Annotated in this window: 56 protein-coding genes and 1 tRNA gene (2 of these 57 running past the window's edge); 38 read left to right on the forward strand and 19 right to left on the reverse strand. The window is 70.2% G+C overall.

Features of this window, described 5'->3' with window-relative positions; translation table 11 throughout:
• Positions 1 to 276, reverse strand: partial view of a DUF2157 domain-containing protein gene (locus O9K63_RS00525; RefSeq protein ID WP_277239799.1) — the start only. 960 nt of this gene lie to the left of the window's left edge; the window shows 276 of its 1,236 coding nt (coding positions 1-276); the start codon lies at positions 274 to 276; the stop codon falls past the left edge of the window.
• An 87-nt stretch (positions 277 to 363) separates the two neighbouring features.
• Entirely contained in the window at positions 364 to 1,629 is a 1,266-nt protein-coding gene (locus tag O9K63_RS00530; protein WP_277239801.1) for an NRAMP family divalent metal transporter, read from the reverse strand.
• Between the two features lie 212 nt (positions 1,630 to 1,841).
• On the opposite strand from O9K63_RS00530, the gene O9K63_RS00535 reads away from it, so the two are divergent.
• Positions 1,842 to 2,795: a hypothetical protein gene (locus O9K63_RS00535; RefSeq protein WP_277239803.1), complete on the forward strand. Its 954-nt coding sequence runs from the start codon at positions 1,842 to 1,844 to the stop codon at positions 2,793 to 2,795.
• 116 nt (positions 2,796 to 2,911) lie between these two features.
• On the opposite strand, the gene O9K63_RS00540 is transcribed toward O9K63_RS00535, so the two are convergent.
• The 6 genes from O9K63_RS00540 to O9K63_RS00565 form a co-directional block, all read right to left on the reverse strand.
• The gene (locus tag O9K63_RS00540; protein WP_277237754.1) at positions 2,912 to 4,105 is read right to left on the reverse strand and encodes an integrase core domain-containing protein; all 1,194 of its coding nucleotides are present in this window, start codon (positions 4,103 to 4,105) and stop codon (positions 2,912 to 2,914) included.
• Positions 4,106 to 4,314: 209 nt separating this feature from the next.
• The gene (locus O9K63_RS00545; protein WP_277239808.1) at positions 4,315 to 4,974 is read right to left on the reverse strand and encodes a GDSL-type esterase/lipase family protein; all 660 of its coding nucleotides are present in this window, start codon (positions 4,972 to 4,974) and stop codon (positions 4,315 to 4,317) included.
• Between the two features lie 50 nt (positions 4,975 to 5,024).
• Positions 5,025 to 5,210, reverse strand: a complete 186-nt coding sequence (locus tag O9K63_RS00550) for a DUF6104 family protein (protein WP_277239811.1) — start codon at positions 5,208 to 5,210, stop codon at positions 5,025 to 5,027.
• A 1-nt stretch (position 5,211) separates the two neighbouring features.
• Positions 5,212 to 9,081: a multifunctional oxoglutarate decarboxylase/oxoglutarate dehydrogenase thiamine pyrophosphate-binding subunit/dihydrolipoyllysine-residue succinyltransferase subunit gene (locus O9K63_RS00555; RefSeq protein ID WP_277239813.1), complete on the reverse strand. Its 3,870-nt coding sequence runs from the start codon at positions 9,079 to 9,081 to the stop codon at positions 5,212 to 5,214.
• A 158-nt stretch (positions 9,082 to 9,239) separates the two neighbouring features.
• A complete protein-coding gene (locus O9K63_RS00560) occupies positions 9,240 to 10,040 on the reverse strand; it encodes an ABC transporter permease (RefSeq protein WP_277239815.1) in 801 nt (266 codons plus the stop codon).
• Positions 10,040 to 11,023, reverse strand: coding sequence for an ABC transporter ATP-binding protein (locus tag O9K63_RS00565; protein WP_277239817.1), 984 nt, complete (start codon positions 11,021 to 11,023; stop codon positions 10,040 to 10,042). The genes O9K63_RS00560 and O9K63_RS00565 overlap by 1 nt, the downstream gene beginning before the upstream one ends.
• A 167-nt stretch (positions 11,024 to 11,190) precedes the next feature.
• On the opposite strand from O9K63_RS00565, the gene O9K63_RS00570 reads away from it, so the two are divergent.
• From O9K63_RS00570 to O9K63_RS00595, 6 genes are all read left to right on the forward strand, one after another.
• Positions 11,191 to 12,504: a hemolysin family protein gene (locus O9K63_RS00570; RefSeq protein WP_277239819.1), complete on the forward strand. Its 1,314-nt coding sequence runs from the start codon at positions 11,191 to 11,193 to the stop codon at positions 12,502 to 12,504.
• On the forward strand, positions 12,501 to 13,532 hold the full coding sequence (locus O9K63_RS00575; protein WP_277239821.1) for a hemolysin family protein: 1,032 nt from the start codon (positions 12,501 to 12,503) through the stop codon (positions 13,530 to 13,532). The genes O9K63_RS00570 and O9K63_RS00575 overlap by 4 nt, the downstream gene beginning before the upstream one ends.
• A gap of 189 nt (positions 13,533 to 13,721) precedes the next feature.
• Positions 13,722 to 14,666 carry a hypothetical protein gene (locus O9K63_RS00580; protein ID WP_277239823.1) on the forward strand — a complete coding sequence of 315 codons (945 nt, stop codon included), beginning with the start codon at positions 13,722 to 13,724 and terminating at the stop codon, positions 14,664 to 14,666.
• 96 nt (positions 14,667 to 14,762) lie between these two features.
• Positions 14,763 to 16,319 carry a sodium-dependent transporter gene (locus tag O9K63_RS00585; protein WP_277239825.1) on the forward strand — a complete coding sequence of 519 codons (1,557 nt, stop codon included), beginning with the start codon at positions 14,763 to 14,765 and terminating at the stop codon, positions 16,317 to 16,319.
• A complete protein-coding gene (locus O9K63_RS00590) occupies positions 16,316 to 16,459 on the forward strand; it encodes a methionine/alanine import family NSS transporter small subunit (RefSeq protein WP_277239828.1) in 144 nt (47 codons plus the stop codon). Before O9K63_RS00585 ends, O9K63_RS00590 begins: the two co-directional genes overlap by 4 nt.
• A 90-nt stretch (positions 16,460 to 16,549) precedes the next feature.
• Positions 16,550 to 17,041, forward strand: a complete 492-nt coding sequence (locus O9K63_RS00595; protein WP_277239830.1) for a Gmad2 immunoglobulin-like domain-containing protein — start codon at positions 16,550 to 16,552, stop codon at positions 17,039 to 17,041.
• Between the two features lie 158 nt (positions 17,042 to 17,199).
• Here O9K63_RS00595 and O9K63_RS00600 read toward each other — a convergent pair.
• Positions 17,200 to 17,272: transfer RNA gene (locus O9K63_RS00600), tRNA-Arg, on the reverse strand.
• Positions 17,273 to 17,370: 98 nt separating this feature from the next.
• Here O9K63_RS00600 and argS point away from each other — a divergent pair.
• The 6 genes from argS (at position 17,371) to rho (ending at position 26,459) form a co-directional block, all read left to right on the forward strand.
• Complete coding sequence (gene argS, locus O9K63_RS00605; protein WP_277239832.1) at positions 17,371 to 19,014, forward strand: arginine--tRNA ligase; 1,644 nt, start codon at positions 17,371 to 17,373, stop codon at positions 19,012 to 19,014.
• 19 nt (positions 19,015 to 19,033) lie between these two features.
• Positions 19,034 to 20,500 (forward strand): diaminopimelate decarboxylase, encoded by a 1,467-nt coding sequence (gene lysA / locus O9K63_RS00610; protein WP_277242347.1) that lies wholly within the window; start codon positions 19,034 to 19,036, stop codon positions 20,498 to 20,500.
• Positions 20,497 to 21,840 (forward strand): homoserine dehydrogenase, encoded by a 1,344-nt coding sequence (locus O9K63_RS00615; protein ID WP_277239834.1) that lies wholly within the window; start codon positions 20,497 to 20,499, stop codon positions 21,838 to 21,840. Before lysA ends, O9K63_RS00615 begins: the two co-directional genes overlap by 4 nt.
• A gap of 2 nt (positions 21,841 to 21,842) precedes the next feature.
• Positions 21,843 to 22,943, forward strand: coding sequence for a threonine synthase (thrC, locus tag O9K63_RS00620; RefSeq protein ID WP_277239836.1), 1,101 nt, complete (start codon positions 21,843 to 21,845; stop codon positions 22,941 to 22,943).
• Positions 22,944 to 22,946: 3 nt separating this feature from the next.
• On the forward strand, positions 22,947 to 23,885 hold the full coding sequence (thrB, locus tag O9K63_RS00625; RefSeq protein WP_277239838.1) for a homoserine kinase: 939 nt from the start codon (positions 22,947 to 22,949) through the stop codon (positions 23,883 to 23,885).
• A gap of 459 nt (positions 23,886 to 24,344) precedes the next feature.
• Entirely contained in the window at positions 24,345 to 26,459 is a 2,115-nt protein-coding gene (gene rho, locus O9K63_RS00630; RefSeq protein ID WP_431190339.1) for a transcription termination factor Rho, read from the forward strand.
• A gap of 151 nt (positions 26,460 to 26,610) precedes the next feature.
• Here rho and O9K63_RS00635 read toward each other — a convergent pair whose 3' ends face one another.
• Entirely contained in the window at positions 26,611 to 27,177 is a 567-nt protein-coding gene (locus O9K63_RS00635) for a GNAT family N-acetyltransferase (protein WP_277239840.1), read from the reverse strand.
• A gap of 230 nt (positions 27,178 to 27,407) precedes the next feature.
• On the opposite strand from O9K63_RS00635, the gene rpmE reads away from it, so the two are divergent.
• From rpmE to O9K63_RS00725, 18 genes are all read left to right on the forward strand, one after another.
• Entirely contained in the window at positions 27,408 to 27,623 is a 216-nt protein-coding gene (gene rpmE / locus O9K63_RS00640) for a 50S ribosomal protein L31 (RefSeq protein WP_277239842.1), read from the forward strand.
• 154 nt (positions 27,624 to 27,777) lie between these two features.
• Positions 27,778 to 28,863: a peptide chain release factor 1 gene (gene prfA, locus O9K63_RS00645; protein ID WP_277239844.1), complete on the forward strand. Its 1,086-nt coding sequence runs from the start codon at positions 27,778 to 27,780 to the stop codon at positions 28,861 to 28,863.
• Positions 28,860 to 29,756 carry a peptide chain release factor N(5)-glutamine methyltransferase gene (gene prmC / locus O9K63_RS00650; RefSeq protein ID WP_277239845.1) on the forward strand — a complete coding sequence of 299 codons (897 nt, stop codon included), beginning with the start codon at positions 28,860 to 28,862 and terminating at the stop codon, positions 29,754 to 29,756. Before prfA ends, prmC begins: the two co-directional genes overlap by 4 nt.
• Before the next feature lie 274 nt (positions 29,757 to 30,030).
• Positions 30,031 to 30,831, forward strand: coding sequence for an L-threonylcarbamoyladenylate synthase (locus O9K63_RS00655; RefSeq protein WP_277239847.1), 801 nt, complete (start codon positions 30,031 to 30,033; stop codon positions 30,829 to 30,831).
• Positions 30,821 to 32,098: a serine hydroxymethyltransferase gene (gene glyA, locus O9K63_RS00660; RefSeq protein WP_277239849.1), complete on the forward strand. Its 1,278-nt coding sequence runs from the start codon at positions 30,821 to 30,823 to the stop codon at positions 32,096 to 32,098. Before O9K63_RS00655 ends, glyA begins: the two co-directional genes overlap by 11 nt.
• 34 nt (positions 32,099 to 32,132) lie before the next feature.
• Entirely contained in the window at positions 32,133 to 33,269 is a 1,137-nt protein-coding gene (locus O9K63_RS00665) for a glycosyltransferase family 4 protein (protein ID WP_277239850.1), read from the forward strand.
• A 108-nt stretch (positions 33,270 to 33,377) separates the two neighbouring features.
• Positions 33,378 to 33,797, forward strand: a complete 420-nt coding sequence (locus O9K63_RS00670; protein ID WP_277239851.1) for a hypothetical protein — start codon at positions 33,378 to 33,380, stop codon at positions 33,795 to 33,797.
• The gene (locus O9K63_RS00675) at positions 33,794 to 34,165 is read left to right on the forward strand and encodes an AtpZ/AtpI family protein (RefSeq protein ID WP_277239853.1); all 372 of its coding nucleotides are present in this window, start codon (positions 33,794 to 33,796) and stop codon (positions 34,163 to 34,165) included. The genes O9K63_RS00670 and O9K63_RS00675 overlap by 4 nt, the downstream gene beginning before the upstream one ends.
• Positions 34,162 to 34,998 (forward strand): F0F1 ATP synthase subunit A, encoded by an 837-nt coding sequence (gene atpB / locus O9K63_RS00680; protein WP_277239855.1) that lies wholly within the window; start codon positions 34,162 to 34,164, stop codon positions 34,996 to 34,998. The genes O9K63_RS00675 and atpB overlap by 4 nt, the downstream gene beginning before the upstream one ends.
• 112 nt (positions 34,999 to 35,110) lie before the next feature.
• A complete protein-coding gene (locus O9K63_RS00685) occupies positions 35,111 to 35,314 on the forward strand; it encodes an ATP synthase F0 subunit C (RefSeq protein ID WP_185990291.1) in 204 nt (67 codons plus the stop codon).
• Positions 35,315 to 35,364: 50 nt separating this feature from the next.
• Positions 35,365 to 35,955 (forward strand): F0F1 ATP synthase subunit B, encoded by a 591-nt coding sequence (locus O9K63_RS00690; protein ID WP_277239857.1) that lies wholly within the window; start codon positions 35,365 to 35,367, stop codon positions 35,953 to 35,955.
• Positions 35,955 to 36,764, forward strand: coding sequence for a F0F1 ATP synthase subunit delta (locus O9K63_RS00695; RefSeq protein ID WP_277239859.1), 810 nt, complete (start codon positions 35,955 to 35,957; stop codon positions 36,762 to 36,764). The genes O9K63_RS00690 and O9K63_RS00695 overlap by 1 nt, the downstream gene beginning before the upstream one ends.
• 73 nt (positions 36,765 to 36,837) lie before the next feature.
• A complete protein-coding gene (gene atpA, locus O9K63_RS00700) occupies positions 36,838 to 38,475 on the forward strand; it encodes a F0F1 ATP synthase subunit alpha (protein WP_277239861.1) in 1,638 nt (545 codons plus the stop codon).
• Between the two features lie 106 nt (positions 38,476 to 38,581).
• Positions 38,582 to 39,481: a F0F1 ATP synthase subunit gamma gene (locus O9K63_RS00705; protein ID WP_277239862.1), complete on the forward strand. Its 900-nt coding sequence runs from the start codon at positions 38,582 to 38,584 to the stop codon at positions 39,479 to 39,481.
• A 19-nt stretch (positions 39,482 to 39,500) separates the two neighbouring features.
• Complete coding sequence (atpD, locus tag O9K63_RS00710) at positions 39,501 to 40,955, forward strand: F0F1 ATP synthase subunit beta (RefSeq protein ID WP_277239864.1); 1,455 nt, start codon at positions 39,501 to 39,503, stop codon at positions 40,953 to 40,955.
• Positions 40,956 to 41,080: 125 nt separating this feature from the next.
• Entirely contained in the window at positions 41,081 to 41,551 is a 471-nt protein-coding gene (locus O9K63_RS00715; protein WP_277239866.1) for a DUF2752 domain-containing protein, read from the forward strand.
• 72 nt (positions 41,552 to 41,623) lie between these two features.
• A complete protein-coding gene (locus O9K63_RS00720) occupies positions 41,624 to 41,890 on the forward strand; it encodes a F0F1 ATP synthase subunit epsilon (protein WP_277239868.1) in 267 nt (88 codons plus the stop codon).
• 7 nt (positions 41,891 to 41,897) lie between these two features.
• A complete protein-coding gene (locus O9K63_RS00725) occupies positions 41,898 to 42,329 on the forward strand; it encodes a DUF2550 family protein (protein WP_277239870.1) in 432 nt (143 codons plus the stop codon).
• A gap of 15 nt (positions 42,330 to 42,344) precedes the next feature.
• Here O9K63_RS00725 and O9K63_RS00730 read toward each other — a convergent pair whose 3' ends face one another.
• Positions 42,345 to 42,977: a cob(I)yrinic acid a,c-diamide adenosyltransferase gene (locus O9K63_RS00730; RefSeq protein WP_277239872.1), complete on the reverse strand. Its 633-nt coding sequence runs from the start codon at positions 42,975 to 42,977 to the stop codon at positions 42,345 to 42,347.
• A 165-nt stretch (positions 42,978 to 43,142) separates the two neighbouring features.
• Between O9K63_RS00730 and O9K63_RS00735 the strand changes: the two genes are divergently transcribed.
• The 3 genes from O9K63_RS00735 (at position 43,143) to O9K63_RS00745 (ending at position 46,161) form a co-directional block, all read left to right on the forward strand.
• Positions 43,143 to 43,496, forward strand: a complete 354-nt coding sequence (locus O9K63_RS00735) for an STAS domain-containing protein (protein WP_277239874.1) — start codon at positions 43,143 to 43,145, stop codon at positions 43,494 to 43,496.
• Between the two features lie 215 nt (positions 43,497 to 43,711).
• Positions 43,712 to 45,727 carry a protein meaA gene (locus O9K63_RS00740; protein WP_277242349.1) on the forward strand — a complete coding sequence of 672 codons (2,016 nt, stop codon included), beginning with the start codon at positions 43,712 to 43,714 and terminating at the stop codon, positions 45,725 to 45,727.
• 110 nt (positions 45,728 to 45,837) lie between these two features.
• Positions 45,838 to 46,161: a hypothetical protein gene (locus O9K63_RS00745; RefSeq protein ID WP_277239876.1), complete on the forward strand. Its 324-nt coding sequence runs from the start codon at positions 45,838 to 45,840 to the stop codon at positions 46,159 to 46,161.
• 4 nt (positions 46,162 to 46,165) lie between these two features.
• Here O9K63_RS00745 and O9K63_RS00750 read toward each other — a convergent pair whose 3' ends face one another.
• The 6 genes from O9K63_RS00750 to nucS all read right to left on the reverse strand — a co-directional run bounded on the left by O9K63_RS00750 (position 46,166) and on the right by nucS (position 50,394).
• Positions 46,166 to 47,170, reverse strand: coding sequence for an SPFH domain-containing protein (locus tag O9K63_RS00750; RefSeq protein WP_277239878.1), 1,005 nt, complete (start codon positions 47,168 to 47,170; stop codon positions 46,166 to 46,168).
• Positions 47,167 to 47,583, reverse strand: coding sequence for an NfeD family protein (locus tag O9K63_RS00755; RefSeq protein ID WP_277239880.1), 417 nt, complete (start codon positions 47,581 to 47,583; stop codon positions 47,167 to 47,169). The genes O9K63_RS00750 and O9K63_RS00755 overlap by 4 nt, the downstream gene beginning before the upstream one ends.
• Positions 47,584 to 47,657: 74 nt before the next feature.
• Complete coding sequence (locus O9K63_RS00760) at positions 47,658 to 47,954, reverse strand: MmcQ/YjbR family DNA-binding protein (protein ID WP_277239882.1); 297 nt, start codon at positions 47,952 to 47,954, stop codon at positions 47,658 to 47,660.
• A gap of 2 nt (positions 47,955 to 47,956) precedes the next feature.
• Positions 47,957 to 48,559: a maleylpyruvate isomerase family mycothiol-dependent enzyme gene (locus O9K63_RS00765; RefSeq protein ID WP_277239885.1), complete on the reverse strand. Its 603-nt coding sequence runs from the start codon at positions 48,557 to 48,559 to the stop codon at positions 47,957 to 47,959.
• Between the two features lie 54 nt (positions 48,560 to 48,613).
• The gene (locus tag O9K63_RS00770) at positions 48,614 to 49,573 is read right to left on the reverse strand and encodes an RNA polymerase subunit sigma-70 (protein WP_277239887.1); all 960 of its coding nucleotides are present in this window, start codon (positions 49,571 to 49,573) and stop codon (positions 48,614 to 48,616) included.
• Positions 49,574 to 49,698: 125 nt separating this feature from the next.
• The gene (nucS, locus tag O9K63_RS00775; RefSeq protein WP_277239889.1) at positions 49,699 to 50,394 is read right to left on the reverse strand and encodes an endonuclease NucS; all 696 of its coding nucleotides are present in this window, start codon (positions 50,392 to 50,394) and stop codon (positions 49,699 to 49,701) included.
• Between the two features lie 142 nt (positions 50,395 to 50,536).
• Between nucS and O9K63_RS00780 the strand changes: the two genes are divergently transcribed.
• Together O9K63_RS00780 and O9K63_RS00785 are read left to right on the forward strand one after the other, a co-directional pair.
• Positions 50,537 to 51,745 carry a 3-hydroxyacyl-CoA dehydrogenase NAD-binding domain-containing protein gene (locus O9K63_RS00780; RefSeq protein ID WP_277239891.1) on the forward strand — a complete coding sequence of 403 codons (1,209 nt, stop codon included), beginning with the start codon at positions 50,537 to 50,539 and terminating at the stop codon, positions 51,743 to 51,745.
• Between the two features lie 167 nt (positions 51,746 to 51,912).
• Positions 51,913 to 52,200, forward strand: a complete 288-nt coding sequence (locus O9K63_RS00785) for a hypothetical protein (RefSeq protein WP_277239893.1) — start codon at positions 51,913 to 51,915, stop codon at positions 52,198 to 52,200.
• A gap of 96 nt (positions 52,201 to 52,296) precedes the next feature.
• Here the strand turns inward: O9K63_RS00785 and ccrA are convergent, their stop codons facing one another.
• Together ccrA and mce are read right to left on the reverse strand one after the other, a co-directional pair.
• Complete coding sequence (gene ccrA, locus O9K63_RS00790; RefSeq protein ID WP_277242350.1) at positions 52,297 to 53,637, reverse strand: crotonyl-CoA carboxylase/reductase; 1,341 nt, start codon at positions 53,635 to 53,637, stop codon at positions 52,297 to 52,299.
• Positions 53,638 to 53,805: 168 nt separating this feature from the next.
• The gene (mce, locus tag O9K63_RS00795; protein WP_277239895.1) at positions 53,806 to 54,249 is read right to left on the reverse strand and encodes a methylmalonyl-CoA epimerase; all 444 of its coding nucleotides are present in this window, start codon (positions 54,247 to 54,249) and stop codon (positions 53,806 to 53,808) included.
• A 166-nt stretch (positions 54,250 to 54,415) separates the two neighbouring features.
• Between mce and O9K63_RS00800 the strand changes: the two genes are divergently transcribed.
• Together O9K63_RS00800 and meaB are read left to right on the forward strand one after the other, a co-directional pair.
• On the forward strand, positions 54,416 to 55,615 hold the full coding sequence (locus O9K63_RS00800) for an acetyl-CoA C-acetyltransferase (RefSeq protein ID WP_277239897.1): 1,200 nt from the start codon (positions 54,416 to 54,418) through the stop codon (positions 55,613 to 55,615).
• A gap of 2 nt (positions 55,616 to 55,617) precedes the next feature.
• A protein-coding gene (gene meaB / locus O9K63_RS00805; RefSeq protein WP_277239899.1) for a methylmalonyl Co-A mutase-associated GTPase MeaB crosses the window boundary here: on the forward strand, positions 55,618 to 56,132 show its 5' portion. The gene runs 448 nt beyond the window's last position; 515 of the gene's 963 nt are visible here — the first part of the coding sequence; its start codon is at positions 55,618 to 55,620; its stop codon lies off the right edge, out of view.

The raw sequence follows: 56,132 nt of genomic DNA on the forward strand, positions 1-56,132 counted from the left end.
GATGAAGCGGGTCATCGGGCTCAGCTCGTCGAGGTTGGAGGCGACGAGCCAGATCAGACCGACGCCGACGAAGGCGCCGCCGAGCAGGAGCATGATGCGTCCGAGCACGGACGAGGCGGACGAGCCACCGCGGACGTCGTACCGACCGGTGATCCTCTCCGCCTGGGTGGCGTCGATGACGCCCGAGGCCCGCCAGTCGGCGACCTCCGCGCGCAGCCAGTCGAGCTGCTGGCGGCTGACCTCACGCGGCGCGCTCGCGTGGGATGTGGTGTCCATGGACAAAGCATGGCCCCTCGCCGGCGGCTTGCCCATGAGTACGGCGCCCCAACCCCCTTCGCCCGTCGTGCGTGGGGTGGGGAGGACTCAGAGCAGGCCCAGCTCCGAGACGAGGAAGAGCCCGCCGAAGCCGACGAGGAAGGCCAGACCGGCGTACGCGAGCACGCGGATGCCGACGGAGAGCCGGCGCTCGCTGCGGATGATCGAGAAGTTCAGCCAGGCGAAGACCGGGGCGGTGAGGAAGGCGCTGATCATCGCGAAGCGCAGCATCGTGCCGAGCTCGGCGCTCATCCACACGACGATCGCCAGACCGACGCCGGCGATGCCGGTGATCCACAGGTCCTTGTGGCGGCGGGTCATCTCCGAGCGGCCGCTCAGCAGCCGCAGGGACTCCGCACAGGCGCGACCGTAGCCGTCGACGACGGAGATCACGGTGCCGAACATGACGGCGAAAGCGATGACGGCCATGATCGGGGTCGCCCATGCGCCGATGGCGTCCCCGTACATCGACATCAGCTGCGGGATGTAGGCGCCGCCGGCCAGCTCGAGCTCCTTGCCGCTGCCGTACTGGACGAAGACGCCGAGCCCGACGAAGAACACCGCCAGGATCGTCGAGACGACGTAGCCCATGTTGAAGTCGAAGAGGACGTCGCGGGTGAGGACCGTGCGGTCCTCGGCCTTGGCCTTGACCCACAGCGAGTTGAGCGCGCTGATCTCGATCGGCGCGGGCATCCACCCGACGAGCGCGACGAGGAAGGGGAGGGTCGCGAGGTTCCACGGCGAGGGCTCGACGAAGTCCGGCTGGCGCACCGCGCCCTGGCTGGCGGCCATCACCACGGCCACGACCGTGGAGAGCGCCAGCACGCTGAGGATGACCTTGGTGACCCCGTCGAGCGCCTTGTAGTGACCGCCGACGAGCAGCAGCCAGGTGATGACCATCAGGGCGCCGGCCAGGACCGGGACGCCGAGGCCCCACGACGCCGGCACGAGGTAGGACAGGATCACCGTGCACAGCAGCGCGACGCCCGCGGTCGAGACGACCGACGACAGCGCGGCGAGGACGAAGAAGACCCACAGGTAGACCCGGCCACGGCGCGCGTAGCCCTCGACGAGGCTGTGGCCGGTCTCGGCGGTGTACTGGGGCCCGAACCGGAAGAAGGGGTACTTCAGCAGGTTGGCCAGCAGGATCAGCCCGACGAGCTGCCAGCCGAAGAGCGCGCCCGCCTGGGTGGAGGAGATCAGGTGGGAGGCGCCGATCGCGGCCGACGCGGCGAGCAGGCCGGGGCCGAGGGCCAACCACCGGCTGCGCCAGGTCGATCGTGGTGTGACATGGCTCTCATCGGTGATCGTCATGCGCGGCACCGTAGCAGCGGGGAGGCCCGCGGCCCGCATCCGCGGGAGTCGCCCCCGCTCCGCCGGGTCGATGTATTCGTGCGTGGTGGGATGCGCGGGGATACATCGACCCAGGGCGGCTCGCTGTCCACAGCCGGACGTCGTGCTGGCTCGTCGTCCCCAGCTGCACGGGGTCGGGTCCATCGTGACGAGGCGGCCAGCACGGTGTTCCCATGCCACCTCGCGAGACCGCCATCGAGCGTCACCGCCGCGTGCTCGCTGCGTCCGAGGAGACCGGCTTCGTGCTGAGTCGGCGACGTCTGCGTGAGCTCGGGGTCACGCGTCACCAGGCCGACGCCCAGGCCGCAGCGGGGCGGTGGGTCAGGCTGGGGAACCAGACATTCGGCATGCGCGACGCGCCGTTGGACGATGACGCTCGGTGCTGGCGTGCGGTGTGGGAGACGGGCGAGCGGATCGCCCTCGTCGACGGGGCGTCGGCGCTCCTGGCCGCGGGGCTGAAGGGATGGACCGAGGACGTCGTGCACGTGTCGGCCATCCACAACCACGTGGTCGCCCCGATCGACGGGGTGAAGATCCACAAGGTGATCCGTCGTGTCGAGGACGAAGCGGTCCGAGTCGGCATACCGAGGACGACACCTGCCGTCGCGGCGATCCGAGCCGCACACTGGGCCGTCAGTGATCGACAGGCGGCGACGATCCTCGCCATGCCGGTGCAGCAACGCCTCGTGACCGGGGAGCGTCTCGTGGCCGCGCTCGAGCTGGTGCGGGGGCGGACACGACGGGCCCTGATCCGTCAGCTCGTGATGGACATCGTCGACGGGGCGCAGTCGCTGGGCGAGATCGACTTCGCCGCGGCGTGCCGCAAGCGGGGGCTGCCCGTCCCGAGCCGGCAGGTCATGCGAAGGGGGCCGCGCGGACGGGTCTACCTCGATGTCTACTTCGAGGAGTACGGATTCGTCGTCGAGATCGACGGGGCGGGTCACCTGTGGGGGTTGGCCCAGGTCGACGACAACCTGCGTGAGAACCAGGTCGTCATCGACGGTGACAGGGTGCTACGGATCAATGTCGTCGGGCTCCGCCTCAACGAGGAGACCGTCATGGACCAGGTGGCCGCCGCCCTTCGCTCCGATTGGGCCCAGGACAACCTGGCTCGCCGGCGCCGCTGAGCTGGGGGACCGGCGCGGAGAGCCGGCACGTCGCCCGGTCGATGTATTGGTGCGCCTCCCGGGACGTGTCCTGTGAAGGGACATGTCGGACAGTCGTGAAGGGACATGTCTGACAGTCAGGGGCGTGCTTCGACTCGATAGTACGTGCGGCCGGTTTTGGGCGTGGTGATCTTGTCCGGGTCGAGTTGGATGTGTCCCAGGATGCGTTCTTCGTGGAAGAGGACGGCGTGGTCCTGGTCGATGAGGTAGTGCAGGGTCGCGCCGGCCCAGGCGACGCCGAGGCTGACCCGGGCTCCGGGCAGGTCGAAGTACCCGGCCGGGGGCAGAGTGACCTCACGCACGAACTGGCGTTCCTTGAGCTGCTCAGGGTCTGGAAGGGCCTTGTCGGTGGCTGCGTAGCGCCGCGCGGGCGTGCTTCCGGCGATGCCCTGGTGCGGGCGTTCGGTGTTGAAGATCAGGTCGTAGGCATCGAGCAGGCGTTGCAGCTCGGGTAGGTCCGTGGCGCGCTCACGCGCTCTGAGCCACTGCTCCAGCGTCTGCCACTCGCGTTCCTTCTTGCCGTTGGTCTGCGGGTGCTTGGGGCTGGAGTTGATCATCCCGACCCCGATGCGGTGCAGGCGAGCCTCCAGGATGGAGTAGCCCCCGCCCTTGATCAGCCGGGCGGTGAAGGCCGTGCTGTTGTCGCACTGGATGAACGCCGGCTTTGCGTGGCGGTCCATAGCGGCGACCATGCATTTCCAGGTGTCCTCGCCCGTTTCGGCGCTGGCGGCGCGTGAGGCCATCAGCATGCGGGAGTGGTCGTCCTGGAAGCGCAGCACGACGCCCTTGCCCTCGGTGAGCTTGACCTCGTGCCCGTCCAGCTGCCACACCCCGTTGGGTTTCATCGCCTCGAAGCGGCGGTAGCTGGACTTGGGCCGCTTGGACGGTGTCGGCTCGGTGCGCCCGTGGTCGGTCAGGATCTTGTGGCAGGTGCGCGCCGAGGGGACCTCCACGCCCGCCAGGGTGAGCCAATCGTGCACCGACATGGCCCCGCCGTCCCAGCCCTCTGCAACCAGCTCGTCGTGCTTGTCGAGCACCGCCGCGACCGTGTCAGCGTCCGTGGCCCTGGGCGAGTTGTTCGGCCGCCTCGAGCGCGGGATCAAACCTTGAACGCCCTCTTCGCGCATCCGGCGCCGATACCGGTAGTACGTATCCCGCGAGATGCCCTGCTGCTTGCACAGCTCGCTCACCGAGGTCCCCGAGGCATCCTCCAAGACAGCGTGAGCACCGACCGCCAACCGAACTTCCACCGAGACCGCCTGCTGACTCATGCAGCCCATCTTCCGGGCCGCTACCGAGCCCCCGGTTGTCAGCGATGTCTCTTCACATACCTGTCAGGCATGTCCCTTCAAATCACAAGCGTTCGAGGACGCGCGAATACATCGAACCAGCATCAAGGGGACCCAGCATCAAGGGGGCCCGGCGTCAAGGGGGCCCGGCGTCAAGGGGGGCCCCAGCGACAAGGTGACCCGGTGAGGGCTCAGGAGAGCCAGTCGCCCCATCCGTGGTGGAGCACGAGCCACGCGATGAGGCCGTAGCCCGCCTGGCCGGGGTGCACGCCGTCGGCGGAGGCGGCGAGGTCCGCCTCCCACTGGTCGTGACCGACGAGGGGGGTGAAGGTGTCGACGAACATCACGCCACGGCGGTCGCAGACGTCGCGCTGGGCGTCGACGAGCTGGCGGAGGGCCTCGTTGGTCTCGGGGTCGGCGGTGGGCGGGGGCCCGACGACGAAGGTCCCGACACCCTGGCTGGCGGCCTCGTCCAGCACGTTGGCCAGGTTGAGCCGGTGCCGGGCGATCGAGGTGCCCGCGGCGACGTCGGCGTGGCCGACCTGCACCACGAGCCGACGCTCGGTGGCGTCACGGAAGCGCAGGGTGCCCTCGGACTGCCAGCGCTGGGAGACCCCGCCGGAGGTCTCCCCGCGCAGACCGAGGTTGTAGTGGGCCAGCACGGCATCGGCGAGGGTGGTGCGGGCGAGAACCCGCCCCGTCCACCCGAGGGCCTTCTCGTCACCGATCCCGGCGACGAAGGAGTCGCCGATGAAGACCAACGAGACATCCCGTCGCCCCTCGTCGGAAGAGAAGCTCGCGCTGGGGGTGAACTCGTTGCCGGCTGCGTCCGTCATCGGGGTGCCGCTCACGTCGGGGGTACTCCTGGGGGTGGTGGTGCGGTCAGGGACTACCGCAGACGTTACTCGTCGTCGAGGTCGTCGTCGTCGAGGCGTGCCAGCCAGGAGGCAAGTCGATCGACGGGAGTCTCGAACTCGGGGTTGAGATCGACGAAGTGGCGGAGCTGGTCACTCACCCACTCGAGAGTGACCAGCTCCTCACCACGACGATCCGCGAGCTCCTCGATACCGCGGTCGGTGAAGTACACGTCAGCGGTCGAAGGCCTCGCGCAGGATCTCTCCCTGCTCGACCTTGTGCTTCTTGGCCGTGCCGGCCGCGGGGGAGGCGCTCGCCGGGCGGGCGATCACCCGCAGCGGGCGCTCCTCGCCGTGCTCGGCGAGGTCGCCCGGCAGGTTGAGCGCGAGGAAGGGCCAGCCGCCCATGTTCTCCGGCTCCTCCTGCACGACGACGAGCTCGGCCTTCGGGTACTTCGCCAGCTCACGGGCCAGCTCCTCGCCCGGCAGCGGGTAGTAGCGCTCGAGGCGCACGATCGCCGTCTGCTCGTCCTTGCGCTCGGCGCGCTCCTCCTCGAGGTCGTAGATGACCTTGCCGGAGGCGATGAGCACGCGGGTGACCTGGTCGCCCGTCGGGGCGTCCTTCGTGTCCGGCAGCACCGGGCGGAAGCCGCCGCTGGTGAAGTCCTCCGGGCTGCTCGCCGCCGCACGCAGCCGCAGCATCGACTTCGGGGTGAAGACGACGAGCGGACGACGCGGGCGGTGGTAGGCCTGACGACGCAGCAGGTGGAAGTAGCTCGCCGGCGTCGACGGGAAGGCGACCGTCATGTTCTCCTCGGCGCACATCTGCAGGAAGCGCTCGATGCGTGCGGAGGAGTGGTCCGGCCCCTGGCCCTCGTAGCCGTGCGGCAGCAGGAGGACGACCGAGGAGTTCTGGCCCCACTTCTGCTCCGAGGAGGAGATGAATTCGTCGATGACGACCGCGGCGCCGTTGACGAAGTCGCCGAACTGCGCCTCCCACAGCACGAGTGCGTCCGGACGCTCGACGGAGTAGCCGTACTCGAAGCCCACCGCGGCGAACTCCGACAGCAGCGAGTCGTAGACCCAGAAGCGGGCCTGGCCGCCGCCGATGTAGTTCAGCGGTGTCCACTCCTCGGCGGTCACCTTGTCGATGAGGACCGCGTGCCGCTGCACGAAGGTGCCGCGGCGCGTGTCCTGGCCGGTCAGGCGCACCGGGGTGCCGTCCATGAGCAGGGAGCCGAGGGCCAGCATCTCGCCGGTGCCCCAGTCGATGCCGCCCTCGGTGACCGAGGCGGCCCGCTTCTCCATGGCCTTCTGCAGCTTGTTGTGGATCGTGAAGTCCTCCGGCGGCGAGGCGAACAGGCCGGCGATGTGCTTCAGGTCGGCCATGTCGACGCCGGTCTCCGTCGCGGAGCGCTTGGTGTCGTCGGTCGTCTGCGAGGCCGGACGCTCCAGGCCCGCGTTGTCCGACCCACCGGGCTCGTCGGGGGAGTCGGGGGTGTTCTTCAGCGCCTCCTTGGTCTCCGCGAAGACCCGCTCGAGCTGGGCCTGGTAGTCGCGCAGCGCGTCGTCGGCCTCCTCCGGCGTGATGTCGTTGCGACCGATCAGCGCCTCGGTGTACAGCTTGCGCACCGAGCGCTTGTTCTCGATGAGCTTGTACATCAGCGGCTGGGTCATCGAGGGGTCGTCGCCCTCGTTGTGGCCACGACGGCGGTAGCACACGACGTCGATGACGACGTCCTTGTGGAACTTCTGCCGGAACTCGAAGGCGAGCTCGGCGACCCGCACGCAGGCCTCCGGGTCGTCGCCGTTGACGTGGAAGATCGGCGCCTGGATCATCCGCGCGACGTCGGTGGAGTACCACGACGAGCGGCTGGCCGAGGGGGCGGTGGTGAAGCCGACCTGGTTGTTGACGATCACGTGGATGGTGCCACCGGTGCGGTAGCCGCGCAGCTGGCTCTGCTGCAGCGTCTCCGCGACGACACCCTGGCCGGCGAAGGCCGCGTCACCGTGCATGAGGATCGGCAGCACCGGGAAGTCCTCGCCGGCGTGGTTGAGCCGGTCCTGCTTGGCGCGGGTGATGCCCTCGAGCACCGGGTTGACCGCCTCCAGGTGGCTCGGGTTGGCGGCGAGGTAGACCTTGGTCTTCGAGCCGTCCTCCCCGGTGAACTCGCCCTCGGTGCCGAGGTGGTACTTCACGTCACCGGAGCCCTGCACGGACTTCGGGTCCAGCTTGCCCTCGAACTCACGGAAGATCTGCCCGTAGGACTTGCCGGCGAGGTTGGCCAGGACGTTCAGGCGGCCACGGTGGGGCATACCGATGCAGACCTCGTTGATGCCCTCCGCGGCGGAGCGGGACATGATCCGGTCGAGGACCGCGATGACCGACTCGCCACCCTCGAGGGAGAAGCGCTTCTGCCCGACGAACTTCGTCTGCAGGAAGGTCTCGAAGGCCTCGGCGGCGTTGAGGCGGCGCAGGATGCGCAGCTGCTCGTCGCTCGTCGCCTTCTTGTAGCCGACCTCGAGGCGCTCCTGCATCCAGGCACGCTGGCCGGGGTCCTGGATGTGCATGTACTCGACGCCGGTGGTGCGGCAGTACGAGTCACGCAGGATGCCCAGGATCTTGCGCAGCTTGAGGAAGGGCTCGCCGCCGAAGCCGCCGGTGGCGAAGTGGCGCTCGAGGTCCCACAGCGTCAGCCCGTGGCTGGTGATGTCGAGGTCGTCGTGGTGGCGCTGCTTGTACTCCAGCGGGTCGATGTCGGCCATGAGGTGGCCGCGGACCCGGTAGGAGTGGATCAGCTCCTGCACGCGGGCGACCTTGTTGATGTCGTCGTCGTGCGTCGCGGAGATGTCCTGCACCCAGCGCACCGGCTGGTACGGGATGCGCAGGCTCGCGAAGATGTCGTCGTAGAAGCCGTCCTTGCCGAGCAGGTACTCGTGCATCAGACGCAGGAACTCACCCGACTGCGCGCCCTGGATGACGCGGTGGTCGTAGGTGGAGGTGAGGGTGAGCAGCTTCGAGACCGCGTTGCGGTTGATGGTCTCGGCGCTCGCGCCCTGCCACTCGGCGGGGTAGTCGAGGGCGCCGACGCCGATGATGGCGCTCTGGCCCTTCATCAGGCGCGGGATGGAGTGCACGGTGCCGATGCCGCCGGGGTTGGTCAGCGAGATGGTCGTGCCGGAGAAGTCGTCGAGGGTCAGCTTGCCGCCGCGGGCCTTCTTGACGACCTCCTCGTACGCACGCCAGAACTCGGTGAAGTTCATCCGGTCGGCGCGCTTGATCGAGGGGACCATCAGCTGGCGGCTGCCGTCGCTCTTCTCCAGGTCGATGGCGATGCCCAGGCCGATGTGGCCCGGCTCCACGACGACCGGCTTGCCCTTCTCGTCCGTGTCGTAGTGCACGTTCATCGAGGGGATGCGCGTGAGTGCCTTGACCATCGCGTAGCCGATGATGTGGGTGAAGGAGACCTTGCCACCGCGGCTGCGCTTGAGGTGGTTGTTGATGACGATGCGGTTGTCGATGAGCAGCTTCGCCGGGACCGCGCGCACGCTCGTCGCGACGGGGACCTCGATGGACTCCTCCATGTTGGAGACCACGCGTGCCGCGACACCGCGAAGGGGGGAGCGCTCCTCCTCCGGGACCTCCGCCTTGTCGTCCGAGGAGTCGTCCTTCGTCGGGGAGGGCTTCTCGGCCGTCCTGACCTCGGCCTCGGCCTTCTTGGCCTCGGTCTTCTTCGGCTCGCTCTTCTTCTGCTCCGGCTTGGACTCGGCCTTCTTCGACTCGGGCTTGGACTCGGCCTTCTTCGGCTCGGGCTTGGCCTCCGCCTTCTTCGGCTCGGACTCCGCCTTCTTCGGCTCGGCCTTCTTCTGCTCAGGCTTGGGCTCGTCCTTCGCCGGCTCGGACTCAGAGGAGGGGGCCGCCCCCTTCGCCGTCGTCCCGTTGCCACTACCACCCTCGTCGGGCTCGTAGTTCTCGAAGAACTCCCACCACGCCTCGTCGACGTTGTTGCGGTCCTGCTTGAACTGCTCGTACAGCTCGTCGACCAGCCACTCGTTGGGGCCGAAGTCGTTCAGGGAAACAGAGCCATCCTGGGGGTCAGGCACGGCGCATACGCCTCTTTCATCACAGTTGCGAACCGGGGCCCGAAGTCACCGCGGACCCCTACTGTGATCAAGCCTAACGTGAGCAACGCCATGGGCGGTCGGGCGGCCACAATGTGTCTCGATCCGATCGACCGACGGCCCGTGGCCACGACGAGCGGTCAGCTGATGTCGGCACGCACCGTGCGCCACGAGCCGATGCCGGCGAGCACCACGGCGTACCCGGCGAGCACGAGCGCACCGGCCCACCACTGCAGCTGGGCGGCCTCGCCGGTGGGGCCACCGGTGACGCCGCCGACCATCGCCTGGGTCGCCGCCGACGGCAGGTACTGGGCCACGTCCTGCCCCCAGTCCCAGAAGGTGAACGCGAAGCCGACCAGCGGCTCGACGATCCACGCCACGCCGACGGAGATGAGCAGTGCCGCGACCTGGTTGGGGATGAGGATCCCGGCGCCCAGGCCGATGAGCGCCCACAGGCCCAGCACGAGCAGGCTCAGTGCCAGCGTGCGGCCCACGCTCGCGGAGGGGAAGACCTCGGCGCCGCGGGCACTGAGCACGGCGGCGCCCACGCCCACCGAGCCGGCGAGCGAGACGAGGCCGTACATGGCGCCGATGACCAGCAGGGAGAGGACCTTCGCACCCATGACGACGGAGCGCTTCGGCACGGCGAGGAAGGTGGAGGTGATCGTCTTGTGCCGGTACTCGCTGCCGATCTGCATGACGCCGACGGCCAGGGTGAGCAGGTAGGCCACGCCCAGCCCGGCGGTGTAGACCGACTTGGCGACCTCCTCGGGACTGCCGCCGAACTGCTGCCCGGGCGGGGCGCCGGTCTGGTCCATCGTCATCAGGAAGCCGAAGAGCGCCGCGAAGCCCGCGCTGACGACGAAGACGGCGATGGCCATGCCCCACCACATCCGGGTGGTGAAGTACTTGCGGAACTCGGCTCGGATCGCGCCCGGCATCAGCGGTCCCCTTCCTGACCGGCGGCCGCGACCGGTGTCATCGGCTCGGCGTGCTCGCCGGAGGCCTCCACCGACGAGCCGAGGTTGCGGTTGGTGCCCTCGGTGAGGGAGAAGAAGAGCTGCTCGAGGTCGGCCGCCTGGGACCGCAGCTCGTGGACCGGGACCCCGGCGCGCAGCGCCACGTCGCCGATGAGGCGCAGGTCGTCGGTGTCGGCGAGAACCTCGCCCTCGGGCCCGAGCGCTGCGGTGACGTCGGCGACACGCAGCGCACCGAGGAGGGTCTCGGCGTCGGTCGTGCGCACGAGCGAGCTGGCCGCGCCGCGCAGGTCACCGACCGTCCCCTCCCGCACGAGCCGGCCGTTGCTGATGATGATGACCTCGTCGACGGTCTGCTCCACCTCCTGCAGCAGGTGGCTGGAGATGAGGATCGTGCGTCCTTCCTGCGCGAGGTGGCGCAGGAAGCCGCGCAGCCACCGGATGCCCTCGGGGTCGAGGCCGTTGGCCGGCTCGTCGAGGACGAGCAGGCGCGGGTCGCCGAGCAGGGCGGCCGCCAGGCCGAGGCGCTGGCGCATGCCCATGCTGTAGCCGCCGGCGCGCTTGCGGGCGGCCGCGGGGATGCCGGTGAGCTCGAGCAGCTCGTCGACCCGGGAGTCGGGGACGCCTGCGGGCGCGGCGAGGACGCGCAGGTGGTCGCGGCCGGTGCGGCCGGGGTGGAAGTTGGTCGCCTCGAGCGCGGAGCCGACGTGGGTCATCGGCCGGTCGAGCCGGATGTAGTCCTGCCCGTCGATCGTGGCCGAGCCCGAGGTGGGGTGGATCAGGCCGAGCAGCATCCGCAGGCTGGTCGTCTTGCCGGCGCCGTTGGGGCCGAGGAAGCCGGTGATCCGCCCCGGCTCGACGGTGAAGCTCAGGTCGTCCACGGCGGTGAAGTCGCCGAATCTCTTGGTGAGGTTGCGTACCTCGACGCGTGCGCCGGTCACAGTCATGTGTGTGGGTCCCCTGTCGCTGTGGTGTCCGGCCCATGCAACCACTGGGGGAGGTGTGCCCCCAAGCGACATTCCGAAGGGGGTGGACCCGGGTCGTCCCGCCCCGTCCGCCCGGAAGGTCGTCATCGTCCCGTCACGGAGCGCGGTGACCGTAGAATCCCGACATCATGACCATCGGTCTCCTCGTCCTCGCCCTCGTCCTGACCCTGGGCACAGCGCTCTTCGTGGCCGCCGAGTTCTCGCTCGTCGCTCTGGACCGTCCGGCCGTCCAGCGGGCCGTCGACGCCGGTGACGCCCGGGCGCGACCGGTGCTCGGCTCCCTTCGCCGCCTGTCGACGCTGCTGTCCGCCTGCCAGGTGGGGATCACCGTCACCACGCTGGCCCTGGGTTACATCGCCAACCCGGCGATCGGGTCGCTCATCTCTCCCGGGCTGGAGGCGCTGGGCATGTCCGAGGCGGCCGCGTCGCGCAGTGCCGGCGGTCTCGCCCTGCTGATCGCCACCGTCTTCTCGATGATCCTCGGCGAGATGGTCCCCAAGACGCTCGCCGTCTCCGCGCCGCTCGGGACCGCCAAGGTCGTCGCCGTGCCGATGCGTGTCGTCGGCGTCATCTTCAAGCCGGCGATCGTCGTGCTCAACGGCTCCGCGAACTGGGTGCTCCACCGCATGGGCGTCGAGCCGCAGGAGGAGCTGTCCGCCGCGCGCAGCCCCGCCGAGCTCGCCTCCCTCGTGCGCACCTCCGTCGAGGCGGGCACCCTCGACTACGGGACCGGCCGGCTCGTCGCGCGCTCGTTGGGCTTCGGCGAGCAGACCGCCGCCGACGTGATGACCCCGCGCAACCGCGCCAGCTCCATCGACCGCACCGCCACCGCCGAGGAGCTCGTCGCGCTCGCGCGCCGCACCGGGCACTCCCGATTCCCCGTCACCGCCGGCGACGACTGGGACGACATCGACGGTGTCGTCCACGTCAAGAAGGGCATCGCCGTCCCGCACGACCGACGCGAGTCCGTCCCCGTCTCCGCGCTGATGATCGACGCCGTGCTCGTGCCGGAGACGCTGCGCCTGGACCCGCTGCTGATGCAGCTGCGCGAGGCCGGCCTGCAGATGGGTGTCGTCGTCGACGAGTACGGCGGGACCGCGGGGCTGGTGACGCTGGAGGACCTCGTCGAGGAGATCGTCGGGGAGGTCCACGACGAGCACGACCGCGTGCAGACCACCGGCCGCTCGCACGGGGACGGCAACTGGACCGTCCCGGGGCTCTGGCGCCCGGACGAGGTGCACGACCGGATCGGTGCGCCGGTGCCCGACGGGGCCTCGTACGAGACCGTCGGCGGCTGGGTCATGGCCGAGCTCGGACGCGTGCCCGAGGTCGGGGACGTCGTGCGGATCGACGGCTGGGAGGTGACCGTGGCCGACATGGACAACCACCGGGTGGACCGGCTGCGGTTCGTCCTGCGGGTCGAGGACGAGGGGTCGGCATGACCACCGTCGTCATCACGGCCGCGCTGCTGCTGGCCAATGCCTTCTTCGTCGGCGCGGAGTTCGCCGCGATGGCCGCCCGCCGCAGCCAGCTCGAGCCGCTGGCCGACGAGGGCAACAAGCGGGCCGCCGTGGCCGTCGAGGCCATGCAGCACACCGGGGTCCTGCTCGCGACCTGCCAGCTGGGGATCACGATCTGCTCGGTGCTCCTGGGCGCGATCTCCGAGGCGGCGCTGCACCACGCGCTGCACCCGGTCATGGTCAGCGCCGGCGTGCCGGACGCCTTCACCGACGCCACCTCGCTCGTGCTGGCCATCCTCATCGTGGTCTACCTGCACGTCGTCGTCGGCGAGATGGTCCCCAAGAACCTCGCCATCGCGGGGCCGGAGCGCTCCGCGATGTGGCTCGTGCCGCCGCTGATGTGGGTGATGAAGGTCGCCAAGCCGGTCATCCTCGGGATGGACTGGGTGTCGAAGGCCTTCGTCCGGGCGATGGGCATCGACCCCAAGGACGAGGTGGGTGCTGCCTTCACCGCCGAGGAGGTCCAGCACATCGTCGCCGAGTCCCACAAGGAGGGGCTCGTCGAGGCGCACAAGTACGGCCTCGTCGGTGCGGCGCTGGAGTTCTCCGACAAGGACGCCGTCGACGTGGCCATCGTCCCCGACGCGCTGGTCACCGTCGAGCCCGGGGCCACGCCCGACGACATCGAGCGGCTCGTGGCCAAGCACGGCTTCTCGCGCTACCCGGTCGCCGGAGTCGGGGGAGACCTCACCGGCTACCTCCACCTGAAGGACGTGCTCTACGCCGACGAGCAGGAGCGCAGCCAGGCCGTCCCGACCAAGCGCCTGCGCCGCATGGCCACGGTCCGCCCGGACGACGAGGTCGAGGACGTGCTGCGGACGATGCAGCGCACCGGCACCCACGTCGCCCGTGTCGTCGGCGACGACGGTCGCGTCAGCGGTGTGGTCTTCCTCGAGGACGTCATCGAGGAGCTCGTCGGTGAGGTGACCGACTCGACCCAGCGCGGCTGACCCCCTTCGTCCGGGCGTGTCTCTCGCGAGTCCCACGATTATCGGGTGACCCGAGAATCTGGGGACTCCACCCCCACAGGTGGTCACTTGGTGCGTCATGGAGCGGGTTTTGTCGCACGAAGTGACCACCTGGCCCAGGGTGTGGAGAACTTCGCGGGGTGGACGCCCACCCCGGGCACGCTGGTGGGCGTGGCGCGACCCCTGAACTTCCCGGAACCCTTCCACGAGGGCACCTTCCCGGTGCGCGAGGCGCGAGATGAGGTCCCGAGCGGCAGCCTGCGAACCCTGGCCAATCCGTACCGAGGGGTGCGCTGCCACGACGCCCCGGAGACCGTCGTCGAGCGGTTCGGGGCGCTGCGTCTGGTGTGCCCCGGCGACCTCGCACTGTCGCACTGCTCCGCGGCCGAGGTGCTCAACCTGCCGCTTCCACGGGAGTGCGAGCACGATGCCGTGCACGTCATGGGTAGGGGCGCACGGATTCGGCGGCGAGGGGTGGTCGGCCACCGCGGACTCGACCGGCGCGAGGTGATGACCGTCCGTGGAGTTCGGGTGACCGGGCCGGCGGACACCTGGCTGGACCTGGCTCCCTTCGTCGGCCTGGAGGACCTCGTCGTCATCGGTGACGCCGTGGCGAAGCGACTGGGCGGTACCGACCCGCTGCGCGCGCTGCTGGGCCGTCGCGTCCCGGGGGTGCGCCGGGCCCGCGAGGCGCTGGAGTGGATCCGGGTCGGGGGGCGCTCGCCGATGGAGACGCGCTCACGCGTGCTCTTCGTGCGCGTCGGGCTGCCCGAGCCCGAGCTGAATGTCGACATCAGCGACCCCGACGGCGGCTGGCTGGCGACGGGGGACCTCGTGTGGCGCGAGGCGAAGGTCGTGGGGGAGTACCAGGGCGCGGACCACTTCGGTGACTACGAGCGTGGGGATGACGACATCGTCCGGCGACGACTCGTGGAGGCGGCGGGATGGACCTACGTCGACTTCACCAAGGACGACTACTTCCGGCGCCCACGGCGACTGGTCCTGGTGCGTCGGCTGGCCGACGAGCTCGGCTGCACGCTCGACCCCGGCGGGCTCCAGGCGATCTCCCGGTGGGCCGGACTGCCCGGAGGGCCGCTGCGTCCCTGTGGCGGATGACCGGGCGCCAGGGGACAAACACGCGCGTGCCACCATTCCCTCTGTCCTCCGCGGGGGGCATGCTGGAGGTACGTGAAACAGGAGGAGGAACACGACATGTCGACCACCAAGGCTCCGGTCGCGCGACGAGAAGGCTTCTCGACGCGCCGGGTCTTCATCTTCGCCGCGATCGGCTCCGCCGTCGGTCTGGGCAACATCTGGCGATTCCCGTACGTGGCGTACGAGGGTGGTGGTGGCGCCTTCGTCATCCCGTACCTCGTCGCGCTGCTGCTCGCGGGGATCCCGATGCTCTACCTGGACTACTCGATCGGGCACAAGTTCCGCGGGTCCGCTCCGCTGTCGTTGCGGCGGCTGCACCGCGGCGCCGAGTGGCTCGGGTGGTGGCAGACGCTCATCTGCATCGTCATCGCGATCTACTACGCGGCCATCCTCGCGTGGGCGGTGAAGTACACGATCCTCTCCTTCAACAAGGGATGGGGGGACGACCCGGAGGCCTACCTCTTCGGCACCTACCTGCAGGCCGCCGAGACGCCCGGCCCGACGCTGGACTTCGTCCCCGGCATCCTGCTGACGATGATCATCATGTGGGCCATCATCATCGGGGTGCTCGCGCTCGGGGTGCAGACCGGTATCGGACGGCTCGCGCTGATCTTCATCCCGATCCTCGTCGTGGCCTTCCTCGCCCTCGTGGTCTTCGCGCTGACGCTCGACGGTGCCGGCCAGGGCCTCAACGCGTTCTTCACGCCCGACTGGGCGGCGCTGGGGGACACCGGCGTGTGGATCTCGGCGGTCGGACAGATCTTCTTCAGCCTGTCCGTCGGCTTCGGCATCATGATCACCTACGCCAGCTACGTCAGCCGCAGGACCGACATGACCGGCTCCGGTGCGGTCGTGGCCTTCTCCAACTCCGGCTTCGAGCTGCTGGCCGGCATCGGTGTCTTCGCGGCGCTCGGCTTCATGGCGCAGGCCGCGGGGAGCTCGGTCAGCGAGGTCGTCTCCAGCGGTATCGGGCTGGCCTTCGTCGCCTTCCCCGCGATCATCAACGAGGCCCCGGCCGGCGCGCTGCTCGGCGTGCTGTTCTACGGCTCGCTCGTCCTCGCCGGGCTGACCTCGATGATCTCCATCGTCGAGGTCGTCATCGGCGCGGTCCGCGACAAGATCGGGATCTCCCGCAGGGCGGCGACCTTCGTCGTCGGGGTCCCGATGGCGGCCCTGAGCACCGTGATGTTCTCGACCACCGGGGGGCTGTACCTGCTCGACACCATGGACGCCTTCGTCAACTCCTTCGGCATCGTGGTCGTCGCGGCCGTGATGATGCTCGCCATCGCCTTCGTCTTCCGGAAGCTGCCGGTGCTGCGCGAACACATGGACCGCATCGGCTCGATCAAGCTCAAGGGCTGGTGGCCGGTGCTCATCGCAGTCGTCGTCCCGGTCCTGCTGGTCGTCATCGTGTGGCAGGAGCTGCAGGCGAAGATCGCCGAGCCGTACGGCGGCTACCCGGCCGAGCTGCTCAACGTCTTCGGCTGGGGCATGGCCATCGCCCTGCCGATCATCGCGATCGTCCTGTCGCTGGTCCCGTGGCGTGGGGACGTCGACCTCGAGAATGCACCCGAGGAAGCTGCTGAGCTCGTCGATGGAGGTGAGAAGGCATGACCACGACGGCAATCATCATGATGATCATCGCGATGCTGACCATCTGGGGTGGGCTCGTGCTCGCGATCATCAACCTGGGCAAGCGCGGCGACGTCGCCCCTGAGGACGTCCGCGGCGCAGAGGTCCACCGCGACCTCTGACCCGCGCGCTGGCACCGCGGTCGGCCCCTGTCCGGAAGGGGTCGACCGCGGTACCTTTTTGTGGGGGGAACAGTCACTACGGGGGGAATCATGAGCATCGAGATCCAGCAACCGCAGCCGCACGACATCGTCGGGGACACCGTGATGATCGCCGGCACCGCCGGGGGAGCCTTCGAGGCGAACTTCAACTACCGCGTCACCGAGGGGCACGACGAGGTCACGGGGCACTTCATGGCCGGCGACGGGATCGGGGGGCACGGCCAGTTCCAGGTCACGGTCGACGTGTCCTCCGCCGCCTTCACCCTGCACACCGCGTTCGTCGAGGTCTTCCACGTCTCCGCGCGGGACGCGGCCGAGCTGGACACCCGGGTGGTGCCGGTCATCCTCGGTCGGTTGCTCGTGCCGGGGTACCGCACCTACCTGGAGCACGTCGTCAGCTCGGGCGAGACGCTGTGGAGCATCGCGCAGACGCACTACGGCAACGGCAGCCTCTACCACCGGCTCGTGCACGCCAACCCCGCCATCACCAACCCCAACCTCATCAGCGTGGGTGACCTGATCCGGGTGCCGCGGACCCTGTGAGTCCCTGCGGGGCGCGAAGGGGGGCCGCGGCCCCGCCCGAACCGCATCCCGTGGTCTCTCGCGGACCTCAGCAAGAGAAACCCCGGGTTCGCACGAGTAAGTAACTCGTGCGAACCCGGGGTTCATCGGGTCACCCGATAAACGTGTGACCCATGGGGCGCCCCCGGCAGGATTCGAACCTGCGGCCCCTGGTACCGGAAACCAGTGCTCTATCCCCTGAGCTACGGAGGCAGTGGGTGATGCCGGATGAGATTAACACCAGCGCGCGCTGTCCCGAGAATCGATCCGCCGCGACAGGGCGTGCGCCCCCGGACCTAGACTGAGCGACCGTGACCCCCGAAGAGCTCTCTGCAGCGATCCGCGCCGCCCTCTCCGCCACCGTCGAAGCCGGCGACCTGTCCGTCGAGATACCGACCGAGATCCGCGTGGAGCGACCCAAGCAGAAGAAGCACGGCGACTGGACGACCAACATCGCCCTGCAGCTCGCCAAGCCCGCGGGGATGAAGCCGCGCGACGTGGCCACCCTCCTGGCCGACCGCCTGCGCGAGGCCGAGGGCGTCTCCGCGGTCGAGATCGCCGGCCCCGGCTTCCTCAACATCACCCTCGAGACCGCCTCGGCCGCCGCGCTCGCGCGCTCCATCGTCGAGGCCGGCACGGCCTACGGCCACAACGAGGCGATGGTCGGGCACACGGTCAACGTCGAGTTCATCTCCGCCAACCCGACCGGCCCCCTCCACATCGGCCACACGCGCTGGGCCGCGCTCGGCGACTCGATGCGTCGGCTGCTCGTCGCCTCGGGCGCCGACGTCACCGCCGAGTACTACATCAACGACGCGGGCGCGCAGATGAACACCTTCGGTGCCTCCGTCCTCGCGAGGGCGAAGGGGGAGCCCACCCCCGAGGGTGGCTACCCCGGCCCGTACGTCGACGACCTGGCGGCCACCGCCCTTCGCCTGCGTCCCGACCTGCTCGACCTGCCGCACGACGAGGCGCTCGCCGTGGCCCGCCAGATCGGCTACGAGACCCAGCTCGGGGACATCCGGGCCACGCTGGTGGACTTCGGCGTGGAGTTCGACGTGTGGTTCTCGGAGAAGAGCCTCCACGAGGGCGGTGCGGTCGACGCCGCGATCGAGCGACTGCGCGAGCAGGGGCACGTCGACGACCGGGACGGTGCGGTGTGGCTGCGCACGACCGACTTCGGCGACGACAAGGACCGTGTCATGGTCCGCTCCGACGGGGTGCCGACCTACTTCGCCGCCGACGCTGCCTACTACCTGAGCAAGAAGGACCGCGGTTTCCCGGAGAAGATCTACCTCCTGGGCGCCGACCACCACGGCTACGTCAGCCGCCTGAAGGCCATCGCCGCCTGCGCGGGGGACGACCCCGACCGCAACATCGAGATCCGCATCGGCCAGCTGGTCAACCTCGGCGGCGCCAAGCTGTCCAAGCGCGCCGGCAACATCATCGAGCTGCGCGACCTCATCTCCTGGATCGGCACCGACGCCGTGCGCTACTCGCTCGGGCGCTACCCCGCGGACTCGCCGCTGAACCTCGACGGCGAGGAACTGCGCAAGCAGACCAACGACAACCCGGTCTTCTACGTCCAGTACGCCCACGCGCGCACCTTCAACGTCGCGCGCCTGGCCGCCGAGGACGGCGTCGAGCGCGACGCGGGCTTCGACCCGAGCCTGCTGTCGCACCCGACCGAGGCGGCGCTGCTGGCCGCTCTCGGTGACTTCCCGCGGGTCGTCGCCCACGCCGCCCAGCTGCGCGAGCCGCACCGCGTCGCCCGCTACCTCGAGGGGCTGGCCACCCACTTCCACAAGTGGTACGACACCTGTCGCGTGCGCCCGCACCGCGACGAGGAGATCACCGACACCCACCGCACGCGCCTGTGGCTCAACGACGCCACCCGCCAGGTGCTGGCCAACGGGCTCGACCTGCTCGGCGTCTCGGCGCCCGAGCGGATGTGAGGCGGTCATGGCGACGAACATGAGGGCCCACGAGGCCGGCACCCTGCACGCCGACGGCTACGGCATCACGCCCAACTGGCTGCCCGAGCCGGAGGACCTGTCCGCGCTGATGCCGCAGCTGTGGGCGCGCAACACCGCCCGCGACGACAGCGGCGCGCTGACCGTGGCCGGGGTGCCGGTCACCGACATCGCCCGCGACTTCGGCACCGCCGCCTACGTCCTGGACGAGGACGACTTCCGCGAGCGCGCGCGTGCCTTCCGCGACGACTTCTCCGCCGGCTTCGAGTCGCTCGGCGGTGCCGACGTCTACTACGCGGGCAAGGCCTTCCTGTGCACGGCCGTCGCCCGCTGGATCATGGAGGAGGGGCTCTACCTCGACACCTGCACCGGTGGCGAGATGGCCGTCGCGCAGCGGGTCGGCTTCCCGCCCGAGCGCGTCGCCCTGCACGGCAACAACAAGTCGCGCGCCGAGCTGCGCCAGGCGCTCGAGTGGGGGGTCGGCCGCATCGTCGTCGACTCCTTCGCCGAGATCGACCGCATCGCCGAGATCGCGGCCGAGCTGGGCGTCGTCGCGCCGGTGATGGTCCGCGTGACCGTCGGCGTCGAGGCGCACACCCACGAGTTCATCGCCACCGCGCACGAGGACCAGAAGTTCGGCTTCTCCCTCGCCGGTGGGTTCGCCCGCGAGGCCGTCGACCGGATCGTGGCGAAGGGGGAGTCGCTGCACCTGCTCGGTCTGCACAGCCACATCGGCAGCCAGATCTTCGACACCTCCGGCTTCGAGATCGCCGCCCGCCGCCTCATCGAGCTGCACACCGAGATCGCCGACGAGCACGGCATCCACCTGGCGGAGCTGGACCTCGGCGGTGGGTACGGCATCGCCTACACCTCCGAGCACGACCCGCTGACGCCGCGGCAGCTCGGCGAGCAGATGGGCGGCCTCGTCGAGCGCGAGCTGAAGGCCTTCCTCGAGGACCACCCGCAGGCGGCCGCACCGCGGGTGTCCATCGAGCCGGGCCGCGCGATCGCCGGCCCGAGCGCCTTCACGCTCTACGAGATCGGCACGATCAAGGACGTCGAGGTCACCTCGGAGCTGACCCGCACCTACGTCAGCGTCGACGGCGGCATGAGCGACAACGTGCGCACCGCCCTCTACGGCGCGGACTACTCCTGCGCTCTCGCCTCGCGCACCTCGGAGGCGGAGCAGCGCCTGGTGCGCGTCGTCGGGCGACACTGCGAGAGCGGCGACATCGTCGTCATGGACGAGTACCTGCCCGAGGACATCACTGCCGGCGACCTCATCGCGGTGCCGGGCACCGGGGCGTACTGCCGGTCGTTGTCCAACCAGTACAACCACACCCCGCGGCCCCCGGTCATCGCCGTCCGCGACGGTGCCGCGCGAGTCATCGTCCGTCGCGAGACGATCGACGACCTGCTCGCGCTCGACGTCGACGACACCCCCATCCCGTCCCAGGAGGTCCGATGACCACGGCGGTTCCCCGGCCAGACCAGTCAGGCCCGTCCCAGCCCCTTCGCGTCGCCCTCCTCGGCGGTGGCACCGTCGGCGGCTCCGTCGCCCGGATGCTGCTCGAGCAGGCCGACGACCTCGAGCAGCGCATCGGGCGCCGCCTGGAGATCGTGGGCATCGCCGTGCGCCGGGCCGGGCGGGACCGCTCCGACCTGGGCGTCGACGCGAGCCTCTTCACCACCGACGCGGCGGAGCTGGTCACCCGGGCGGACATCGTCGTCGAGCTCATCGGCGGCATCGAGCCGGCCCGCGGGCTGATCCTGAGCGCGATGGAGCACGGCGCCTCGGTCGTCACCGCCAACAAGGCGCTCCTGGCCAAGGACGGTGCGAGCCTGCACACGGCCGCCAGCGAGCACGGCGTCGACCTGTACTACGAGGCATCGGTCGCCGGCGCGATCCCGATCCTGCGCCCGATCCGCGACTCCCTCGCGGGCGACTCCATCAACCGCATCATCGGCATCGTCAACGGCACGACCAACTTCGTCCTCGACGCGATGGACACCACCGGGGCCGGGCTCTTCGAGACCGTCGAGCGCGCCCAGGCCCTCGGGTACGCCGAGGCCGACCCGACCGCCGACGTCGAGGGCTTCGACGCCGCGGCCAAGGCCGCGATCCTCTCCTCGCTCGCGTTCCACTCGCGCGTGAGCACCGAGGACGTGCACCGCGAGGGCATCACCGGCGTCGGCGCCCGCGACATCCAGGCCGCGCAGGACATGGGGTGCACCGTCAAGCTCCTCGCGATCTGCGAGAAGGTCGAGACGCCCCACGGCACGGGCATCTCCGCCCGCGTGCACCCGGCGATGATCCCGCTGACCCACCCGCTGGCGTCGGTGCGCGAGGCCTACAACGCCGTCTTCGTCGAGGCCGAGGCCGCCGGCGACCTGATGTTCTACGGGCAGGGCGCCGGTGGGGACCCGACCGCCAGCGCCGTCCTCGGGGACATCGTCGCCGTCGCCCGCACCCGGGTCACCGGGGGCCGCGGGCCGGGCGCGAGCAGCTACGCCAACCTGCCCGTGCTGTCGATGGGCGAGGCGATCACCCGCTACCACGTCAGCCTCGACGTCGAGGACCGCTCCGGTGTACTCGCGGCCGTCGCCACGAAGTTCGCCGAGCACGACGTCTCGATCGAGACCGTGCGCCAGCAGGTCGTCACCGACGAGGAGGGCGCCCCGCGCGCCATGCTGATCATCGTCACCCACGCGGCCACCGATGCCGCGCTCTCCGCGACGGTCGACGGGCTGGCCCAGCTCGACGCCGTCAACGAGGTCACCTCCGTCATGCGTGTGGAAGGGAACTGACCATGGCCCACCAGTGGCGCGGCGTCATCACCGAGTACGCCGACCGGTTGCCGATGCTGGCGGGTGCGCCGGTCATCACCCTGCGCGAAGGGGGGACCCCCCTAATCCCGGCCGAGCACCTCTCCGAGCTGGTCGGCGCGCAGGTGCACGTCAAGTACGAGGGCCTCAACCCGACCGGCTCCTTCAAGGACCGCGGCATGACCGCGGCCATCTCGATGGCGGCGGCGAAGGGGGCCGAGGCCGTCATCTGCGCCTCCACCGGCAACACCTCCGCCTCGGCGGCGGCGTACGCCACCAAGGCCGGGATGACCTGCGCGGTCCTCGTGCCCGAGGGCAAGATCCCGATGGGGAAGCTCTCCCAGGCGATCGCGCACGGCGCGACGCTGCTGCAGGTCGACGGCAACTTCGACCACTGCCTCGAGGTCGCCCGCAAGCTCGCCGAGAGCTACCCGGTCGAGCTGGTCAACTCGGTCAACCCGGCGCGCATCGAGGGGCAGAAGACCGCGTCCTTCGAGGTCGTCGACGCACTCGGGGACGCCCCGGACATCCACTGCCTGCCCGTCGGCAACGCCGGCAACATCACTGCCTACTGGCGCGGGTACCGCGAGTACGCGAGCGCGACCGAGGGCGTCTCGGGCACGCTCGACGCCGTCGCCACCCGCACCCCGCAGATGTGGGGCTTCCAGGCCGCCGGGTCCGCGCCGATCGTGCTGGGGCACCCGGTCGACGAGCCCGACACCATCGCCACCGCGATCCGCATCGGCAACCCCGCCTCGTGGACGCAGGCCGAGCAGGCACGCGACGAGTCCGGTGGCTCGATCACCTCGGTGACCGACGAGGAGATCCTCCAGGCGCACCGCATCCTCTCCGCGCGGGAAGGGATCTTCGTCGAGCCCGCCTCCGCGGCCTCGGTCGCCGGTCTGCTCAAGGCGAGTGCCGCCGGGCAGGTGCCCGCGGACGCGACGATCGTGTGCACCGTGACCGGCCACGGCCTGAAGGACCCGCAGTGGGCCCTGAAGAACGCCGACGGCTCGGACGTCACCCCGGTGCGGGTGTCCGCAGACGCCTACGCGGTCGCCAGCGAGCTCGGTCTGCAGGGCTGAACCGTGGCCATCCCCGTCGGCACCGGCGTGACCCTGCGGGTGCCTGCGTCCAGTGCCAACCTCGGGCCCGGCTTCGACTGCGTCGGGCTGGCACTCGGCGTGTGGGACGAGGCGACGGTGACCGTGATCGACGGTCCCGGTCCGGTCATCGAGGTCACGGGGTCCGGAGCCGACGTGGTGCCGCGCGACGCGAGCCACCTCGTCCACCGCACGATGGTCACCGCCTGGGAGCACCTCGGGGTGGAGCCGCCCGCAGGGGTGCACCTGAGCTCGCGCAACGCCGTCCCGCACGGTCGGGGGCTCGGCTCCTCGGCGACGGCCATCGTCATGGGCGTCGCTGCGGCACAAGCACTCTCGTCCCTGGGATCGGGTGGTGACGGGCAGCTCGACCTGGACACCATCAACACCATCGCCTGCGCGCTCGAGGGCCACCCGGACAACGCCTCGGCCAGCGTCTTCGGCGGTGCGACGCTCTCGACCACCGAGGCCGGTGAGCCGCTCCCGTCGACGCGGACCGTCCCCCTTCGCCTCGACCCGCGGATCACCCCCGTGCTCCTCGTGCCGGACCAGCAGCTGAGCACGCACACCGCCCGCTCCGTCCTGCCCGACGTCGTGCCGCTGGCCACCGCTGCCGCCAACTCCGCGCGCGTCGGCCTGCTCGTGCACGCCCTGACCACGGACCCCGGGATGCTCACCGCCGGCACGACCGACCTGCTCCACCAGGAGTCGCGCCGACCGAGCTACGCCACGAGCATGGCGCTCGTCGACGCCCTGCGCGCCGAGGGTCTCGCCGCCACGATCTCCGGTGCCGGGCCGTCCGTGCTCGCCCTGACGACGAGGGACCGCGTCGACGAGGTCGGCGCCATCGCCGCCGCGCGCGAGACGAGCTGGCAGGTGCTCACACCCGGCGTCCCCGACCGTGGCGTCCACCTCGTCGACTGACTGCCGTCCTCCCGCGGCGTCCACCGCGTCGGCTGCCCGCCCCGTGCACGGGCGAGACCGGATTGACGGCTGTCTTCTGGACGCTTGTGCCCTACCTCATCTCGTGGGACGCGTCCCACCGCATGAGGTAGGGCACAAGCGAGCAGCAGCACTCAGGTGTGCCCCGTCCTCCGTGCCGGCCAGGAGGAGGGATGCGCCCGGATGCACGGCGACAGGTGGAAACGTGGGTCCGGGGTACCCGCGCAGCACCGGATGGCAGTGATACATTGGAACTGCTCCACCGAACCCCATGCATCGGCGAACCAGTCGAGGGCATGTGCGGACAGGAGCATTTCCCCTACGTGAGCGTCTGCGCCGATGGGTGTGACGCACGGTCGTGGGGTTCTCATCAGATATCCCGCCCTTGACGGGATTCATCAGGCCTGCCATGGGCAGGCGCGACGAGGGAAAGGGTCCTTCGTGACCGAAACCACCACCGGCGAGAACACCGCAACGGAGACGGCCGAGAAGCCGCGTCGTTCCGGGGCACTGAGCGCGATGCGCCTCGCCCAGCTGCAGCAGCTCGCGTCGAGCATGGGCATCTCCGGCACCGCCAAGATGCGCAAGAGCGACCTGATCGCCGCCATCCGCGAGCAGCAGTCCGGCTCGTCCGCACCGGCCGCCGCGCCGGCCCGGACGACGGAGAAGAAGACCGACGCGGCCCCGGCCGACAGGGCCCCCGCCGAGGCCGCCCCGCAGCAGGCTCCCGAGCGCTCCGAGCAGCCGAAGGAGCAGAAGCAGCCTTCGGCCGGCGACCAGTCCGGGAAGGACCGCTCCGGCAACCAGGAGTCGCGCTCCGACCAGGACTCGCGCTCCGAGCGCGGCGACCGTGAGCAGGACCGCGACCAGGACCGTGGCGGTCGTGGCCGTGGCACCGACCAGGGCGGCGGTCAGGACGACGGCAACCGCGACGGTGGCCGCAACCGCAACCGTGGCAACGACCAGAACGACGGTGGCAACCGCGAGGGTGGCCGCAACCGCAACCGTGGCAACGACCAGAACGACGGCAACCGCGACGGTGGCCGCAACGACGGCGGCAACCGCGACGGTGGCCGCAACGACGGCGGCAACCGCGGCAACGACCAGGACAGCGGGCGCAACCGCGGTAACGACGGCGGCAACCGCGACGGTGGCCGCAACGACGACGGCAACCGCAACCGCGGCAACGACCAGGGCGATGGTGGCCGCAACCAGGGCAACCGCAACCAGGGTGGCAACCGCCCCAACCAGGACGGCAACCGCAACAACCAGGACGACGACCGCGGCGGTCGCCGGCGCAACCGGAACCGCAACCGCAACAAGCGTCGTGGCGGCGGGCAGCCCGACGAGGTGGACCTGCAGATCCACGACGACGACGTGCTCGTACCCGTCGCGGGCATCCTCGACGTCCTGGACAACTACGCCTTCGTGCGCACCTCCGGGTACCTGCCCGGGCCGAACGACGTCTACGTCCCGCTGGGCATGGTCAAGCGCAACGGCCTGCGCAAGGGTGACGCGGTCACCGGCCAGGTCAAGGCCACCCGCGAGGGCGAGGAGCCGCAGATCACGGTCGGCGGCAAGGGCAACCGCGGCAAGTACAACCCGCTGGTCAAGCTCGAGACGGTCAACGGGCTCAGCACCGACGACGCGAAGCGCCGCGCCGCCTTCGGCAGCCTGACGCCGCTCTACCCGCAGGAGCGCCTGCGCCTGGAGACCGACTCCAACGTCCTGACCACCCGGATGATCGACCTCGTCGCTCCCATCGGCAAGGGCCAGCGCGGCCTCATCGTCGCCCCGGCGAAGGCCGGCAAGACGATGGTCATGCAGTCCGTGGCCAATGCGATCACGACGAACAACCCCGAGTGCCACCTCATGGTCGTCCTCGTCGACGAGCGTCCCGAGGAGGTCACCGACATGCAGCGCGCGGTCAAGGGCGAGGTCATCTCCTCGACCTTCGACCGGCCCGCCGACGACCACACCACGGTCGCCGAGCTGGCCATCGAGCGCGCCAAGCGTCTGGTCGAGATGGGGCACGACGTCGTCGTCCTGCTCGACTCGATCACCAAGCTCGGCCGCGCCTACAACCTCGCCGCCCCCGCGAGCGGACGCATCCTCTCCGGTGGTGTCGACTCCGCGGCGCTGTACCCGCCGAAGAAGTTCTTCGGTGCGGCCCGCAACATCGAGAACGGCGGCTCCCTGACGATCCTCGCCACCGCGCTGGTCGAGACCGGCTCGCGCATGGACGAGGTCATCTTCGAGGAGTTCAAGGGCACCGGCAACATGGAGCTCAAGCTCGACCGTGGCCTGGCCAACCGCCGCATCTTCCCCGCGGTCGACGTCAACGCCTCCGGCACCCGGCGCGAGGAGATCCTCCTCGCACCGGAGGAGCTGAGGATCATGTGGAAGCTGCGTCGCGTCCTCGCGGCCCTCGACACCCAGCAGGGCGTCGAGCTCCTCCTGGACCGGCTGCGCAAGACCAAGACGAACTACGAGTTCCTCACCCAGGTCGCGCAGACCAGCTCGGGCAAGCTCGGCGACGAGGACGACGCCGCGTAGGGCGATCCCACCCCCTGGGCGCACGTGGCCGCCACCCGGCAGGGTGGCGGCCACGGCCTGTGTCAGGTGGTCACTTGGTGCGACACGACGGCGGGCGTCGATGCCGCACGAGGTGACCACCTGATCAACACGTCCGGGGGCGAAGGGGGAGTCAGTCCGCCTCGTCGTCCGCGGACCGGTCCAGGTGCAGGCGCATCTCGGGGAAGCTGACGTCGGTGAAGCCGAAGCGCTCGTACATCGCCCGGCCCTCCTCGGTGGCGTTGAGCGAGATCACGCCGACGTCGGTCTCCTCGGTGAACCACTCGAGCAGTGCCTCGACCGTCGCCCGGGTGAAGCCGAGCCGCCGGTGCCGGGGGAAGGTCGCGACGTTGGAGATCCGGCCGCCGTCGTCCGAGCCGAAGGGGGAGGGCATCAGGGGGACGACCTGCCCCATCGCGCACGAGACGACGGTGCCGTTGGCCTCGGCCACGACGATGCACACCCTCGGGTCGGACAGGCGCAGCTGGATCCAGCGGGAGGCGTCCTGCTGCCAGCCGATGTCGAGGACCTCCTCGGAGGAGACTCCCATGGCCTCGAACATCAACGCGCGCAGGGCGATGATCGTCGCGATGTCACCCTGGACGGCCGGGCGGATCACCGAGCCCTCCACGGGGCCCGGGACCGGCTCCCTTCGGCGGTCCCGTCCGGGGCGTCGGGGGATGCGGGAGGAGCGAGCCATGTCCCCATCCTGCCGCACGTCCGGGCTCCTTTTCCGAGCCCGTCCGGGGTGGCGCCCGGCGCCCGGGAGGAACATCCACCCCCGCGCCGGTGTTTTGTCCGGTGTGCCGGGAATCTGGCACAATGCAACGTCGGTCCGGTTCACGACGAGCGGCACCAAGGCCGCAGCTGGACGGTCCCAACGAGGGGCACAGCGTCGACCCGGACACATCCAGACTCAAGGAGCACCACGTGCAGAAGGACATCCACCCCACGTACGAGGCGACCACCGTCACGTGCACCTGCGGCGCCACCTTCACCACCCGCAGCACCAAGGCCGACCACGAGATCCGCGCCGAGGTGTGCAGCAACTGCCACCCGTTCTACACCGGCAAGCAGAAGATCATGGACACCGGTGGCCGCGTGGCCCGCTTCCAGAAGCGTTACGGCCAGAAGGCCTCCCAGTAGCTCCCACGATGCGCCGGTCAGCCCGCTCGGGCTGGCCGGCGCATCTGTGTTTCCACCGGCCCACCCACCCCCTCGCAACTGCCTAGGCTCTTGCGAGAACCCGGCCCACCCCCTTCGCAACTGCCTAGGCTCTTGCGAGAACCCGGAGGTCCACGTGCTCGAGTCCGTCGAGGCCCTGCTCACCGAGCACGCCGAGCTGGAGGCCGCCCTGGCCGACCCCGCCGTCATCGGTGACCCGGACCGCCTGCGCGAGGTCAACCAGCGCTACGCCCGGCTGACCCCGATCGTCACCGCGCACCGCGCCCACGAGGAGGTCCTCGGCGACCTCGACGCCGCCCGTGAGCTCGCGGGGGAGGACCCCGCCTTCGCCGAGGAGATCCCGGCCCTGGAGCGCGCCGCGACCGAGGCCGAGGACCGGCTGCGCCGCCTGCTCATCCCGCGCGATCCCGACGACGACAACGACGTCATCCTCGAGATCAAGGCGGGCGAAGGGGGAGCGGAGTCGGCTCTCTTCGCCGGTGACCTGCTGCGCATGTACCTGCGGCACGCGGAGAAGCGCGGGTGGAGCACGCAGATCCTCGACGCGACCGAGTCCGACCTCGGCGGCTACAAGGACGTGCACGTGGCGGTCTCCGCCAAGGGCACGCCCGCGCCCGGAGAGGCGCCGTGGGCCCGGCTGAAGTACGAAGGGGGCGTCCACCGCGTCCAGCGCGTACCCGTTACCGAGAGCCAGGGCCGCATCCACACCTCCGCCGCGGGCGTGTGGGTCATGCCGGACATCGGGGAGATGGCCGAGGTCGACATCGGCCCGAACGACCTGAAGGTCGACGTCTACCGCTCCTCCGGCCCGGGCGGGCAGTCGGTCAACACCACCGACTCCGCCGTGCGGATCACCCACCTGCCGACCGGGACCGTCGTCTCCTGCCAGAACGAGAAGTCCCAGCTGCAGAACAAGGAGTCGGCGCTGCGCGTGCTGCGCGCCCGCCTGCACCAGATGGCGGTGGACGAGGCCGCGGCCGAGGCCGCCGAGACCCGCGCCTCGCAGGTGCGTACCGTCGACCGGTCCGAGCGCATCCGCACCTACAACTTCCCCGAGAACCGGATCAGCGACCACCGCACCGGCTACAAGGCCCACCAGCTCGACTCCGTGCTCGACGGCGACCTCGACGCGGTCATCGACTCCGCGGTCGAGGCCGATGAGGCCGCGCGCCTGGCCGCGCTCTCCGGGGGCGAGGGGTGACCTCCCTCCGGGCGGAGGTGGACCAGGCGGTCCTCGTCCTCACCGGGGCGGACGTGCCCTCGCCCCGGGCGGACGCGATGCTGCTGGCCGCCCACGCCATCGGGGCCGACCGCTCCGAGATCGAGCGCCGCATGGTCCTCGGCGGCGGGGTCGAGCCGGACCAGCGCAGGCGCCTGCGCGCACTCGTGGCCGAGCGGGCCGCCCGGGTGCCCCTGCAGCACCTCACTGGCACCGCCCCCTTCCGCCGTCTGGAGCTGCAGGTCGGGCCGGGGGTCTTCGTCCCCCGCCCCGAGACCGAGGCCGTCGTCGACCTCGCCCTCCACGGGCTGATCGGGCCGGGCGGTCCGGCCGGGAGCGACGCACCGACCGTCGTGGACCTGTGCACCGGCTCGGGGGCGCTCGCGCTCGCCGTCGCCGACGAGGTCCCCGGGGCGCACGTGACCGCCGTCGAGGTCAGCGACCTCGCGCTGGCGTGGGCGGCGCGCAACATCGAGGTCACCGGCCTGGCCGTCGACCTGGTCGCCGCCGATGCCACCGCACCGGCCGCCGGCGTGCCGGATCTGGCCGGGCTCGTCGGCCGCGTCGACGTCGTCGTGAGCAACCCGCCCTACATCCCCGTCGGGATGGTCCCGCTCGAGCCCGAGGTCGCCGAGCACGACCCCAGGGTCGCCCTGTACGGCGGGAGCGAGGACGGCCTGGCGATCCCGCTCGCGGTGGCCGCCACCGCCGCGACCCTGCTGCGTCCCGGTGGCCTGCTCGTGATGGAGCACGCCGACTCCCAGGGCCAGAGCCTGCCCCGCGCGCTCGCCGCGACGGGGGAGTGGCTCGACGTCGTCGACCACCCCGACCTCTCCGGCCGCCCCCGTGCGACCGTCGCCCGCCGCGCTCCCTGACACCGACGAGCGCGGACACGACGAAGGGGGTCCGGCACCAGGTGCCGGACCCCCTTCGTCGGTGTCGAGGACGTCAGAGGATGAACATCAGCAAAGCGATGATCAGCAAAACTCCCACGATCGTCCAGATGAGGCTCGAACCACGCATGTGTTCCTCCTTCGTTCACGGCACCTTGCCTAACGAGCATCAATCTACCCACGACGCCAGCCGCCATGCGCCAACGGACACGAGGCAAATCCGGCGTGTCCCCCCGCGGGTCATAAGGTGGAGGGCATGAGTCCCGTCGTCGATGCCACCACCGACCGCGACGCGAGCATCGAGGCCTGCGTCGACGCGGTCCGCCGCGGTGAGGTCGTGGTCATCCCCACCGACACCGTCTACGGGATCGGGGCCGACGCCTTCGACCCGGCCGCCGTCGCCGACGTCCTCGCGGCGAAGGGGAGGGGCCGCGAGATGCCCCCACCGGTCCTCGTGCCCGACACCCGCACCATCGACGGGCTCGCCCGTGACGTCCCGGAGCAGGCCCGCCGCCTCGTCGACGCGCTGTGGCCCGGCCCGCTGACCATCGTGCTGTGGGCCCAGCCCTCCCTCCGCTGGGACCTCGGCGAGACCGGCGGCACGGTCGCGCTGCGCATGCCCGACGACGAGGTCGCCCTGGCCGTCCTGCGCGAGACCGGCCCGCTCGCGGTGACCAGCGCCAACCGCACCGGCGAGCCGGCCGCGACCTCCGTCACCGACGCCGCCGTCCAGCTCGGCCCGAGCGTCGCCGTCTACGTCGACGGCGGCCCGCGCGCCACCGTCGAGCCGTCGACGATCATCGACTGCACCGGGGAGTACCCCCAGGTGCTGCGCCAGGGCGCGATCGAGCGCGCCCGACTCGAGGAGGTCCTCGGCGCCGACTTCGACACGGCGCCGGCCGCCCCCTTCGCCCCCGACGAGGAGCCGGCCGGGTCCGCCGACGCGGCCGACGGCGAAGAGTGGAACAATCCCCACCGTGCAGACCCGGCCGAGCCGACCGGGAGCGAGACCCCCACCCACACGTCCACCGACACGGAGGCCAGCGATGACCGATGACACCTTCTACGGATCCGACTTCGGTGCGCTGCGCGCCTTCGACCCCGAGATCGCCGGCGTGCTCACCAGCGAGCTCGAGCGGATCCGTGGCGGACTGCAGCTCATCGCGAGCGAGAACATCTCCTCCCCGGAGGTGCTCACCTCCCTCGGCTCGACGCTGAGCAACAAGTACGCCGAGGGTTACCCGGGCCGCCGCTACTACGGGGGCTGCTCCGAGGTCGACAAGGCCGAGGTGCTGGCGATCGAGCGCTGCAAGAGCCTGCTCGGCGCCGACCACGCCAACGTCCAGGCCCACTCCGGCGCCAGCGCCAACCAGGCCGTCTACGGCGCCTTCCTCGCTCCGGGCGAGAAGATCCTGGCGATGTCGCTGCCGCACGGCGGGCACCTGACCCACGGCACCAAGGTCTCCTTCTCCGGCAAGTGGTTCGACGCCGTCCACTACGGCGTGCACCCCGAGACCGAGGACGTCGACTACGACGAGATGGAGCGCCTGGCCAAGGAGCACCGCCCCAAGGTCATCTGCTCGGGCGGCTCGGCGATCCCGCGCCTTATCGACTTCGAGCGCATCCGCGCGATCTGCGACGAGGTCGGCGCGATCATGTGGGTCGACGCGGCGCACTTCATCGGTCTCGTCGCCGGCCAGGCCATCCCGAGCCCGGTGCCCTACGCCGACGTCGTCACCTTCACCACGCACAAGGTGCTGCGCGGGCCGCGCTCCGGTGCGCTGGTGTGCAAGGAGGAGCACGCCAAGGCGCTCGACAAGGCGATCTTCCCGATGATGCAGGGCGGCCCGCAGATGCACACGATCGCGGCCAAGGCGGTCAACTTCAAGGAGTGCGCCACCCCCGCGTACCAGGAGTACGCGAAGTCCGTCATCGAGAACGCCAAGGTCCTCGCCGACGAGCTCGGTCAGCGCGGCATCCGCCCGACGACCGGCGGCACGGACACCCACCTCGCGCTGCTGGACCTGCAGGGCGTGGAGGTCACCGGCAAGGACGCCGAGGCGCGGTGCGACGCGGCCGGCATCACGCTGAACAAGAACGCCATCCCCAACGACCCGCAGAAGCCCTCGATCGCCTCCGGCGTCCGCGTCGGCACGCCGTGCGTGACCACGCAGGGGATGGGCACGGACCAGATGGTCACCATCGCCGAGCTGATCCACACGGCCGTGACGAAGGGGGACGCCGACCCCGAGCACGAGGTCTCCCGTGAGGTGCGCGGCACCGTCACCGACCTCGTGACGCAGTTCCCGGCCTACCCCCGCTGATCCGCCCGGTCCACGGCGCAGGCGGAGGCAGCAGGTGAGGGAGTACGTCTTCGTCTTCCTCGTCGCGCTGGCGACGACCTACGTCCTCGTCCCGCTGATGCGCACGCTGGCCGTGCGCGTCGGTGCCTTCACCGAGGTGCGGGAGCGCGACGTCAACGTCGTGCCGATCCCGCGGCTCGGCGGTGTGGCGATGTTCCTGGGGTACGCCGCGGCGACGCTCGTCGCATGGCGGATGCCCTTCCTCAGCCAGGTCTTCGAGTCCGCCGAGCTCATCGGCGTCCTCGTCGGCGCGGGCGTCGTCTGCCTCCTCGGGGCGATCGACGACGTGCGCGAGCTCGATGCGCTGACCAAGCTCGGCGGGCAGCTCCTCGCGGCGGCGATCATCGCCTTCGCGGGCGTTCAGTTCTTCTCGCTGCCGCTCGGGGTGGTCACGGTCCTGCCGGCGCCGCTGCTGGTGATCCTGACGATCTTCGTCGTGGTGCTGTGCATCAACGCGGTGAACTTCATCGACGGCCTCGACGGGCTCGCCGCCGGGATCGTCGCCATCGCGGCGGTCGCCTTCTTCCTCTACAGCTACGGCATCACCGCCAACATCAGCCCGCCCAACGTCTTCTCCTCGGCGACCTTCGTCGCGGCGGCCCTGGCCGGCAGCTGCATGGGCTTCCTGCCGCACAACATCTATCCGGCGAAGCTGTTCATGGGGGACTCCGGGGCGCTGACCCTGGGACTGCTCTTCGCGGCGGCGACGATCCTCAACGTCGGCCACATCGCGCCGGCGGACGTCAGCGCCAACCGGGTGGCGTCGACGATCCTGCCGCTGCTCATCCCCATCTCGATCATCCTGCTGCCGCTGCTCGACGTGCTGTGGGCGGTGGTGCGGCGCACCGCACGGGGCCAGCGGCCGTGGCACCCGGACAGCCAGCACCTGCACCACCGGATGCTGCAGATCGGCCACGGGCACCGGCGCGCGGTGCTGCTGCTGTGGCTGTGGGCGCTCGTCCTCGCGATGGGTGCCGTCAGCTTCGTCTTCCTGCCGCCGACTGCGGCCGCTGCCGGGGGAGCGGTGATGATTCTCGTCGCAGCCGGTCTGACGGCGTGGCTGCCGCGCTTCTCCCGGCCCGGCCACCGACCCAAGAGATTCGACGAGGAAGGTCATCGCCTCGATGCGTGAGCGACCGATTGGGCGGCTCCCGGGCGCTTGTGTAAACTTTCACAAGCGCCTCCAGTACCCTTGGTACGACCCCGCAGACAACCCCCGCTCCCGTCCAGAAGTGAGCCGATGACGACGCCTCCCCGCCGCACTCCCGTGCAGGGCATGCGCCGTGGCGTCCTCGTCTCGGGCATGGTCGGGACCCTCGTCCTCACGATCGTGGGAGCCATGGCGAAGGGGGCCGACGGCGCCCTGAGCGCACTGGCCGGGTCGCTGCTCGCCTTCGTCGTCATCCTCGTCGGCCTGCTGGCGATCACGGTCATCGTCGCCGGTGACCCGGCGGTCTCGATGGCCGGCGCCGGTGTCGTCTACCTGGGCCAGCTCATCCTCCTCGTCGGCGCCCTGCTGGTGCTGCACGGTGCCAGCTGGCTCGAGGGTGACATCACCGCCTTCTCCGCGGTCGTCGCCACCGTGGTGCTGCAGGCGGGACAGGTGATCGGCTACGTCCGCTCGCGCCACGTGCTCTACCCGCAGGCGGGTCGCGCATGAGTGCCGCACCCGGCCGCGCCAGCCGACCCGACGCGCCGCGCCTGGTGACCAAGAAGCTCGCCGACCCGTCGGCCACCTCCCGCTACGAGGTCGACCCCACCCGCCCGAACCCGATCGTCGCGGCGGACGCCATGGGCTCGACCGTGCTCGCACACCTGATCACCGGACCGGTCCTCTTCGGGGGACTGGGCTGGCTGCTGGACCGCTGGCTGGGTGTCACCGTCTTCGTGGCCGTCGGCATCATCCTCGGGATGGGCCTGTCGCTCTACATCATCTGGCTCCGATACGGTACGTCCCAGGCACCCACGACCGACCACCCTGATGGGTCGACGCGCGCTGCCGCGCCACACAACGAGGAGATTCAGTGACCTTGACTGCGCTCGCGCCCACGCTGGCGGCCGCCGGAGGCGGGGAGAGCTACCAGCCCCCCACCCCGGAGATCTTCTGGCAACCCCTCTTCGAGGTGGGTGGCCTGACCATCACCAACCAGATGGCCTGGGCCGCGATCATCACCGCGGTGCTCTCCTTCGCCATGATCGCGCTGAGCAAGCGTGCGGCGGTCCTGCCGAGCAAGGGCCAGTGGCTCTTCGAGGGCTTCTACAACTTCCCGCGCAACTCCATCGCGCGCGACATGATCGGCACCAAGGAGTTCCGCCGGTTCGTGCCGCTGCTCTTCACGCTGTTCACGATGGTGCTGTTCTACAACCTCGCCGGGTCCTTCTTCCTGACGATGAACCCCGTCAGCGGCAAGGTCGCCTTCCCGATCGCCCTGACGCTCGTCGTCTACGTGGTCTACCACTGGGTCGGCATCCAGCGGATGGGGCTCGGTGGCTACTTCAAGCACATGATCCCGCCGGGGCTGCCCGGGTGGATCGTGCCCTTCGTCTTCCTCCTCGAGCTCGTGACCTACCTGATCACGCGACCGCTGACGCTGGCCCTGCGACTCTTCGGCAACATGTTCGCCGGCCACATGGTCATCTACCTGTTCGTCACCGGCGCCTTCTTCTTCCTGCTGCATGGCGACGGGGTGCTCCTGCGCCTGCTGTCGCTGCCGACCTTCGCGATGGCCGGTGTCATGGTCCTCTTCGAGATCCTGGTCCAGTTCCTCCAGGCCTTCGTCTTCGCCCTCCTGGCGGCCAGCTACATCGCCGGCGCCGTCGCCGAGGAGCACATCCCCGACGACGTCGCCGGGGCGCACTGAGCCGCGGCCCACGCACCGCAGACCCACAACTTCATAGCCCGCACGTACAACCAGACTTCCCCGCGAGATGCCCTCGCGGTGGATCAGAAGAAACACGAAAGAGGAATCACACATGGACGGCTCCCTCAACCTCATCGGTTACGGCCTCTCCGCCATCGGTCCGGCCATCGCCGTCGGGCTGATCTTCGCCGCGTACATCAACGGTGTTGCCCGTCAGCCCGAGTCGCGCAACCTGCTGCAGCCGATCGCCATCCTCGGCTTCGCCCTCGCCGAGGCGCTCGCCATCTTCGGTCTGGTGCTCGCCTTCGTCCTCTGATTCGCCGGTAACGGCATCAGTCCAACCGGCACCAGTTACTAGGAGTACCCGTGCACATCACCGCAACCGCCTCGTCGGTCGTGGGGCTCGCCATGGCGGAAGGGGAGACCATGCCTCTGATTCCGCACTGGGAAGAGCTCGTCTTCGGGCTGATCATGTTCGCGATCCTCTACTGGGTCGTCGCGAAGAAGGTCGTCCCGAACCTCGAGCAGGCCTACGCCGAGCGTCACGACGCGATCGAGGGCGGCATCGCCCTGGCGGAGAACGCCCAGGCCGAGGCCGAGGCCGCCAAGGCCCACTACGAGTCCCAGCTCGCCGAGGCCCGTGCCGAGGCCGCCAAGATCCGTGAGGACGCACGCGCCGAGGGCGCGGCCATCGTCGCGGAGATGCGCGGTCAGGCCCAGGCCGAGGCCAGCCGGATCACCGAGTCGGCGCACAAGCAGATCGAGGCGGAGCGCCAGCAGGCGGCCATCTCCCTGCGCGGTGAGGTGGGTCGTCTCTCGACCGACCTGGCCGGCCGCATCGTCGGTCACGAGCTGCAGGACTCCGGGAGCCGCCAGAGCCTCATCGACGGCTTCCTGACCGACCTCGAGACGGGCAAGGTCCAGCCGGAGCGCGTCACGACGGGTCGTGACGCCTGATGCGAGGTTCCTCCCGCACTGCCGTCCTCGAGGGTCGTCCGGCCTTCGAGTCGGCGCTGACGTCCGGTGACCCGGCCGTCGTGGCGGACGAGCTCTTCGCCGTGGTCGGGCTGCTCGACGACAACGCGACCCTGCGTCGCAGCGTCGCCGACCCCTCCCGCGAGGGCAGCGACAAGTCGGGTCTGGTGACCCGGCTGCTCGGCGGCAAGATCTCCGAGGGCACCGTCGGTGCCGTCGCGAGCCTGGCCGCCCAGCGGTGGTCGGCCGATCGGGACCTCACCGACACGCTCGAGCGTTTCGCCGTCGAGGCCGCACTCAAGGGTGCCGAGGACAACCGGGCGATCGATCAGGTCGAGGACGAGCTCTTCCGCTTCGAGCGGGTCGTCGCGGGCAACCCCGAGCTGCGCGACGCGCTCGCCAACCGCCAGGGTGACCGGGCCGGCAAGGCCGAGCTCGTCAGCTCGCTCCTGGAGGGCAAGACCCGTCCGGAGACGCTGCGTCTGGCACGACAGGCCGTTCTGGCTCCGCGCGGTCGGCGTTTCTCGCGGACCATCGAGGAGTACCTCCGAGTCGCGGCCGAGCGTCGTCAGCAGTACACCGCGGTCGTCATGACGGCGGTCGACCTCACCGACGCACAGCGCACCCGGCTCTCGGACGCTCTGCAGCGGGTCTACGGCAAGGCGGTCCAGCTGCACGTCGTCCACGACGAGGACGTCATCGGCGGCCTCCGGGTCCAGATCGGCGACGAGGTCGTCGACGGGACCGTCCTGCGCCGCCTCGACGAGGCAAAGCGACACCTGGCCGGCTGAGGCCCGAGTCCACAACCACCATGCAGACCACCCACTCGGCCCCCACCACGGCCGGCAACGAGGAGAAGACAACATGACGGAGCTTTCGATCCGTCCGGAGGAGATCCGGGACGCCCTGGACGGCTACGTGCAGTCCTACAACCCGGGCGCGGCCTCCCGTGAAGAGGTCGGCCGCGTCACCGACACCGGTGACGGCATCGCCCACGTCGAGGGCCTGCCCTCGGCCATGACGAACGAGCTGCTCGAGTTCGAGGACGGCACGCTCGGCCTCGCACTCAACCTCGACGTCCACGAGATCGGTGTCGTCGTCCTCGGCGACTTCTCCAAGCTCGAGGAGGGCCAGGAGGTCAAGCGCACCGGCGAGGTCCTCTCGGTCCCGATCGGTGACAACTTCCTCGGCCGCGTCGTCAACCCGCTCGGCCAGCCGATCGACGGCCTCGGCGAGGTCGTCTCCGAGGGGCGTCGCGCGCTCGAGCTGCAGGCTCCGAGCGTCGTCGACCGCAAGTCGGTCCACGAGCCGCTGCAGTCGGGCATCAAGGCCATCGACGCCATGATCCCGGTCGGCCGTGGCCAGCGTCAGCTGATCATCGGTGACCGCCAGACCGGCAAGACCACGGTCGCGGTCGACACGATCATCAACCAGAAGCAGGCCTGGGAGACCGGCGACCCGAACCAGCAGGTGCGCTGCATCTACGTCGCCATCGGTCAGAAGGGCTCGACGATCGCCTCGGTCAAGGGCTCCCTCGAGGAGGCCGGCGCGATGGAGTACACGACCATCGTCGCGGCCCCCGCGTCCGACGCGGCCGGCTTCAAGTACCTGGCACCCTTCACCGGGTCGGCCATCGGTCAGCACTGGATGTACCAGGGCAAGCACGTCCTCATCGTCTTCGACGACCTGAGCAAGCAGGCCGAGGCCTACCGCTCGATGTCGCTGCTGCTGCGCCGCCCGCCGGGCCGTGAGGCCTACCCGGGTGACGTCTTCTACCTGCACTCGCGCCTGCTGGAGCGCTGCGCCAAGCTCTCCGACGAGATGGGCGCCGGCTCGATGACCGGTCTGCCGATCATCGAGACGAAGGCCGGTGACGTCTCGGCGTACATCCCGACCAACGTCATCTCCATCACCGACGGCCAGATCTACCTGCAGGCCGACCTGTTCAACTCGGACGTCCGCCCCGCCATCGACGTGGGTGTCTCGGTCTCCCGAGTCGGCGGTGACGCGCAGATCAAGCCGATGAAGAAGGTCGCGGGTCGTCTCAAGCTCGACCTGGCCCAGTACCGCTCCCTCGAGGCCTTCGCGATGTTCGCGTCCGACCTCGACCCGACCTCGAAGCAGCAGCTGGCCCGGGGCGCCCGCCTCGTCGAGCTGCTCAAGCAGCGCCAGGCCAACCCGTTCCCGGTCGAGGACCAGGTCGTCTCGGTCTGGGCCGGTACCACCGGTCGTCTCGACGACGTCGCGGTCGGCGACATCTCGCGCTTCGAGTCCGAGTGGATCGACTACCTGCACCGCAACGAGCAGGGCCTGCTCGACGCGCTGCGCGAGCGCGGCGACTGGGAGGACTCGACCCAGCAGGCGCTGGCCTCGGCCTTCGACGCCTTCCGTCCGACCTTCGTCGCGGGCGACGCCGACGAGGTGCCGCTGGGCAGCGCCGAGGAGGACGGCGACGACGCGCTCGACTCCTCGCAGGAGCAGATCGTCAAGCAGAAGCGCTGATGTCCTTCGGCGGGGTGCCCTCGGGCACCCTGCCGGGGCACCTCGCACCCCTTGGTCGGCCGTCGGCCGACTTCTCGACCACGAACCACCAGAGAGGCGGAAACGCATGGGAGCGCAGATCCGGGAGTACCGGCAGCGCATCCGGTCCGTCAGTGCGACCAAGAAGATCACGCGCGCCATGGAGCTCATGGCAGCGTCGCGGGTCGTCAAGGCACAGCAGGCCGTGCGTGAGTCAACGCCGTATGCGCGTGCCCTGACCCGCGCGGCGTCGGCCGTGGCCACGTACTCCGACGAGGACCACCCCCTGACCACGGAGCGCGAGGACGTCACGCGTGCAGCGCTCGTCGTCGTCGCGGCCGACCGTGGCCTCGCGGGCGGGTACAACGCCAACGTCCTCAAGGAGGGCGAGCGCGTCGCCGCGCGGCTGCGTGACGAGGGCAAGGAGGTCGTGCCCTACCTCGTCGGTCGGCGCGCGGTCTCGTTCTACTCCTTCCGCAAGCGTGAGTACGCGGCCGAGTGGACCGGGTTCACCGAGAAGCCGAAGTTCGAGAACGCCCGCGAGATCGGCGAGCGGCTCGTCGCGGACTTCCAGGCCGACCGGGAGGACGGGGGCGTGGACGAGGTCCACGTCGTCTCCACCCGATTCGTGTCGATGGTCGGCCAGGAGCCGGAGGCGGTCCGACTGCTGCCGCTCGAGGTCGTCGAGGGCGTCGAGGAGCCGGAGGGCGACGAGATCTACCCGCTCTACGACTTCGAGCCCAACGCCGAGGAGCTGCTCGACACGCTGCTGCCGCGCTACGTGAACGCGCGCATCTTCAACGCCCTCCTGCACGCGGCCGCCTCCGAGCTCGCGGCGCGCCAGCGCGCCATGAAGTCGGCGACCGACAACGCCGAGGAGCTCATCAAGAAGTACACCCGGCTGGCCAACCAGGCCCGCCAGGCCGAGATCACCCAGGAGATCTCCGAGATCGTCGGCGGCGCCAGCGCCCTGGCCGAGTCCAAGTGAGAAGGTAGAGAGAAACCCCATGACTGCCACCGTCACCGAAGAGAACACCACCACCTCGGGTGGGGTCGGGCGCGTCTCCCGCGTCATCGGCCCGGTCGTCGACGTCGAGTTCAGCGTCGACACCATGCCCGAGCCGTACAACCTGCTGACCACCGAGGTCGCCATCGACGGCGTATCGCACCGGGTCAACCTCGAGGTCGCCCAGCACATCGGCGACAACATGGTCCGTGCGATCTCGTTGCAGCCGACCGACGGCCTCGTGCGCGGCGCGCAGGTCCAGGACACCGGCGGCCCGATCACCGTCCCCGTCGGTGATGTCACCCTCGGCAAGGTCTTCAACACCACCGGCGCCTGCCTCAACCTCAAGGAGGGCGAGACCCTCGAGGTCTCCGAGCGCTGGGGCATCCACCGCCAGGCTCCGCCCTTCGACCAGCTCGAGTCGAAGACCACCATGTTCGAGACCGGCATCAAGGTCATCGACCTGCTCACCCCGTACGTCCAGGGTGGCAAGATCGGCCTCTTCGGTGGTGCCGGTGTCGGCAAGACCGTCCTCATCCAGGAGATGATCGCCCGAGTCGCCCGCGACCACGGTGGTGTCTCCGTCTTCGCCGGTGTCGGCGAGCGCACCCGTGAGGGCAACGACCTCATGGTCGAGATGGAGGAGGCCGGCGTCCTCGGCCAGACCGCGCTGGTCTTCGGCCAGATGGACGAGCCGCCGGGCACGCGTCTGCGCGTCGCCCTGTCCGCGCTGACGATGGCGGAGTACTTCCGTGACGTGCAGAAGCAGGACGTGCTGCTCTTCATCGACAACATCTTCCGCTTCACGCAGGCCGGCTCCGAGGTCTCCACGCTGCTGGGCCGCATGCCCTCCGCCGTGGGGTACCAGCCGACCCTGGCCGACGAGATGGGCACGCTCCAGGAGCGCATCACCTCCACGCGTGGTCACTCGATCACCTCGATGCAGGCGATCTACGTGCCGGCCGACGACTACACCGACCCGGCCCCGGCGACCACCTTCGCCCACCTCGACGCGACGACCGAGCTCTCCCGTGAGATCGCCTCGCAGGGTATCTACCCGGCCGTGGACCCGCTGACCTCCACCAGCCGGATCCTCGACCGTCGCTACATCACCGAGGAGCACTACAGCACCGCGGTCCGGGTGAAGTCGATCCTCCAGCGCAACAAGGAGCTGCAGGACATCATCGCGATCCTCGGTATCGACGAGCTGTCCGAGGAGGACAAGATCCTCGTCGGCCGCGCGCGTCGCATCGAGCGGTTCCTCTCGCAGAACACGTACGTGGCCAAGCAGTTCACCGGCATGGAGGGCTCGACGGTTCCGCTGTCCGAGACCATCGAGGCCTTCACCAAGATCTGTGACGGCGAGTACGACCACATCGGCGAGCAGGCCTTCTTCATGTGCGGTGGCCTCGAGGACGTCGAGCGCCAGTGGGCGGAGCTCCAGAAGAACTCCTGACCCACCACGCACCACCGCGGCCGCCCCCCTTCGCCTGACGAAGGGGGGCGGCCGCGTCCGTCGGGGGAGAGACCTACACTGGCCGACATGAGGACAGCAGGAGACGTGCGCGAGCGGACGTGGCGATGACGGCCGCGACCGGTCAGGGACCGCTCCCGCTCGCGCAGGGCACGAACCGCAGCGAGCGGATCGTCGTGCTCGTCATCGCCGCCGTCAGCCTCGTCGGTCTGGGCATCGCCCGGCTGTGGCCGGTCGCGTCCGTCGACTCCGGTGAGCCGACGTGCCTGCTGCGGATCTTCACCGGGCTGCCCTGCCCGGGGTGCGGCATGACCCGTTCGTGGGTGCACCTCGCGCACGGTGACGTGCTCACCGCCTTCGAGTACAACCTCTTCGGCCCCATCGGCATGGCCGCCGCGGCGGGGATCGTCGCCTACGTCGGTGTCGCGCTCGCGCGGCGCCGACCACCCGAGCGCCTCCTGACGCTCGTCGACCCGAAGGTGCTGCTCGGGCTGATCACCGTGTGGCTGGCCTACTCCGCCGTCCGGATGGTCAGCCTCGGGCTGGGCCAGGACTACTTCGCACTCGTGGTCGCCTGACCTGGTGTCCGACGCATCGCCCCACGCGGGATAGCATGGGGTGGCACTCACCCCGATATCGAAGGACCCCTCGTGAGCTCCCTGAACGTTGAACTCGTCGCCGCCGACCGCAAGGTCTGGTCCGGAGAGGCCAGCATGGTCCGGGCCCGCACCACCGAGGGAGAGATCGGTGTCATGCCGGGTCACACCCCGATGCTCGGTGTCCTCGTGGAGGGTGACGTGCTGATCTCGTCCCCCGAGGGTGACCAGAGCGCCTCCATCGACGGCGGCTTCTTCTCCGTCGACCACGACACCGTGACGATCGTCGCGGAGACCGTCCAGGTCCCGGCCAGGGCCTGACGAAGCCATGTCAACCCTGCAGGTCGTGGAGGTCCTCCTCCTTGCAGGGTGTCTGCTTCTCGCGCTGTGGCTCGTCGTGCTGTGGCTGCGCCGACGTGCGTTGGCCGCCCACGGACCCATGTGTCCCTGCGCCGTCCGGCTGCCCGGGTCGCCTCGTTGGCGGCTCGGGTTGCTGCGTATGGGGGTGCGTGACCTCGACTGGTTCAGCGTGGCCGGCCTGACGACGTCCCCCTCGATGTCGTGGGCGCGGGAGGGCATGGAGATCTCCACCCCTGCGCCGGAACCCGTCTCGCTCCCGGGGCTGGACACCGCGGTCGCGGTGACCCTGACGCGTGGCCGCGACCACCTCGCGGACCTCGCCGTCGAGCCGAAGATCTACCCGGCGGTGCGCTCGTGGCTCGAGTCCGCCCCACCGGGCCACAACGTCAACGTCACCTGAGGGCGAAGGGGGGACTCACCCGCGCGTGCGACGCTGCGGGGCCTCCTCGCGGCCTCCGCCCGGTTGCCACAGCACGTCCCCGCCGATCGAGAGGTTGGCGATGCGGGCGAGGATGAAGAGCAGGTCGGACAACCGGTTGAGGTAGGTCGTCGTCAGCGGGCTCACGCCGCCGATCCCGCGCTCACCGGCCGTCTCGGTGCCGTACTCCTCGCGGGCCGCCCAGGCCGAGCGCTCGGCCCGGCGGACCACCGTCGTCGCGTGGTGCAGGTGTGCCGATGCCGCGGTGCCGCCCGGGAGGATGAAGGAGCGCAGCGGCTCGACCTGCTCGAGGTAGTGGTCGCAGTCGGCCTCGAGCTCGTCGACCCACGCCTGCTTCACGCGCAGCGGCGGGTACTTCGGCTCCTCCTGCAGCGGCGTCGACAGGTCGGCGCCCAGGTCGAAGAGGTCGTTCTGCACCCGGGTGAGGGTCGTGACGACCTCCTCGGGCAGCCCGCCGGTCGCGATGGCCACCCCGATGACCGCGTTGGCCTCGTTCGAGTCGGCGTAGGCCTGCAGGCGTGAGTCCGTCTTGCTCGTACGGCTGAAGTCCCCGAGCGCCGTCGTGCCCTCGTCGCCGGTGCGGGTGTAGATCTTCGTCAGGTTGACCATGCCGCCATCGTCGCAGGTGCCCGCCCTGACCGTGCGGCGGCCGCGACCTGACCATCCGCAGGGAGTTGTGTGATCGCATCGTGACGGCAGGGTGCAACCGAAGAGGGGAGGCGCGCGTCACACTGGGTGACATCGGTTGGCAGCAGGGGAAAGCAGGTGACCGGAATGAGCGCACTGACCGCGCTGACGCCAGTGGGTGGCGACGGGGCCACCCGCGTCCGGGTGGGCGTGCCCTTCGACATCCGCCACAGTGCCGACCTGCGGCAGGAGCTCGTGGGCGTGCTGCGTGAGGGCAGCGGCCAGGTCCTCGTGGACATCTCGGAGTCGACGGTCGTCGACCAGGCGGGCTTCGCCACCCTGCTCGGGGCGCACGCCCGCGCCGCACGGGCGGGACGGCGGCTGCGCTTCACCGGTGCCGACGAGCGCACCACCCGGCTGCTGCGCCGGGCGGGACTGGTCCGCCTCCTCCACGACGTGGAGCAGGTGCAGCGGCCGCGCCGCCGCTCCGTGGCCGGCTGACCCCCCCACCGCCGGGTGGAGGTGGACGCGCGGACGAATCCCGGGCGAGCCGGCATCCGTTCGTGACGAGCCACTCTCGACTGTGGCGACCTTCACCGTGGCCGACCCTGTGACCCCGGGCCGCGCGACGGTACCTTGCCACCATGGCCGAGAGCACCGATTCCCCCACTCCCGCCGCCGAGGCGGCGCGTCCCGAGCGTGACCGCCCCTGGGTGATGCGCACCTACGCCGGTCACTCCAGCGCCGCGGCGTCCAACGAGCTGTACCGCCGCAACCTGGCCAAGGGCCAGACCGGCCTCTCGGTCGCCTTCGACCTGCCGACGCAGACCGGGTACGACCCCGACCACGTGCTCAGCCGCGGCGAGGTGGGCAAGGTCGGCGTGCCGATCAGCCACATCGGCGACATGCGCAAGCTCTTCGACCAGATCCCGCTCGGCGAGATGAACACGTCGATGACGATCAACGCCGTCGCGATGTACCTGCTGGCGATGTACCAGGTCGCCGCGGAGGAGCAGGCCGAGGCCGCCGGCCAGGACCCGGCCGAGGTCGTCGCCCGGCTCGGCGGCACGACGCAGAACGACATCATCAAGGAGTACCTCAGCCGCGGGACGCACGTCTTCCCGCCCGGTCCCTCGATGCGCCTGATCACCGACATGGTCACCTACACCGTCGGTGAGATCCCCAGGTGGAACCCGATCAACATCTGCAGCTACCACCTGCAGGAGGCCGGCGCGACGCCCGTGCAGGAGGTCGCCTACGCGATGTCCACGGCGATCGCCGTCCTCGACGCCGTCCGCGACTCCGGCCGGGTGCCGGAGGAGGAGTTCGGCAAGGTCGTCGCCCGCATCTCCTTCTTCGTCAACGCCGGTGTGCGCTTCGTCGAGGAGATGTGCAAGATGCGCGCCTTCGTCCAGCTGTGGGACGAGATCACCCGGGAGCGCTACGGCGTCACCGACGCCAAGCAGCGCCGCTTCCGCTACGGCGTGCAGGTCAACAGCCTGGGCCTGACCGAGGCGCAGCCGGAGAACAACGTCCAGCGCATCGTGCTCGAGATGCTCGCCGTGACGCTGAGCAAGGACGCCCGCGCCCGCGCCGTGCAGCTGCCGGCGTGGAACGAGGCGCTCGGCCTGCCGCGTCCGTGGGACCAGCAGTGGGCGCTGCGCCTGCAGCAGGTGCTGGCCTTCGAGTCCGACCTGCTCGAGTACGACGACCTCTTCGCCGGCTCCCCGGTCGTGGAGAAGAAGGTCGCCGAGATCGTCGAGGGCGCCAAGGCCGAGATCGAGCGCATCCAGCAGATGGGCGGCGCCGTCCCGGCCGTCGAGTCCGGGTACATGAAGTCGGCGCTCGTCGCCAGCCACGCCCTGCGGCGCCAGCGCATCGAGGCCGGCGAGGACATCGTCGTCGGGGTCAACAAGTTCGAGACGACCGAGCCCAACCCGCTGACCGCCGACCTCGACACCGCGATCCAGACGGTCGACGAGGGCGTCGAGGAGGCCGCGATCGAGGCCATCCGCACCTGGCGCTCCGAGCGGGACGCCGACCCGGAGCGCGGTCCGCGTGCCGCGGCCTCCCTGGAGCGCCTGCGCGAGGTCGCCGGCACCGAGGAGAACCTCATGGAGGCCTCCCTCGAGTGCGCCCGCGCCGGCGTCACGGTCGGGGAGTGGGCCCAGGCGCTGCGCGAGGTCTTCGGTGAGTTCCGCGCCCCGACCGGTGTCTCCGGCTCGGTCGGTGTGGCCGACGGCGGCTCCGAGGAGCTGCAGTCGGTGCGCGATCGTGTCACCCGCACGGAGGAGGAGCTCGGCGAGAAGCTGCGCGTCCTCGTCGGCAAGCCCGGGCTCGACGGGCACTCCAACGGCGCCGAGCAGATCGCGGTACGGGCGCGTGACGCCGGCTTCGAGGTCATCTACCAGGGCATCCGGCTCACGCCCGACCAGGTCGTCTCCGCGGCCGTCGCCGAGGACGTGCACCTCGTCGGTGTCTCGATCCTCTCCGGCTCGCACATGGAGCTCGTCCCGGACGTGCTCGAGGGTCTGAGGGCCCAGGGCGCCGGTGACATCCCGGTCATCGTCGGCGGCATCATCCCCGAGTCCGACGCCCGGCGCCTGAAGGAGATGGGCGTGGCCGCGGTCTTCACCCCGAAGGACTTCGGTCTCAACGAGATCATGGGACGCTTCGTCGACATCATCCGCGAGCAGCGCGGCCTGCCCGCGCACGAGACCGCCACGGCCTGACCCCCCGGTGGTCGAGGTGTGTTCGCGCAGCGAGCGTCTCGACGTTCCCTGAGGAGCTTGCGCAGCAAGCGTCTCGAAGGGATGGCTCGCGCCCCGCATACAGTGACCGGGTGACCATGCACTGTCCGGCGACGCTCCTGATCACCGCCACACCGGAGGGCGAAGGGGGCGTGCCCGCCCTCGTCGAGCGGCTCGCCGGTGAGTCGGTGCTGGCCGTGGTGACGACCCCGGGCGATGCCCGGGGCGCGGCGGTGGCCGCCGCGCTGGACGTGCCGCTGGAGCAGGAGCCCGGCCTGGGGGAGGGCACGCCCCCATCGGCCCTGCTCGGGGAGATCGCCGACCTGCACCGGGGTGAGACCGTGCTCGTGCTGAGCGGCGAGACCAGTGACCCGGCAGCCGCCATCACGCGGATCGAGCTGGGCGAGGCGTTCTAGGCGCTCACTCCCAGTCGTCGCGCTGGTGGCTGACAGGACGGGGGTGGTCGCCCTCGGCGTGCACCTCGTGCCCGTCGTCGGACCAGGCACCGTGGGCCATCGGCGGCCCGGCCGTCGGGCCACCTGCTGCCGGCCCATCCGTCGCCGGCGCACTCGTTGCCGGCGCACCCATCGCGGAACCACCCGCTGCCGGTGAGGCGGTGCTCGTGGCCGGGGCGGCCCCCTTCGGCGTGCTGGGCTGGGCGCCCAGCCCGACGGCCGCGGCGTCGAAGAGGCGCAACAGCTCCATCGGCAGCGGGAAGACGACCGTCGAGTTCTGCTCCGCGCCCAGCTCGAGCATCGAGGAGAGGGTGCGCAGGTGCATCGCGGCCGGGTGCGCCTCCATGACCTCCGCGGCCTTGGCGAGGTTCTCGGCGGCCTCCTGCTCACCGATGGCGTGGATGACCTTCGCGCGGCGGTCGCGCTCGGACTCCGCCTGGCGGGCCATGGCACGGCGCATGCTCTCGGGGAGCAGCACGTCCTTGACCTCGACGATCGTGACCTTGATGCCCCACGGGTTGGTCACCTCGTCGATGATCTGCTGGAGCTTGGCGTTGATCTCCTCGCGCTTGGTCAGCAGGTCGTCGAGGCTGGTCTGGCCGATGATGCTGCGCAGGGTCGTCTGGGCCACCTGCTGGGTGCCGACCTGGTAGTTCTCGATGGCGAGCACCGCGCGGACCGGGTCGACGACGTTGTAGTAGGTCACCGCGTTGACCTGGACGGTGACGTTGTCCTTGGTGATCAGGTCCTGCGGGGGGACGTCGTAGGTGTGCGTGCGCAGGTCGATCCGGCGCACCTTGTCCACGATGGGCGCGACGATGATGACGCCCGGCCCCTTCGCCTGCTGGATGCGCCCGAGGCGGAAGACCACGGCCCGCTCGTACTCGGGGATGATCCTCACCGCCCGGGTGACGACGTAGACCACGGCCAGGGCCGCGATCACCAGACCGATCAGGGTGGTGTCGATCATGACTCCTCCTTGCCTTGCGGTGACTCGAGGGGTTCGACGAGCAGCTCCAGGCGCTCCACGGCCGTGATGCGCACGTCCTCGCCGGCACGGAGGGGGACCTCGCTGCGCACCGTCCACCAGCTGCCCTCGACGAAGACCTGGCCGTGGGCGCCCTCAGCCGTACGCAGGGTGACGACCTGGCCGGGGAAGAGGTCGACCCCGGTGCTGCTCGAGGGGGAGCGTCCGTAGCGGCGCCACAGCAGCACGGTCAGCGCGAGGCCGATGGCCGCCACGACGAGCAGCGGCACCACCAGGCCCCAGAGCAGTCCCCAGCCGATCCCGAGCTCGTCGGCGACCCAGGACACCGCGTCACCGGGGTCCCCGTCCGGCACGGCCGTCAGGGGCCCCGTCGGGTCGCTCCGCGTCCTCGTCATGCCGCCCTCCGCTGCTTCCCACCACAGTAGTGGTCGGAGGGGCACGAGGGACGGGGCTCGGGGCGGACGTCCGGTCAGCGGATGCGCGAACTCGCGTGCAACAACGCGACCATGTCGGTCGAGGACAACTCCGCCAGGCGCACCCGGATCCCGATCGACGTGTCGCCACGCGACAGCGCCTCGGCAGCCGGGTGCGCGGCGAGCAGGTCGTCGACGGTGTCCGGCGGAAACCGCAGCTGCAGCCATCCGTCCTTGGTGAGCGAGGCGAATCCCTTGCCGTCGACCGTGTAGGCGGTCATCCCGAAGTGCGTGCCCTCCTCGACGCCGGGAAGTCGGCACGCCGCACCGTGCAGCTCCTCCGCGGACGCCATGCTCAGGCCCTCCCTCGCGGCGCGGCGAGGGACTGACGTCCGCTCAGCACGAGCAGGATCTCCGTGGCCGGGAGCCGGATCTCGGTGCCGTGGCCGATGGCGACATCGGCGTCGGTCGCCACGAGTCTGGTCCCGTCCAGATCGACGCCGAAGTGGCGCAGGGCCCGCGGACTCGCACCTGCGAGAACCAGCGCCACGCGGTCGACCGGCGGGCGCGGCAGCCCCAGGGGCTCGGTGATGTCCAGACCGTGGATCACGTCATGGCTCAGGGCGCCGGTCTCTCCGCCGCCCGGTGGTCGCCACGGGTGCCGGATGTTGTCCCTGAGCATCCCGAGCAGGTGGGCATCCCTCATCCGGGCGGTGGTCGCGTGCGCGTCGTGGTCCGCGTACCGGTCGAAGGAGAGCCGTGCCCTGACCATGCCGGTGAGGAAGTCCGGGAGCCGGGTGCGCATCGGCATGGTCATGTGGGCCAGCACCTCCCGCACCCGCCAGCCGGCGCACAGGGATGGGTGACTCCACTGGTGCGGCTCGAGGCCCTCGAGCTCGGCGACCAGTCGGGCCCGCTCGGCCCAGGTGGCGCTGACGACCGCGTCGTGTCCAGACATGTCATTCCTCTCGTGGTGGGCTCTCACCACTGGTACGACGCGGACGTCCGAAAATCATCGGTGCCGTGCGTCGGCACCGAGACGCGGCGGGAGGCCGAACTCCGCAAAGCGCTCCTGGCTGCCCAGGAAGGTCACGAGGTGGACGACCCGACCCTGCGCGATCTCGACCAGGAGCAGGGCGAACGGCTCGAGCCGACCGTCGCCGTCCGGCCGGTACTGCCCGAACCCGGGTGAGCCGTTGATCGCGGTGGGCAGCAGCCGGTCTCCGGCGCAGGCGTCGGCGTCCGACATCACGGCCGCGATCCGGTCCGCTCCGCGGAGCCACCACGCGAAGGGAGGCATGGAGGACATCGCGTCCTCGTGCAGGAGTGCAGTCAACGCGGGGACGTCGTGGGACTCGAAGGCCGCCACGTACCGGGAGAGGAGATCGACCTGGTCGGGATCGTGCGGGTCCAGCAGGTCGGTGGCGACCGGCGGGTCGTCGGCGAGCGCGGTCCGCGCCCTCTGCAGGGCGCTGTTCAGTGCGGCGACCGAGGTGTCCAGGATCTCGGCGCTCTCCCTGGCCGAGAAGGCGAGGACATCACGCAGCACCAGTGCCGCCCGCTGACGTGGGGAGAGCCGTTGCAGGGCGGCGACGAACGCCAGGCGCACCGTCTCGCGGGTGATCACGCGGTCTGCGGGGTCCTGGACGCCGACGAGGCGCGAGTCGGGCATCGGCTCGACGAAGGACCCCGGCGGGAGCGGCGACCCGAGGTCGGCGGTGTCCGAGGCGGGACCCAGGTCGACGGACAGTGCCCGACGGCTGGCCCCGCGCAGCATGTCAAGGCAGACATTGGTGGCGATCGCGTGCAGCCAGGTGGTCAACCGTGCACGCTGCGGGTCGAAATCGCGCCACCGGCGGTAGGCGCGGATGAGTGTCTCCTGGACGGCATCGTCGGTGTCCGCCGCGGAACCGAGCAGGCGGTAGCAGTACCCGGTCAGCGGCACCCGGTGCGCCTCGAGCTCCTCGATCACGGGTCGACCGATCGCGTGGAGGAGACCTGTCCCGAGGCGGAGTCGGTCCGTCCCATGGCGCACATGCTAGGGCCGCCGGTCATCGGGTGCAGGGCTCACACCCCCTCGGCCACGCCGGAGGAGACCTAGAAGAGGCGGTGCATGCTCGTGTCGATGCCCTTGAGCTCGTCGTAGTCGAGGGTCACGCAGCGGATACCGCGGTCCTCGGCGAGCGTGCGCGCCTGGGGCTTGATCACCTGCGCGGCGAAGACCCCGGTGACCGGTCGCAGCTGCGGGTCACGGTTCATCAGCTCGAGATAGCGGGTGAGCTGCTCGACGCCGTCGATCTCGCCGCGGCGCTTGATCTCGACGGCGACGGAGACCCCCTTCGCGTCCTTGGCGAGGATGTCCACGGGACCGATCGCCGTCATGTACTCGCGACGCACGAGGGTGTAGCCGTCCCCGAGGGTGCCGATGTGCTCGGCGAGCAGCTTCTGCAGGTGGGCCTCGACGCCGTCCTTGACCAGCCCCGGGTCGACGCCGAGCTCGTGGGAGGAGTCGTGGTGGATCTCGTGCAGGCGTACCCGCAGCCGGTCCTCGGTCTTGGCGTGCTGCACGTTCCACACGGCGATCACACCCTCGGCGGCCTCGGTCTCGTCCGGCTCCACCTCGGCCATGGCGCACGGGGGAGCCATCCAGTTCAGTGGCTTGTACGAGCCACCGTCGCTGTGGATGAGCACCGAGCCGTCGGCCTTGACCATGAGCAGACGCGTCGCCAGGGGCAGGTGGGCGTTCAGCCGGCCCTCGTACTCGACACTGCAGTTCGCAATCACCACTCGCACGAGCCAGACCCTACGGCTCCGGCGGGCCGCGCCCAAGCGGGTCGGTCTGTGGACCCAGCACGGTATCGCGCGGATCACCTGTGCCCACTGTCACGCCGTCGGGCACTACCACGGGGTAGGCCCGGCTGGAACACTCCCAGACATGTCTGAATCGCGCTCTCTCGCCGACGCCCTCGTCTATCCGTACCTGAACCATGCCGCCTCGATGTTCGAGGAGAAGTACGCCTCCCGTGAGGACCTCGACAACGGCATGCGCTTCGGCTGCGGCCTGCCCAGGGGTCCGCTGACCGTCATCGACGAGCTCGGTCTGGAGACCGTGCGCGACGCGCTCGCCGCGCGCTTCGCCGAGAGCGGTGACCCGCGCCACCGGCCGAGCGAGGTCCTCGAGCGGCTCATCGCCGACGGCCGCACCGGCAAGGCGGCCGGACGGGGCTTCTACACCTACGAGGGGGACGAGGTCGTCGCCGACGACCTGACCCCCTCCGCGGGCGGGGCGGGCACGGCACGCGAGGTCGCGACGGTCGGTGTCGTCGGCTCCGGGACGATGGCCACCGGCATGATCGAGGTCTTCGCGACGAGCGGCTTCCCGGTCACCTACGTCGCCCGCAGCCAGGAGAAGGTCGACGCGGTCGCCGCGAAGATCGCCAAGAACCTCACCCGCAAGGTCGACAAGGGCCGCATGGAGCAGGCCGACGCCGACGCGGTCCTCACCCGCCTCACCGGCTCCCTCGAGCGCGAGTCACTCGCGGACGTCGACATCGTCATCGAGGCGATCGCCGAGGAGATCGGCATCAAGAACCAGCTCTTCCTCGACCTCGACCGCATCTGCAAGGACGGCGCGGTGCTCGCCACGACCACCTCCTCGCTGTCCATCGCCGACCTGGCCGCGCAGACGAAGCGCCCGCAGGACGTCGTCGGCATGCACTTCTTCAACCCGGCGCCGATCATGAAGCTCGTCGAGGTCATCGACCAGGAGCACACCGGCCAGGACGTCCTCGACACGGTCGTCGAGCTGTGCAAGCACATCCGCAAGGTCCCGGTCCGCTGCTCCGACCGCGCCGGCTTCATCGTCAACGCGCTGCTCTTCCCCTACCTCAACGACGCCATCAAGGCGCACGAGGCCGGGGCGGGCCTTGACGAGATCGACACCGCCATCACCGAGGGCTACCGCTTCCCCATGGGCCCCTTCGCGCTGCTGGACGTCGTCGGCAACGACGTCGCCCTCGCGATCGAGGAGGAGCTGCTCGCCGAGTTCGGGCACGAGAGCCTCGCCCCGGCGCAGCTGCTGCGCGACCTCGTCGCCGCCGGCAAGCTCGGTCGCAAGACCGGTGAGGGCTTCCGCACCTACTGAGCCGTACCCCTTCGGGTGCGAGGAACGGCACGAGTCGGCGCTTGCCGAAGTCCCTTCGTCGGTCCACCGGCGAGAGTTCTCCGATCGGACTTCGGCTTGAGGCGCGCCGACCCGTGCCATTCCCTCTTCCCCTGCGCCGTTCGGCAGCCGTTTGGGAGGATGGGGCCATGCCACGCTCCAACCGTCGTCGACGCGACGCGCACCGTCCCCTGCGCACGGGCGCCATGGGATCGCAGACGACGCAGTCGTGGATGGGGCGCTCCTGGGTGGTGCGCCAGCTGAGCGGCCACAGCTCGACCCGCAGCTACACCTGCCCGGGCTGCACCCACGAGATCGTGCCCGGCACGCCGCACGTCGTCGTCTGGCCGGACGACGGCCTGGGCGGCGTCGACGACCGCCGCCACTGGCACGGCAAGTGCTGGAAGGCGCGTGACCACGGCCGCTACGGCCGCTGAGCAGGCCCCCTTCGCCCTGCCGGAGACCCACGCACCCCACGACGAAGGGGGCCGCACCGGTGACCGGTGCGACCCCCTTCGCGTGTCAGGAGCGGGTCAGGCGTCCTGGAAGCGGTTGATCTGCTTCTCGAACTGCGCGCGCTTGTCCGGGTTGGAGACACCCAGGCCCGCCTCGGGGGCGAGGGTGAGCACGCCGACCTTGCCCTGGTGCTTGTTGTGGTGCACGTCGAGCGTGGCCTGGCCGACCTCGTCGAGGGCGTAGGTGCGGCTGAGCGTCGGGTGGATCAGGCCGCGGCTGATCAGCTCATTGGCCTCCCAGGACTCACGGTAGTTGGCGAAGTGGCTGGAGATGATGCTCTTGAGGTTCATCCACAGGTAGCGGTTGTCGTACTCGTGCATGTAGCCCGAGGTCGAGGCGCAGGTGACGATCTTGCCGCCCTTGCGCGCGACGTAGACCGAGGCGCCGAAGGTCTCGCGGCCCGGGTGCTCGAAGACGATGTCCACGTCGTGGCCGCCGGTGAGCTCGCGGATCCGCTTGCCGAGGCGCTTCCACTCCTTGGGGTTCTGCTTGGTGCCGTCCTCGTTCCAGAACTGGTAGCCCTCGGCGCGACGGTCGATGATCAGCTCGGCACCCATGGCGCGGCAGATCTCGGCCTTCTCGGGGGAGGAGACGACGCAGATCGGCTCGGCGCCGGCGGCCAGCGCCATCTGCACGGCGTAGGAGCCCAGGCCACCGGAGGCGCCCCAGATGAGCACGCGGTCACCGAGCTTGAGCGCGGCGCCGTTCTTGGAGATCAGCTGGCGGTAGGCGGTGGAGTTGACCAGCCCGGGGGAGGCGGACTCCTCCCAGGTGAGGTGGTCGGCCTTGGGCATCAGCTGGTTGGCCTTGACGATGGCCAGCTCGGCGAGCCCGCCGAAGTTGGTCTCGAAGCCCCAGATGCGCTGCTGCGGGTCCATCATCGTGTCGTCGTGGCCGTCGGCGTCCTCGAGCTCGACGGACAGGCAGTGCGCGACGACCTCCTGGCCGGGCTTCCACTTGGAGACGTGGCCGCCGGTGCGCAGCACGACGCCGGAGAGGTCGGAGCCGACGATGTGGTACGGCAGGTCGTGGCGCTTGGAGTACTTGTTCAGCTTCCCGTAGCGCTCGAGGAAGGAGAAGGTCGAGACCGGCTCGAAGATCGAGGTCCACACGGTGTTGAAGTTGATCGCGCTGGCCATGACGGCGACGAGCGCCTCGTCGGGGGCGAGCTCGGGGATCTCGACGTCGTCGATGTGCAGCGACTTGCGCGGGTCCTTGTCGCGGCTGGCCAGCCCCTCGAACATGTCGACGTCGGCCTTGTGCACGGTCGCGGCGCGGTAGGTCTGCGGGAGGGGGAGGTTCGCGTAGGTCTCCTCGCTGCGGTCACCGGAGAGGATCGCGTCGCGGATCTGGTCGATTGCCATGTGGGTGGGCTCCTCGGCCTCGTGGGGTCGGTCGGTCTGCTGCCGCCGGGGCGACAGTTGCTGCGTGCAACTTAAGGGGGTCATGGCGCCGTTGGGACGGTGTCATGACTGACTTCACACGGCGGTGGGTGGCGTGGGGCCACACCCCGGGCGAAGGGGGAGTCAGGCCTGGTGGGCGCCCGCACCGATGTGGTCGGGCTCCACGAGCTCGACGAGGACGCCACGGGCGTCCTTGGGGTGGATGAAGTTCACCCGGGAGTTGCTCGTCCCGCGCTTGGGGGTGTCGTAGAGGAGCCGCAGGCCGCGCTCGCGCAGGGTCGCGCAGACGGCGTCGATGTCCTCGACGCGGTAGGCGAGCTGCTGCATGCCCTGGCCGTTGCGGTCGAGGAACTTCGCGATCGTCGACTCGGGGGTCAGCGGCGCGAGCAGCTGGATGCAGGAGCCGGAGTCGCCGACGCGCATCATCGCCTCGCGCACGCCCTGCTCCTCGTTGGTCTCCTCGTGCGCGAGCTCCATGCCCAGGGAGTCACGGTAGAAGGCGATCGCGTCGTCGAGGTCGGGCACGGCGACACCGACGTGGTCGATGGCGGTGAACAGATCAGTCATGGCGCGCAGCCTATTGAGACGCCGGCCCCGGCGGGAGGTGCTGGGCGTGTGAGGCCGCACACCGCCCCGTGCCCTGCCCGCCCTGCGCCCGCGTCGATAGAATCGAGGCAAGACGCGCGGTGTCGCTCCGGTGCCGCGCCACCCCACGAAAGCTGGAGGCATCCACATGTCCGAGCGTCCTGTGTCCGTCATCGTCGCAGGGGCCCGCACCCCGATGGGCCGCATGAGCGGCTCCCTCAAGGGCTTCTCCGGGTCCGACCTCGGCGGCTTCGCCATCAAGGGGGCCCTGGAGAAGGCCGGCATCTCGGGCGAGCAGGTCGACTACGTGATCATGGGCCAGGTGCTCACCGCCGGTGAGGGCCAGATCCCCGCTCGTCAGGCCGCGATCAAGGGCGGGATCCCGAAGAACGTGCCCGCGCTCACCGTCAACAAGGTCTGCCTCTCCGGTATCGACGCGATCGCCCTCGCGGCCCAGCTCGTGCGCGCCGGCGAGTTCGACGTCATCGTCGCCGGCGGCCAGGAGTCGATGACCAACGCGCCGCACCTGCTGCCCAAGAGCCGCGAGGGCATCAAGTACGGCGACACCAAGCTCAAGGACTCGATGGCCTACGACGGCCTGCACGACATCATCACCGACCAGGCGATGGGCTCGCTGACCGAGTCGAAGAACTCCGAGAAGTCCGAGTTCTCCCGCGAGGAGCAGGACGCCTTCGCCGCCGCCAGCCACCAGAAGGCCGCCAAGGCCTGGTCCGAGGGCAAGTTCGCCGACGAGGTCGTCGCCGTGGAGGTCCCGCAGCGCAAGGGCGACCCGGTCGTCTTCGACACCGACGAGGGCGTCCGGGGTGACACCACCGTCGAGTCCCTGGGCAAGCTGCGCCCGGCCTTCGCCAAGGACGGCACCATCACCGCCGGCTCCGCCTCGCAGATCTCCGACGGTGCCGCCGCGGTCGTCGTGATGAGCAAGGCCAAGGCCGAGGAGCTCGGCCTGGACTACCTCGCCGAGATCGGCGCCCACGGCGTCGTCGCCGGGCCGGACTCCACGCTGCAGTCCCAGCCGGCCAACGCGATCGAGGCCGCGCTGAAGAAGGACGGCATCTCGGTGGGCGACCTGGACCTCGTCGAGATCAACGAGGCCTTCGCCGCCGTCGGCCTGTCCTCGACCAAGCAGCTGGGCATCGACCCCGAGAAGGTCAACCCCAACGGTGGCGCCATCGCCATGGGCCACCCGCTGGGCATGTCCGGCGCGCGCATCACCCTCGCGCTGGCCCACGAGCTCAAGCGCCGCGGTGGCGGCACGGGCGCGGCCTCCCTCTGTGGTGGTGGCGGTCAGGGTGACGCCCTGATCGTGCGCGTGCCGCGCGCCTGAGTGTGATCCGCAGCGTCGACGTCCCCGTCCTGGTCGAGCAGACCAGGGCGGGGATGCCGCGTGCCATCGGGCGGCTGATCTCGCTGGTCGACGACCAGCACCCCGCGCTGCGGGAGGTGATGGCCGCCCTGGCCCCCCACACGGGTGGGGCGCACGTCATCGGGCTGACCGGCTCGCCGGGGGTCGGCAAGTCCACGACGACCAATGCGCTCATCGGGGCCTACCGGGCGGCCGGCAAGAGCGTCGCGGTGCTCGCGGTGGACCCGTCCTCGCCCTTCTCCGGCGGTGCCCTCCTCGGTGACCGCATCCGGATGAGCGAGGCGGCGACCGACCCGGGCGTCTACATCCGCTCGCTCGCCTCGCGCGGGCACCTCGGCGGTCTCTCGGTCGCCACGCCCCAGGCGATCCGCGTCCTCGACGCCGCCGGCTTCGACGTCGTCCTCGTCGAGACGGTCGGCGTCGGCCAGTCCGAGGTCGCGGTCGCTGGCTCCGCGGACACGACGCTCGTCCTGCTCGC

Origin of the sequence: Janibacter cremeus (assembly GCF_029395675.1) — a bacterium.
GTDB lineage: Bacteria > Actinomycetota > Actinomycetes > Actinomycetales > Dermatophilaceae > Janibacter > Janibacter cremeus_A.

Excerpts from the sequence above, each read along its gene's own strand:
- O9K63_RS00530 (WP_277239801.1), bottom strand. The coding sequence starts at position 1,629 with ATGACGATCACCGATGAGAGCCATGTCACACCACGATCGACCTGGCGC.
- O9K63_RS00535 (WP_277239803.1), top strand. The coding sequence starts at position 1,842 with ATGCCACCTCGCGAGACCGCCATCGAGCGTCACCGCCGCGTGCTCGCT.
- O9K63_RS00540 (WP_277237754.1), bottom strand. The coding sequence starts at position 4,105 with ATGAGTCAGCAGGCGGTCTCGGTGGAAGTTCGGTTGGCGGTCGGTGCT.
- O9K63_RS00560 (WP_277239815.1), bottom strand. The coding sequence starts at position 10,040 with ATGCCGGGCGCGATCCGAGCCGAGTTCCGCAAGTACTTCACCACCCGG.
- O9K63_RS00565 (WP_277239817.1), bottom strand. The coding sequence starts at position 11,023 with ATGACTGTGACCGGCGCACGCGTCGAGGTACGCAACCTCACCAAGAGA.
- O9K63_RS00570 (WP_277239819.1), top strand. The coding sequence starts at position 11,191 with ATGACCATCGGTCTCCTCGTCCTCGCCCTCGTCCTGACCCTGGGCACA.
- O9K63_RS00575 (WP_277239821.1), top strand. The coding sequence starts at position 12,501 with ATGACCACCGTCGTCATCACGGCCGCGCTGCTGCTGGCCAATGCCTTC.
- O9K63_RS00585 (WP_277239825.1), top strand. The coding sequence starts at position 14,763 with ATGTCGACCACCAAGGCTCCGGTCGCGCGACGAGAAGGCTTCTCGACG.
- O9K63_RS00590 (WP_277239828.1), top strand. The coding sequence starts at position 16,316 with ATGACCACGACGGCAATCATCATGATGATCATCGCGATGCTGACCATC.
- O9K63_RS00595 (WP_277239830.1), top strand. The coding sequence starts at position 16,550 with ATGAGCATCGAGATCCAGCAACCGCAGCCGCACGACATCGTCGGGGAC.
- lysA (WP_277242347.1), top strand. The coding sequence starts at position 19,034 with ATGAGGGCCCACGAGGCCGGCACCCTGCACGCCGACGGCTACGGCATC.
- O9K63_RS00615 (WP_277239834.1), top strand. The coding sequence starts at position 20,497 with ATGACCACGGCGGTTCCCCGGCCAGACCAGTCAGGCCCGTCCCAGCCC.
- thrC (WP_277239836.1), top strand. The coding sequence starts at position 21,843 with ATGGCCCACCAGTGGCGCGGCGTCATCACCGAGTACGCCGACCGGTTG.
- O9K63_RS00635 (WP_277239840.1), bottom strand. The coding sequence starts at position 27,177 with ATGGCTCGCTCCTCCCGCATCCCCCGACGCCCCGGACGGGACCGCCGA.
- O9K63_RS00655 (WP_277239847.1), top strand. The coding sequence starts at position 30,031 with ATGAGTCCCGTCGTCGATGCCACCACCGACCGCGACGCGAGCATCGAG.
- glyA (WP_277239849.1), top strand. The coding sequence starts at position 30,821 with ATGACCGATGACACCTTCTACGGATCCGACTTCGGTGCGCTGCGCGCC.
- O9K63_RS00670 (WP_277239851.1), top strand. The coding sequence starts at position 33,378 with ATGACGACGCCTCCCCGCCGCACTCCCGTGCAGGGCATGCGCCGTGGC.
- O9K63_RS00675 (WP_277239853.1), top strand. The coding sequence starts at position 33,794 with ATGAGTGCCGCACCCGGCCGCGCCAGCCGACCCGACGCGCCGCGCCTG.
- O9K63_RS00685 (WP_185990291.1), top strand. The coding sequence starts at position 35,111 with ATGGACGGCTCCCTCAACCTCATCGGTTACGGCCTCTCCGCCATCGGT.
- O9K63_RS00695 (WP_277239859.1), top strand. The coding sequence starts at position 35,955 with ATGCGAGGTTCCTCCCGCACTGCCGTCCTCGAGGGTCGTCCGGCCTTC.
- atpA (WP_277239861.1), top strand. The coding sequence starts at position 36,838 with ATGACGGAGCTTTCGATCCGTCCGGAGGAGATCCGGGACGCCCTGGAC.
- O9K63_RS00705 (WP_277239862.1), top strand. The coding sequence starts at position 38,582 with ATGGGAGCGCAGATCCGGGAGTACCGGCAGCGCATCCGGTCCGTCAGT.
- atpD (WP_277239864.1), top strand. The coding sequence starts at position 39,501 with ATGACTGCCACCGTCACCGAAGAGAACACCACCACCTCGGGTGGGGTC.
- O9K63_RS00715 (WP_277239866.1), top strand. The coding sequence starts at position 41,081 with ATGACGGCCGCGACCGGTCAGGGACCGCTCCCGCTCGCGCAGGGCACG.
- O9K63_RS00725 (WP_277239870.1), top strand. The coding sequence starts at position 41,898 with ATGTCAACCCTGCAGGTCGTGGAGGTCCTCCTCCTTGCAGGGTGTCTG.
- O9K63_RS00730 (WP_277239872.1), bottom strand. The coding sequence starts at position 42,977 with ATGGTCAACCTGACGAAGATCTACACCCGCACCGGCGACGAGGGCACG.
- O9K63_RS00735 (WP_277239874.1), top strand. The coding sequence starts at position 43,143 with ATGAGCGCACTGACCGCGCTGACGCCAGTGGGTGGCGACGGGGCCACC.
- O9K63_RS00740 (WP_277242349.1), top strand. The coding sequence starts at position 43,712 with ATGCGCACCTACGCCGGTCACTCCAGCGCCGCGGCGTCCAACGAGCTG.
- O9K63_RS00750 (WP_277239878.1), bottom strand. The coding sequence starts at position 47,170 with ATGATCGACACCACCCTGATCGGTCTGGTGATCGCGGCCCTGGCCGTG.
- O9K63_RS00755 (WP_277239880.1), bottom strand. The coding sequence starts at position 47,583 with ATGACGAGGACGCGGAGCGACCCGACGGGGCCCCTGACGGCCGTGCCG.
- O9K63_RS00760 (WP_277239882.1), bottom strand. The coding sequence starts at position 47,954 with ATGGCGTCCGCGGAGGAGCTGCACGGTGCGGCGTGCCGACTTCCCGGC.
- O9K63_RS00765 (WP_277239885.1), bottom strand. The coding sequence starts at position 48,559 with ATGTCTGGACACGACGCGGTCGTCAGCGCCACCTGGGCCGAGCGGGCC.
- O9K63_RS00780 (WP_277239891.1), top strand. The coding sequence starts at position 50,537 with ATGTCTGAATCGCGCTCTCTCGCCGACGCCCTCGTCTATCCGTACCTG.
- O9K63_RS00785 (WP_277239893.1), top strand. The coding sequence starts at position 51,913 with ATGCCACGCTCCAACCGTCGTCGACGCGACGCGCACCGTCCCCTGCGC.
- mce (WP_277239895.1), bottom strand. The coding sequence starts at position 54,249 with ATGACTGATCTGTTCACCGCCATCGACCACGTCGGTGTCGCCGTGCCC.
- O9K63_RS00800 (WP_277239897.1), top strand. The coding sequence starts at position 54,416 with ATGTCCGAGCGTCCTGTGTCCGTCATCGTCGCAGGGGCCCGCACCCCG.